We start from the raw sequence: 57,550 nt of genomic DNA, 5'->3' as shown, positions 1-57,550 counted from the left end.
TCGTCGACGATGATCAGCGTCCGCTCGAACTGGCCCATGTTCTCGGTGTTGATCCGGAAGTAGGCCTGGAGCGGGATGTCGACGTGCACGCCCGGGGGCACGTAGATGAACGAGCCGCCGGACCACACGGCGGTGTTCAGCGCGGCGAACTTGTTGTCGCCGGCCGGGATCACCGTGCCGAAGTGCTCCTGGAACAGCTCCGGGTGCTCGCGCAGGGCGGTGTCGGTGTCCAGGAACAGCACGCCCTGGCTCTCCAGGTCCTCGCGGATCTGGTGGTAGACGACCTCGGACTCGTACTGGGCCGCGACACCGGCGACCAGCCGCTGCTTCTCGGCCTCCGGGATGCCCAGGCGGTCGTAGGTGTTCTTGATGTCCTCCGGCAGGTCCTCCCAGGACTGGGCCTGCTTCTCGGTGGACCGCACGAAGTACTTGATGTTGTCGAAGTCGATGCCCGAGAGGTCCGAGCCCCAGTTCGGCATGGGCTTCTTCTCGAACAGCTTCAGGCCCTTGAGGCGGGTCTTCAGCATCCACTCCGGCTCGGACTTCTTCCCGGAGATGTCGCGGACGACCTCCTCGGAGAGGCCGCGCTTGGCCGTGGCACCGGCCGCGTCGGAATCGGCCCAGCCGTACTCGTAGTTGCCCAGGCCCTCAAGCTCGGGGTGGGCAGTCTCCGTGGGGAGCGTCATGCGGGGTTCCTCCCGGCGGTGCTTGCAGAAGATGGTGCGGATGCGTGGGTGTCGGGCGCGTCGGGGGCGACGGCCCGCGGGATGAAGGTGGTGCACACCCCGTCACCGTGCGCGATGGTGGCCAGGCGCTGCACGTGGGTGCCGAGCAGGCGGGAGAAGACCTCCGTCTCCGCCTCGCACAGCTGCGGGAACCGCTCGGCGGCGTGCGCCACCGGGCAGTGGTGCTGGCAGAGCTGCTCTCCGGCGGAGGCGGGCGCACTGCGTGCCAGAGCAGCGTACCCGTCCTCCGACAGGGCTTCGGCCAGCGCTTGTGTGCGGTTCTCGGGGGCGGCCCGCTCCAGCCGTTCGCGGTACCGCTCGGCCTGCGCGGCGACCCGCGCACGGGCGAAGGCCGCCACCGCGGCCCGGCCCCGCTCCCCGTCGCCCGCGGCCTGCGCGATCCAGCGCAGGGCGTCGACGGCGAGTTCGTCGTACGCCTGGTCGAAGGCGTCCCGGCCGCAGTCGGTCAGCGCGAAGACCCTGGCGGGACGGCCGCGGCCCCGGGCGCCGTAGACGCGCTGCGCGCGGGCCTCGACGACGTTCTCGGCGACGAGGGCGTCCAGGTGGCGGCGGACGGCGGCCTGGGTCAGCGCCAGGCGCTCGGCCAGTTCCGCCGCCGTGGACGGGCCGTGGTCGAGGATCGAGCGCGCGACCCGGTTGCGGGTGCCGTGCTGCTCGTCCAGCACCGCGTGCGCACCCGTCGCCGCGGGGGCCGCCGTGGCCTCCCGCGTCGTGTGAGCGTCACCCGTCTTTTTCACAACGCCATTGTTGCGTAATTCGGCGGAGGGCGGCAAGTGGGGACTGTGACCTGCGGCAATGGGCTGCGTCACGTAAGGCATGCCTTACCCGCCGGGCCCTGCCCGGCCGGACCCCGCGCCGCTGCCGCGGAGCCCGCCTGCCTAGACTCGCCGGTATGCGCGAGAAGGCGGCCGTCGAGGTCGCGGGGCTGGTCAAACGGTACGGCCGCACGGTGGCGGTGGACGGCCTGGACCTCACCGTCGGGTACGGCACCGTCACGGCGGTGCTCGGCCCCAACGGCGCCGGGAAGACGACCACCGTGGAGACGTGCGAGGGCTACCGGCGCCCCGACGCGGGCACCGTCCGCGTCCTGGGCCTGGACCCGGTCGCCGACGCCGCGCGGCTGCGGCCCCGCCTCGGCGTGATGCTCCAGAGCGGCGGCGTCTACCCCGGGGTGCGGGCCGGGGAGATGCTGCGCCACGTGGCGCGGCTGCACGCCCACCCGCTCGACGTCGGCGCGCTCGCCGAACGCCTGGGGCTCGGCTCCTGCGGCCGCACCCCCTACCGGCGGCTCTCCGGCGGGCAGCAGCAGCGCCTCGCGCTCGCCCTCGCCGTCGTCGGCCGCCCGGAGCTGGTCTTCCTGGACGAGCCGACGGCCGGGCTCGACCCGCAGGCCCGCCGCGCCACCTGGGAGCTGGTGCGCGAGCTGCGCGCGGACGGCGTCACCTGCGTCCTGACCACGCACCACATGGACGAGGCGGAGGAGCTGGCCGACGCCGTGGCCATCGTCGACGCGGGCCGCGTCATCGCCCACGGCAGCCCCGACGAGCTGTGCCGGGGCGGGGCCGAGAACACCCTGCGCTTCACCGGCCGCCCCGGGCTCGACCTGGGCTCCCTGCTCACCGCGCTGCCGCCGGACACCGCGGCCGCCGAGGCGGCACCCGGCGTCTACCGGCTGCGCGGCACCGTGGACCCGCAGCTCATCGCCACCGTCACCTCCTGGTGCGCGCAGATGGGCGTCCTGCCGGACGGCATCGCGGTGGAGCGGCACACCCTGGAGGACGTCTTCCTGGAACTCACCGGCAAGGAGCTGCGGGGATGAGCGCGACGCCGACCACGGACGCCGCGGGAGCGGCGGGAGCCCACACCCCCGCGCCCGGGGCCGCGCCGCGCGGGCGGATGATCGCCGCGCAGGCCGCGCTGGAACTGCGGATGGCGCTGCGCCACGGCGAGCAGCTCCTGCTCACCGTCGTCATCCCCACGCTGCTGCTGGTGCTGTTCAGCGCCGTGGACGTGGTGGACGTCCCCGAGGGCGGCGGCGGGCGGGTGGACTACGTCGCCCCCGGAGTGCTCGCGCTCGCCGTGCTGTCCACGGCGTTCACCGGGCAGGCCATCGCCACCGGCTTCGAACGCCGCTACGGGGTGCTCAAGCGCCTGGGTGCCTCCCCGCTGCCGCGCTGGGGCCTGATGACGGCGAAGACGGCCGCCGTGGTGGGCGTCGAGGTGCTCCAGGTGACGCTGCTGGGCGCGGTGGCCCTCGCGCTGGGCTGGTCGCCGCGGGGGAACTGGGCCGTGGTGGCGCTGCTGCTGGTCGTGGGGACGGCGGCGTTCAGCGGTCTCGGCCTGCTCATGGCCGGGACGCTGCGCGCCGAGGCCACCCTGGCCGCGGCGAACCTCGTCTTCGTCCTGCTGCTGCTCGGCGGCGGCGTCGTGGTGCCGCTGGAGAAGTTCCCCGGCGGGGTGCAGGAGGTGCTGGCCCTGCTGCCGGTCGCCGCGCTCTCCGAGGGTCTGCGGGAGGTGCTCCAGCACGGCGCGGGCCTGCCCTGGGGCAGCCTCGGTGTGCTCGCCGTCTGGGCCGTGGCCGCGCTGGCGGCCGCCGCGCGCTTCTTCCGCTGGGAGTAGCGGACCCGGCCCGGGACGGCCCCGGGAACCCAAGGAGGCGTCCGCGGGCCCGTCACCGTGCCGCGGGGAGGTCCGCGGGGGCGGCTCCGGCGCGGCGGGAGGTCCCGGCCGGGCCGCTGGGGGCGGGGGACGCGGACAGCAGGGCGGCGTAGAGGGTCAGCCCGGGGCCGAAGGCCAGGGCCACCACCGGCCCGCCCTCGTCCAGCGTGCCGTCGGTGAGCAGCCGGTCGAGTACCAGCAGCACGGTCGCCGACGAGCAGTTGCCGTGCTCGGCCAGGACGGTGCGCGAGGCCGCCAGGGCGTGCGGGGGCAGGTCGAGGCCCTGTTCCACGGTCTCCAGGATGCGGGGGCCGCCCGGGTGCACGGCCCACGCCCGGACGTCCGGCAGGTCCAGTCCGTGCCGGGCCAGCAGGTCCTTGACCACCGGCCGCACGTGCTGCGCCAGGACGTCCGGCACCCGGGGCGACAGTCCCATGCGGAAGCCCAGGTCGGTGACGTCCCAGGTCATGTGATCGCCCGTGGTGGGGTCGGTCAGCGCGGTCACGTCCACCAGTTCGAGCGCGGGCCGGGGCGCCGCCGGGGCCGGGGCGGGCCCCGGCTGGAGCACGAGGGCCGTGGCCGCGTCGCCGAACAGGGCGTGGGAGACCACCTGCTGCGCCTCGTTCGTCGGCGGCTGCACGTGCAGCGAGGTCAGTTCGAGGCACAGCAGGACGGCGGTCTGCCCGCGGGCGACCACGTAGTCGGCCACGCTGCGCAGCGCGGGCAGGGCGGCGTAGCAGCCCATGTGCCCGACGAGCAGCCGTTGCGCGTCCGGACGCAGTCCGAGTGACGCGGCGAGCTGGATGTCCACCCCGGGTGTGCCGTAGCCGGTGCACGAGACGACCGTGAGCAGTCCGACGGCGTCGGGTGCGACGCGGGCGTCGGCGAGGGCCGCCGCCACGGCCCGGTGCCCCAGGGGCTGTGCCTCGTGCGCGTAGCGCCGCATCCGGGCCGCGGTCGACCAGCCGGACAGGTCCTCGTCGACGGGGTTGGCCACGGTGTGCCGCCGCCGCACGCCCGCCCCGGCGAAGACCCGCCCGGCGATGCGGCTCGCCGAGAAGTGCCGGTGGAAGAACCCGTCCCACAGCGCCTGCTGCTCGACGGCGCCGGGCAGGGCCGTGCCCCGCCCGGTGATCGCGGCGGTCACCACCGGGGAACCGGGGTGTCGTGTTCGGGGTCGCCGCCGAGGGCGGCGACGCCCAGCCAGTCCGCGCAGACGTCCGAGGTGGCCGGCTGGAGCGCCCCGCAGCGGGCGTCCCGGTAGATCCGCTCCAGGGGGTGGCCGCGCCGCGTGGCCGAGGTGCCGGCGGCTTCGAGCACTGAGGACGCCACCTCGGCGGCGGTGTCGCCCGCGGTCAGCTTGGCCCGCCACACCCAGTGGTTGGTCTCCGGCTCCCCGGGGCTCTCGGTCACCCGCCGGGCGGCCTCGGCGACGACGAGAGCTGCGGCGGCGACCGCGGCGTCCGCCCGCCCCATCCGGGCCCGCACCGCCGGCAACGTGTGCAGGCCGCGCTCCCGCAGGTGCGCTGTGCCCTCCCGCAGCGCCGCGCGGGCCACACCGACGTAGACGGCGGCGTAGGAGGCCACCAGCCACTGCGGCATGACCTGGGCGAGCAGCACCGCCAGCCCCTCGACCCCGCCGACCAGGGCGTCCTGCGGAACCTCGGCGTCGAAGTGGACGTCGTGGCTGCCGGTGGCGCGCATGCCCATCGAGTCCCAGGTGGGCTCCACCCGTACGCCGCTGCCCGCCGGCACCAGGAAGTAGGACACCCTCGGTTCGGCGGACGCGGCGTCCCGGGCGGCGACGAGGTAGGCGTCGGCATGGCCCGCGCCGGAGACGAACGCCTTGCTTCCGGTGACGCGGAAACCGCCGTCGGTCCTGCGGTACGCGGTGGTGACGCGGGACAGCCGTGAGCCCGCGCCGCGTTCGCTCATCGCGACGGCGTACAGGGCGCCTTCGGCGGCGCGGGCCAGCACCCGGTCGCGTGAGGCCGAGAACGTCTCGGGGGCGCCGAGCTGCCGGACCAGCTCCTCGGGGGCGTGCGCCAGCGCTCCGGTGACCGCGGCGTGCATGTTGAACACCAGCGCGGTGGCGCCGGCGCCGGCTGCCAGCTCGGTCGCGACGGCCGTGTAGTCGGCGAAGGAGGCCCCGCACCCGCCGAGCCGTACGGGCGTCATCAGGCCCATGAACCCGTTCGCGCGCAGTTCGTCGAAGTCGGCCTCGGGGAAGGTGCCCGAGGCGTCGTGGGACCCGGCCCGGGCGGCCAGCCCCGGCGCGAGCCGACGGGCGCGGGCCCGGGCGTCGTCCGGGCCCGACGGTGCGCCGGGGACTGCGGTGGCTTGGGACAGCGGCACTCATTCCTCCTTGCGGCCACGGCCCTGGAACAGCACCGCCGTGGTGGGCACCGGCACCATGCGCACCGTGGCCCGGCGCCCGGCGGTCCACAGCAGCAGATCAGTCACAGAGGGCCGGATACCCCGCAGTTCCAGATGTACACCGTGCCGGGCGCACTCGCCGGTCAGGACCGCCCGGTCGACCAGGAGGGCGGGGTCGTGCACGCCCCGGGGCGCCAGCCCCGGCAGGCGCTCGGCGATCTCCACGGCCACCCAGCGGCACAGCGCGGTGGCCGCCAGCGTGTCCAGCACCAGCAGGCCCCCGGGGCGCAGCAGCCGGCACGCCTGCGCCACCGCGCCCGGCAGGTCGCCGACGTGTTCGAGGATCTCCCCGGCGGCCACGACGTCCGCGCAGCCGTCGGGCAGCGGGACAGCGAGCACGTCCGCCCGCAGCGCCTCCACCCCGTGCTCACCCGCCTGGCGCAGCGCGGCGTGCGAGAGGTCCACCCCGACGTGCCGGTAGCCCTTGCCCGCCAGGTGCGGCGCGAGCAGTCCGGCGCCGCAGCCCAGGTCCACCAGGACCGCGCCGGGGCGGGGGGCCGGCGGCACGAGGGCGCCCCGGGCGGCGGCCAGCCAGTGCAGCATGGCGAAGGACCCCCGCGGCTGCCACCACTGGTCGGCGAGTCTCTCGTACAGGACGGGATCGTTGGGCCGCACGGGCGGGTGCCCCCTCCGTGCCGTTTCGCGCGACATGGGGCCAGGCTGGCACACTCGTGGCCCATGAGGCGTCTTGTGGGGACGGTGGCCGCGTGGGTCCGCGCCTCGCACCCGCTGCCCGTCCTGGCGGTGACGGCCGTCGCCGCGGGGCTGGCGGTGAGCTACGGCCGTCACGCCGCCGGCACGGTGACGGTGGTGGCGGCGGTGCTGGCCGGCCAGCTGTCGGTCGGCTGGCTCAACGATCTGGTCGACGCGCGGCGCGACGCAGAGACCGGCCGTGCGGGCAAGCCGGTGGCCGCCGGACGGCTCTCCCGGCCTGCGGTGGCCGCCGGGGTGCTGGCCGCGGCGGTGGCGGCGGTGGCCCTGTCGCTGCCGTCCGGCCTTCCGGCGACCGCGGTCCATCTGGCCGCGCTGGTCTCGGCGTGGGCCTACGACCTCGGAGCGAAGAAGAGCGCGCTGTCCGTGCTGCCCTACGCGCTGTCCTTCGGGCTGCTGCCGGCGTTCGTGTCGCTCGGCCTGCCCGGAGCGCCGCTGCCGCCGGTGTGGCTGATGGCCGCGGCCGCGCTGCTGGGCTGCGCGGCGCACTTCGTCAACGTCCTGCCCGACCTCGCCGACGACCTGGCCGTCGGCGTACGGGGGCTGCCGCACCGGCTGGGCGCCGGCCGCAGCCGCGCGGTGGCCGCCGCACTGGTGCTGGTCACCTCGGTGCTGCTGGTGCTCGGCCCGTCCGGCGCGGTGTCCGGCGCGCGCCTGGCCGCCGTGCCCGCCGTGGTGCTCATCATCGGCGCGGGCTGGCTCCTGGGCCGCCGCCCCGGATCGCGGGCGGCGTTCCACGCGGTGCTGACGGTGGCGGTGGTCGACGTCGTGCTGCTGCTGTCCACCGGTGTGCCGACGGCAGCCTGACCCCGCGGCAGGCTGCCCGCACGGCGCGCTGCGGTGGCGGCGCCCCCAGCCGCGGCGGGCGGGCCCGGCGGCCGGGCGGGCCCGCCCGGCCGGTCAGAGCGCGGGGAGCCGGGAGGCCGCCGCCTCGTCCAGCAGCCACAGCGTGCGCTCCCGCCCGCGGGCGCCGGCGGCCGGAGCCCGCTCCGGGCCCGCGCCGGACAGCGCGAGCGCCACGGCCTCGGCCTTGTCCTCGCCCGCCGCCAGCAGCCACACCTCCCGGGCGGCCCGGATGGCGGGCAGCGTCAGCGACACCCGGGTGGGCGGCGGCTTGGGCGCGCCGTGCACGCCGACGACGCTCCGCCGCGTCTCCCGCACCCCGGGCAGCCCGGGGAAGAGGGACGCCACGTGCGTGTCGGGGCCGACCCCCAGGAGCAGCACGTCGAACCCGGGCACCGCGCCGTCCGCTTCCGGCGGCGCGGCGGCGGCCAGCTCGGCGGCGTACCCGGCGGCCGCCGCGTCGGCGTCGTCCCCGAAGGCGGCCCCGGACGGCCCCATCGGACGCACCCGCGCCGGGTCCAGCGGGACGCTGTCCAGCAGCGCCTCACGGGCCTGGGTGTGGTTGCGGTCCGGATGGCCGTCCGGCAGGAAGCGCTCGTCGCCCCACCACACGTCCAGGTGCGCCCAGTCCACGGTGTCGCGGGCCGGGGAGGCGGCGAGCGCCCGCAGCAGGGCGTTGCCGCCCCGGCCGCCGGTCAGGACGACGGAGGCGGCGCCCCGGTCGGCCTGGGCGGCGGCCAGCGTGGTGACGAGCCGGTCCGCGGCGGCGCCGGCCATCTCCCCGGCGTCGCGGTGGACGGAGAGCTGCGGTTCCCCGCTCACCGGCCGCCCGCCTTCCCGCCCGTCTTCTCCGGCTTTCCCGGAGCGGCCCGCCCTGCCCTCGCCGGCTTCCCCGGCGCCTTCTCCGGCTCCTTCGCGGCAGCGCCCTCGTCCCCCTGAGGGGCGCCGGTGGCGCCCGGGGCGTCACCGGCGTCCGCGGCCGCCCCGGCCTGCGGCGTCCGTGCCGCCCGCCGGGCCGCGGACGGCTGCCGGGTGGCGCAGCCCTCCGGCCCCGGCCGGGCGTTGAGGCCGTGGCACAGGGCGTGGTGGTACGCCTCGTCCGGGTCCAGGCGGCGCAGCTCCTCGGCGATCAGCTCCGCCGTGGAGCGGCGGTGCAGCGCCACGCTGCGGTCGGGCTGGCCGGGCACCGCGAGGGCGGCCAGCCGCCCGTCGGGGCGGTCCAGGCAGATCTCGCCGTCCGGCGTGGCCAGGCGCACCGCCGTGATCCCCGGTCCGCCGGAGACGACGCGTTCCACCGGTACGTCCAGCCGGTCGGCGAGCCACAGGGCCAGCAGTTCGGTGCTCGGGTTGTCCTCCTCGCCCTCCACGACGGCACCGGTGATGCGCGTCGGCTTCTGGTCGAGGGCCGCGGCCAGGACGCTGCGCCAGGGGGTGACGCGGGTCCAGGCCAGGTCGGTGTCGCCGGGCGCGTACGTCTCGGCCCGGTGGCCGAGCATGGCGGCCGGGTCCTCGGCGGCGGCGCTGTCGGTGATGCGGCGCTGCGCGAGGGCGCCCAGCAGGTCGGCGGCCGGGTGCTCGGGCGCGTCCTCCGGCCACCAGACGACGACGGGCGCGTCCGGCAGCAGCAGCGGCAGGACCACACTGGAGGTGTGGCTGGCCAGCTCGCCGTGCAGCCGCAGCAGCACCGTCTCGCCGGTCCCGGTCTCGCCGCCGAGGCGCACCTCGGCGTCCAGCCGGGCCTGGGAGCGGTCGCGCGGGGAGCGCCCCGGGCGGCGGATGACCACCAGGATGCGTGAGGGGTGTTCCCACGAGGCGTCGCTCGCGGCCTTCAGCGCGTCGTAGTGGTTGCCCTCGTCGGTGACGATGACCAGGGTCAGCACCATGCCGACGGCCGGGAAGCCGGCCGCCCGCCGCGCCTTCACCAGCGCCGCGTTGACCTGGCTCGACGTGGTCTGTGTGAGGTCGATGTTCATGGCCGCCGCCAGCTCCTACCGTCGCGTGCGAGCATCTCGTCGGCCGCCTTCGGACCCCAGGTCCCGGCGGGGTACGGCTCGGGCCTGCCGTGCCGCTCCCAGTGGTCCTCGACGGGGTCGAGGATCTCCCAGGAGCGTTCCACTTCCTGGTGGCGCGGGAAGAGGTTGGCGTCGCCGAGGAGGACGTCCAGGATCAGCCGCTCGTACGCCTCGGGGCTGGACTCCGTGAACGACTCGCCGTAGGCGAAGTCCATCGTCACGTCCCGGATCTCCATCGAGGTGCCCGGCACCTTCGACCCGAACCGGATCGTCACGCCCTCGTCCGGCTGCACCCGGATGACCAGCGCGTTCTGGCCCAGTTCCTGCGTGTCGGTGGCGTTGAAGGGCGAGTAGGGCGCGCGCTGGAAGACGACCGCGATCTCGGTGACGCGGCGGCCCAGGCGCTTGCCGGTGCGCAGGTAGAACGGGACCCCCGCCCAGCGCCGGTTGTCGATCTCCAGCTTGAGCGCGGCGTAGGTGTCGGTCTTGGAGTGGGGGTCGATGCCCTCCTCCTCCAGGTAGCCGAGCACCTTCTCGCCGCCCTGCCACCCGGCCGCGTACTGGCCGCGCACGGTGTGCTGGCCGAGGTCCTCGGGCAGCCGCACGGCGTTGAGCACCTTGAGCTTCTCGGTGACCAGCGCCTTCGCGTCGAAGGAGGAGGGCTCCTCCATGGCGGTGAGGGCCAGGAGCTGGAGCAGGTGGTTCTGGATGACGTCCCGGGCGGAGCCGATGCCGTCGTAGTACCCCGCGCGGCCGCCGATGCCGATGTCCTCGGCCATGGTGATCTGCACGTGGTCCACGTAGCTGCGGTTCCACAGCGGCTCGAACATGGTGTTGGCGAACCGCAGGGCCAGGATGTTCTGGACGGTCTCCTTGCCGAGGTAGTGGTCGATGCGGAAGACCTCGCCGGCGCGGAAGACGCCGTGGATGACCTCGTTCAGCTCCTGGGCGCTGGCCAGGTCGTGCCCGAAGGGCTTCTCGACGACCGCGCGCCGCCACGAGTCCCGCGGCGCGTCCGACAGGCCGTGCTTCTTGAGCTGCTGCACGACGGTGGGGAAGAACTTCGGGGGCACCGAGAGGTAGAAGGCGAAGTTGCCGCCGGTGCCGCGCTCCTTGTCGAGCTCGGTCATGGTCGCCTTCAGCGTCTCGAAGGCGACGTCGTCGTCGAAGACGCCGGGCACGAAGCGCATGCCCTGGGCGAGCTGCTGCCAGACCTCCTCGCGGAAGGGCGTGCGGGCGTACTCCTTGACGGAGGCGTGCACGACCTCGGCGAAGTCCTCGTGGGCCCATTCGCGGCGGGCGAAGCCGACGAGCGAGAAGCCCGGCGGCAGCAGCCCGCGGTTGGCGAGGTCGTAGACGGCGGGCATGAGTTTCTTGCGGGAGAGGTCACCCGTGACGCCGAAGATGACCAGGCCCGACGGCCCCGCGATGCGCGGGAGCCGCCGGTCCTGTGCGTCACGCAGCGGGTTGTCGGGGCCGGCTGCGGAACTGCTCACCGTCGTTACGCCTCCTTCGGGGCGAGGCGCTCGAGCTCGGCCTGCGTGGACCGGAGCAGGTCGTTCCAGGAGTCCTCGAACTTGTCGATGCCCTCGACCTCCAGCAGGTGCACGACCTCCTCGTAGGCGATGCCCAGCCGGGCGATCGCGTCAAGGTCGGCGCGGGCCTGCTCGTAGGTGCCGCGCACGGTGTCCCCGGTGATCTCGCCGTGGTCGGCCGTGGCGTCGAGCGTGGCCTGCGGCATCGTGTTGACGGTGCCGGGGGCGACCAGCTCGGTGACGTAGAGGGTGTCCGGGTAGGCCGGGTCCTTCACGCCGGTGGAGGCCCACAGCGGGCGCTGCGCGTTGGCGTTCTTGGTCTCCAGCGCCTTCCAGCGGTCGGAGGAGAAGACCTCCTCGTACGCCTCGTAGGCCAGCCGCGCGTTGGCGAGGGCGGCCTTGCCGCGCAGGGCCGCGGCCTCCTCGGTGCCGAGCGCCGCGAGCCGCTTGTCGACCTCGCTGTCCACCCGGGAGACGAAGAACGAGGCGACCGAGTGGATCGTGGAGACGTCCAGGCCCTTGGCGTCGGCCTGCTCCAGGCCGGTGAGGTAGGCGTCCATGACCGCGCGGTAGCGGTCCAGCGAGAAGATCAGCGTGACGTTGACGCTGACGCCCGCCGCGATCGTCTCGGTGATCGCCGGCAGCCCGGCCTCGGTGGCCGGGATCTTGATGAGGGTGTTGGGCCGGTCCACCAGCCAGGCGAGCTGCCGGGCCTCCGCGGTGGTGGCCCGGGTGTTGTGCGCCAGGCGCGGGTCGACCTCGATGGAGACCCGGCCGTCCCGGCCGCCGGTGGCCTCGTAGACGGGCCGCAGGATGTCGGCGGCGTCCCGGACGTCGGCGGTGGTGATCATGCGCAGCGCCTCCTCCACGGAGACGCGGCGGGTGGCGAGGTCGGTGAGCTGCCGGTCGTAGCCCTCGCCGCCCGAGATGGCCTTCTGGAAGATCGACGGGTTGGTGGTGACGCCGACGACGTGCCACTGGTCGAGCAGTTCGGCGAGGTTGCCGGACGTGATGCGCTCGCGCGACAGGTCGTCCAGCCAGATCGCCACGCCCTCGTCGGAGAGGCGCTTGAGTGCGTCTGTCATGGGAAATGCATCTCCTGCTTGTCGGGTACGGGCGTCAGCGCGCGGCTTCGAGGGACTCGCGGGCGGCGGCGGCGACCGCCTCGCCGGTCAGGCCGAACTCGCGGTAGAGCGTCTGGTAGTCGGCGGAGGCGCCGAAGTGCTCCAGGGACACGACGCGGCCCGCGTCGCCCAGGTAGCGGTGCCAGGACTGCGCCACGCCGGCCTCGACGGCGACGCGCGCCCGGACGGACGGCGGCAGCACCGCGTCCTTCCACGCCTGGTCCTGCTCCTCGAACCACTCCACGCAGGGCATGGAGACCACGCGGGCGCGCACGCCCTCGGCCTGGAGCAGTTCACGGGCGGCCACGGCGAGCTGCACCTCGGAGCCGGTGCCGATGAGCACGACCTCCGGTTCGCCGCCCTCGGCCTCGAAGAGGACGTAGCCGCCCTTGGCGGCGTCCGGGTCGGCCTCGTACGTGGGCACGTTCTGCCGGGTGAGGGCGAGCCCGTGCGGGGCCGGGTGGATCTCGTGGCGTTCGAGGATCTCCGCCCACACCGTCGCCGTCTCGTTGGCGTCGGCCGGGCGGACCACGTTCAGGCCCGGGATGGCGCGCAGCGCGGACAGCTGCTCGACCGGCTGGTGCGTCGGGCCGTCCTCGCCCAGGCCGATCGAGTCGTGCGTCCACACGTAGGTGACCGGCGTCTTCATCAGTGCCGCGAGCCGCACGGCGGGGCGCATGTAGTCGGAGAACACCAGGAAGGTGCCGCCGTAGATGCGGGTGTTGCCGTGCAGGGCGATGCCGTTCATGACGGCGCCCATGGCGTGCTCGCGGATGCCGTAGTGCACGGTGCGGCCGTACGGGTCCGCGCCGGGCAGCTTGTTGCCCTCGGGGAGGAACGACGTCTCGGCGATGGTGGTGTTGTTCGAGCCGGCGAGGTCGGCCGAGCCGCCCCACAGCTCGGGCAGCACCGCGCCGAGCGCCTTGAGGACCGCGCCGGACGCCTTGCGGGTGGCGACGTCCTTGCCCGCCTCGAAGACGGGCAGCGCCTCGCGCCAACCCTCGGGGAGCTGGCGCTCGCGGACGCGGTCGAAGGTGGCAGCCCGCTCGGGGCTGGCTTCGCGCCAGGCGGACAGCTCCTTCTCCCAGGCCGCCTTCGCCTGGCTGCCCCGCTCCAGGGCGCGGCGGGTGTGCGCGAGGACGGCGTCCTCGACGGCGAAGTGCGCCTCGGGGTCGAAGCCGAGCAGGCGCTTGGTGGCCGCGACCTCCTCGGCGCCGAGCGCCGATCCGTGGGCCGCCTCGGTGTTCTGCGCGTTGGGCGCGGGCCAGGCGATGATGGAGCGGGCGGCGATGAGCGAGGGCCGCGAGGTCTCGGCCTGGGCCGCCCGCAGCGCCTCGTACAGGGCCTTCGGGTCCAGGTCGCCGTCGGGGGCCTGCTCGACGCGCTGGACGTGCCAGCCGTACGCCTCGTACCGCTTGAGGGTGTCCTCGGAGACGGCCGTCTCGGTGTCGCCCTCGATGGAGATGTGGTTGTCGTCCCAGAGCATCACCAGGTTGCCGAGCTTCTGGTGCCCGGCCAGCGAGGACGCCTCGGCGGCCACGCCCTCCTGGAGGTCGCCGTCACCGCACAGCACCCAGACGGTGTGGTCGAAGGGCGACTGCCCGGCGGGCGTCTGCGGGTCGTACAGGCCGCGCTCGTAGCGGGCGGCCATCGCCATGCCCACGGCGTTGCCGATGCCCTGGCCCAGCGGGCCGGTCGTCGTCTCCACACCGGTGGTGTGGTGCCACTCGGGGTGGCCGGGGGTCTTGCTGCCCCAGGTGCGGAACGCCTTGAGGTCGTCCAGCTCCAGGCCGTACCCGGCCAGGTACAGCTGGATGTAGAGGGTGAGGCTGGAGTGCCCCACCGACAGGACGAAGCGGTCCCGGCCCGTCCAGTGGGCGTCGGCCGGATCGTGCCGCATGAGCTTCTGGAACAGGACGTAGGCGGCGGGGGCCAGGCTCATCGCCGTACCCGGGTGGCCGTTCCCGACTTTCTGCACGGCGTCCATGGCCAGGACCCGGACCGTGTCGACGGCCCGCTGGTCCAGCTCCGTCCACTCGAACGGTGACGTGGCACTCTCGGCATCTGTGGTGGTCGGCTTGGTGCTCACCCTGTCTCAGGGCTCCTCTCCGCATGCGAAATGCCGGTGACCTGTCCGTCCCTCACCGGGCGCTGCCGAGCCTACCGCCGTCCGCACGCCCGTTCTCGGCTGTGTTCATTCCTCGATCACCGAGGTACCCGCGTCCGCTCCTTCCTCACCTGGAGAACCGTCCCGGTCTCCGGCGCATTCCGGTCCCGGCCGCGGGCGCGGCGCGGCGTCGCATACCGCCCAACACGACCCACCCCGCAGTCCGGGCGCGTATGGCCGCCGTCTACAGTGGCGTGGTACGTGCGAGCCGTGCCGGGAGGCGTTCACCCCGGGCCTCGCTTGTTCCCACGCGGTGCGAGCCGCGGATGTCGCTCATTCAGGGGTGTTCGTGACGGCCGTCGAATCCCGTCCCGCGGGGGTGCTCGCTGCGCGTGGGGGAACCGCCGGGAGCCCGCCGCCGCGCGGGGCGCGGATCAGGGCCTTCGTGGCACTGACCAAGCCCCGCATCATCGAGCTGCTGCTGATCACCACGGTCCCGGTGATGTTCCTCGCCGCCCAGGGCGTGCCCGACCTGCTCCTGGTGCTGGTCACCTGCGTCGGCGGCTACCTGTCGGCGGGCGGCGCGAACGCGCTGAACATGTACATCGACCGGGACATCGACGCCCTGATGACGCGCACCGCCCAGCGCCCGCTGGTCACCGGTGTCGTCTCGCCCCGCGAGGGGCTGGTCTTCGGGCTGTCGCTGGCCGTCGTCTCGACGCTGTGGTTCGGACTGCTCGTCAACTGGCTGTCGGCCGCGCTGTCGCTGGGCGCCCTGCTGTTCTACGTCGTCGTCTACACGATGCTGCTCAAGCGGCGCACCGCGCAGAACATCGTGTGGGGCGGCATCGCGGGCTGCATGCCCGTGCTGATCGGCTGGTCCTCGGTGACGAACGAGGTCAGCTGGGCGGCCGTCGTGCTGTTCCTGGTCATCTTCTTCTGGACGCCGCCGCACTACTGGCCGCTGTCGATGAAGGTCAAGGACGACTACGAGCGGGTCGGCGTGCCGATGCTGCCGGTCGTGGCGTCCAACCGGGTGGTGGCCCGGCAGATCGTGCTCTACAGCTGGGTGATGGTGGCCGTCTCGCTGGCCCTGTGGCCGCTGGGCTACGTGGGCTGGTTCTACCCGGTGGTGGCCCTGCTGACCGGCGGCTGGTGGCTGTGGGAGGCGCACGCGCTCCAGTCCCGGGCCAAGGCGGGCGCCACCGGGGCGAAGCTGAAGGAGATGCGGCTGTTCCACTGGTCGATCACCTACGTCTCCATCCTCTTCGTCGCCGTCGCGATCGACCCCTTCCTGCGCTGACACCGGCACCGAGGGGCCGTGTGCCGCTCCCCCGCGACGGGGTGAGCGGCACACGGCCCCTCGGTCGTGTCCGGCGGGTGTGCCGCGCCCGGGCGGTCAGGGGTTGGCGGGGCCGCCGAGCTGGCTGCCGGCCATCCGGGACCACTCGTAGGGGCCCGTACGCACCCGGGCCGCCATCTCGCCGTCGAAGGTCTCGCGCACGGTGATGCCCGCCCGGGCGACGGCCCGCTCGGCGATGGCGTGGCTCGGGGCCATCAGGTCCCCCCAGGTGCCGTCCTCGGCGACGAGGGAGATGCGCACGCCGCGCTGCCCGACGTAGGCGAGCTGCCCCTCGGCGCTGCCGCCGTGCCGCTGGGCGAAGGCGGTGATGGACTTCGCGAGCTTGGCCGCCTGCCGGGCGGCGCGGGCGTCGGCGGCGGGGGCCTCCGGCTCGGCGGTCCCCGTGGTGTTCGGCGTCGTGTCGTCGCTGTGGGTGTCTGCCATGCGGCGATGCTACCGCCGGGTAGGGCGGGCGGCCACGCCGGGACGCGTGGACTGCGCCACGGCGGCGCCGGCGGCGCTCTCCCGGTGGTGCTGTGCCGGTGCTGACGTGCTGCCGGTCCTGCCGTCCTGGGGGACTACGCGGCCGGAGCGGGCTCGGGCCGGGCGGCGGAGGTCTTAGCGGACGTCTCAGCAGGCGGTTCGGCGGAGGTCTCACCGGGCGCCCCGCCCCGCTCCCGCAGCGCGAGGACGACGCGCAGCACGGCGATCCACACCAGCGCGGAGCCGAACAGGTGGATGCCGACGAGGATCTCCGGCACGTCGGTGAGGTACTGGGCGTACCCGACGACGACCTGCGAGGCCAGCACGGCGAGCAGGTCCCGCGTCCGCGCCCGCGGCCGGGCCGGGGCGTCCACGACGCGCAGCACCAGCCACAGCGCCACGGCCAGCGCGACGACCGTCCAGGCGAACGCGGCGTGCACCCGGGTGACCGTCTCCCAGTCCACCGGCATGCGCGGCACGTCGCTGCTGTCACCGGCGTGCGGGCCCGCCCCGGTGACGACGGTGCCGACGGCCAGCAGCGCGGCGGTGGCCGCCACGAGCGCGCCGCCGAGCTGCCGCACCCGCGGCCCGGCCAGCGGACGCGGCGGGAGGTCACCCTCGCGGGCCCGCTCCCAGGTGACGACGGTGACGGTGAGCAGCCCGGTCGCCAGGAGGAAGTGCGCGGCGACGGTGTACGGGTTCAGCTCGGTGAGGACGGCGACGCCGCCGAGCACGGCGTTTCCCATGACGATCCAGAACTGCCACCAGGCCAGCCGGGCGAGCCCGCGGCGGCGCGGCTTCGTGCTGCGGGCGGCGACGATGGCCCAGCCGACGGCGGCGCACAGCACGTAGGTGAGCAGGCGGTTGCCGAACTCGATGGCGCCGTGCAGGCCCATCTCGGGCGTGGCGAACAGGCTGTCGCCGCTGCACTTGGGCCAGGTGTCGCAGCCGAGCCCCGAGCCGGTGAGCCGGACGGCGCCCCCGGTGACGATGATGAGGACGCTCATGAGGACGGCGGCCAGGCTGGCGCGCTGGAGGACGTCCTGGGTGGGCGTCCAGCGGCGGGCGACGTACGCCAGGGGGTTACGCGCGACTTCGAGCAGGTTCGGCACGGGTTCCATGGTAGGCGGGAGCTTGTGCGGGATTTCACGAGGGGGTGGTGACCCGTGCCACGGCGGGGCGGGGCGGCGTGGCGCCCGTCCCCGTCCCGCCGCGGCCCCGGAGCCCGCCGTGGCCCCGGGGCGGGTGCGTCAGCGTCCGCGCAGCTCCCGGTAGCGGGCCACCAGCGCGGCCGTCGAGCTGTCGAGGCCGGGGACGTCGGCCCCCTCGGTGAGCGCGGGCTCGATGCGCTTGGCGAGCACCTTGCCCAGTTCCACGCCCCACTGGTCGAAGGAGTCGATGTCCCACACCGCGCCCTGCACGAACACCTTGTGCTCGTAGAGCGCCACGAGCTGGCCCAGCACGGACGGGGTCAGCCCGGTGGCCAGGATCGTCGTCGTCGGGCGGTCGCCCCGGAACGTGCGGTGCGGCACCTGCTCCTCGGGCACGCCCTCGGCGCGCACCTCGTCGGCCGTCTTGCCGAAGGCCAGCGCCTGGCCCTGGGCGAAGAGGTTGGCCATCAGCAGGTCGTGCTGGCCGCGCAGCGGACCCAGCTCGGCCACCGGCTCGGCGAAGCCGATCAGGTCGGCGGGGACGAGCCTGGTGCCCTGGTGCAGGAGCTGGAAGTAGGCGTGCTGCCCGTTGGTCCCGGGCGTCCCCCACACGACGGGGCCGGTCTGCCAGTCCACCGGGCGGCCCTGGCGGTCCACGGACTTGCCGTTGGACTCCATGTCGAGCTGCTGGAGGTAGGCGGTGAACTTCGCCAGGTAGTGCGAGTACGGCAGCACGGCGTGCGCCTGGGCGTCGAAGAACCCGCCGTACCAGACGCCGAGCAGCCCGAGCAGCAGCGGCGCGTTCTCCTCGGCCGGCGCGGTGCGGAAGTGCTCGTCCATCAGGTGGAAGCCGTCGAGCATGGCGCGGAAGTGCTCGGGCCCGATGGCCGTCATCAGGGAGAGGCCGATGGCCGAGTCATAGGAGTACCGGCCGCCGACCCAGTCCCAGAACTCGAACATGTTGGCCGTGTCGATGCCGAACTTCGCCACCTCGTCGGCGTTCGTCGAGACGGCGGCGAAGTGCCGGGCCACCGCCTCGGAGCCCGCGCCCAGGCCGCCGAGCAGCCAGTCGCGCGCGGAGCGGGCGTTGGTGATCGTCTCGATGGTGGTGAACGTCTTGGAGGCGACGATGAACAGCGTCTCGGCCGGGTCCAAGTCGCGCACGGCCTCGTGCAGGTCGGCGCCGTCCACGTTGGAGACGAAGCGGAAGTCCAGGTCGCGCGCGGTGTAGGGGCGCAGCACCTCGTACGCCATCGCGGGGCCGAGGTCGGACCCGCCGATGCCGATGTTGACGACGGTGCGGATGCGCCGCCCGGTGTGGCCCTTCCAGGCACCGGTGCGGACCTGCTCCGCGAACGCCGCCATCTTGTCGAGCACGGCGTGCACGGCCGGTACGACGTTCTCGCCCCCGGCCTCGACGACCGCGTCGCGCGGTGCCCGCAGCGCGGTGTGCAGGACGGCCCGGTCCTCGGTGACGTTGATCCGCTCACCGCGGAACATGGCGTCGCGCAGCGGCGCGACCCCGGCCGCGTCCGCCAGTGCCCGCAGGAGGGCCAGTGTCTCGTCGGTGACCAGGTGCTTGCCGTAGTCGAGCGTGAGGTCGCCGACCTGGAGCCGGTAGCGCTCCCCCCGCCGCGGGTCGGCCTCGAAAAGCTCCCGCAGCCGTACCTCGCCGAGTTGCCTGCGGTGTTCCGCCAGAGCCGTCCACTCCGGCATCCGGTCGAGCCGTTCCCCGGGCGTTTCCCCTGCTGCGTTCATCTGCGCTGTCAGCCCATTCTTGATCGTCGTTCCCCGCCGGGTCCGACCCTAATGGGTGCGGGGCGGGACGGCGGGAGCGGCAGGGCGTACGGCGGGATGAGGCGGGCGGAGGGGAAGGGCGTCAGATCTCGCCACGCAGCTTGGCCAGCGCCTCGGCGAGGATGGCCTCGCCGTCGGCGTCGCTGCGGCGCTCGCGGACGTACGCGAGGTGGGTCTTGTACGGTTCGGTGCGCGGCGGGGCCGGCGGGTTGTCCCGGTCCGTGCCCGCCGGGAAACCGCACCGTGGGCAGTCCCACGTCTCGGGAACCTGTGCGTCGCTGGCGAAGCTCGGCTGCGTCTCGTGCCCGTTGGAGCACCAGAAGGAGATCCGCAGCCGCGGAGCGGACTCGCCCCGCTCGGCCTCTCCCATCGGCCCCGCGCCGACCCGGCTGCCCCGGATCGCGTTGCCACCTGCCACGGTCGTCACTCCCTGCCTCAAGGTGCGAAGTCGCCCCAGTGTACGTAGGGCCCAACGCGCGTTCCCCGCCCGGAGTTACCCCCGGAACGGAACGCGATCCTCATGATAGGCAGGGAGTGCGAGCGCCTGTCAGCCGTCCGGCGCGACAAGTACGTCCGTCAGGACGCCTTCATCATGATGCCGAGCGCCACGATGATGGCGAACCAGATGACGCCGACGACCACGGTGATGCGGTCCAGGTTCCGTTCGGCGACGGACGAACCGCCGACGGACGACTGCATGCCGCCACCGAACATGTCGGAGAGGCCGCCGCCCTTCCCCTTGTGCATCAGCACCAGCAGCATCAGCAGACCGCTGAAGACGAGCAGGGCGATCGACAGACCCAATTCCACGGCTGGACCAACTCTCGGACATCGAAGACGGACGGATTGTTGCGGGCCGGACGGGCGCCCGGCGGACGTGCGTGGGGGCCGGACCAGCGGCCCGGCCCCGACAGCCTACGACGGGAGCGGCCCGCCGGCCCAGTCCGCCCGGCAGCCTACTGGTCGCGGTAGCGGATGATCTTCACGAACTCGTCCGCGTCCAGGGCGGCGCCGCCGACGAGGGCACCGTCCACGTCCGGCTGCGCCATGATCGCGGCGACGTTGCCGGACTTGACCGAACCGCCGTACTGGATGCGGACCTTCTCGGCCAGCTCCTGGCTGTACAGCTCACCCAGACGGCGCCGGACGGCCTTGCAGACCTCCTGGGCGTCCTCGGGGGTGGCGACCTCGCCGGTGCCGATGGCCCACACCGGCTCGTAGGCGATCACGATCGTCTCGGCGTCGGCGGCCGGGACGCCGTCGAGGGCGCCGTCGAGCTGCGCCAGGGTGTGCGCGACGTGGGTGCCCGCCTTGCGCACCTCCAGGCCCTCGCCCACGCACAGGATCGGCGTGAGCCCGTGCTTGAAGGCGGCCTTGACCTTGGCGTTGCACTGCTCGTCGGTCTCGCCGTGGTACTGGCGGCGCTCGGAGTGGCCGACGACGGCGTAGGTGCAGTTCAGCTTGGCCAGCATCGGCCCGGCGACCTCACCGGTGTAGGCACCGGCGTCGTGCGCCGAGATGTCCTGGGCGCCGTAGCGGATCTTCAGCTTGTCGCCGTCGACCAGGGTCTGCACGGAGCGCAGGTCGGTGAAGGGCGGCAGGACGGCGACGTCCACGCCGTCGTAGTCCTTGTCCGACAGTGCGAAGGCGAGCTTCTGGACGTGGGCGATGGCCTCCAGGTGGTTGAGGTTCATCTTCCAGTTGCCCGCCATGATGGGCGTGCGGGGGCTCATCGGGTCAGTCCTCCAGTGCGGCGAGGCCGGGGAGCGTCTTGCCTTCGAGGTATTCGAGGCTGGCGCCGCCACCGGTCGAGATGTGGCCGAAGGCGTTCTCGTCGAAGCCCAGGATGCGCACGGCGGCGGCGCTGTCACCGCCGCCGACGACCGTGAAGGCCGGGCTGTCGAGGAGTGCCTGCGCGAGGGCCCGGGTGCCCTCGGCGAAGTCGGGGTGTTCGAAGACGCCCATCGGGCCGTTCCAGAACACGGTGGCCGCGTCGGCGAGCTTCGCGGCGTACAGCTTCCGCGACTCGGGGCCGATGTCCAGGCCCATGAGGTCGGCGGGGATGGCGTCGGCCGCCACGGTCACCGGACTCGCGGGCGCCTTCGTCCGGAGGTCGGGGAACGCGGCGGCGGCCGTGACGTCCACGGGCAGGACGAACTCCACGCCGCGCTCCTCGGCCCTGCGCAGGTAGTCCCGCACGGCCGGGAGCTCGTCCTCCTGGAGCAGCGATCCGCCCACCTCGTGGCCCTGGGCCGCCAGGAACGTGTAGACCATGCCGCCGCCGATGAGGATGCGGTCGGCCCGCTCCAGCAGGTGGTCGATGACGCCGAGCTTGTCGGAGACCTTCGCGCCGCCGAGCACGACGGCGTAGGGGCGGGCCGCCTCGTCGGTGAGCTTGCGCAGCACGCCGACCTCGGTGGCGATCAGGCCGCCCGCGGCGTGCGGGAGCCGGGCCGGGAGGTCGTAGACGGAGGCGTGCTTGCGGTGCACCGCGCCGAAGCCGTCCCCGACGTAGCCGTCGGCCAGGGCGGCCAGCTCGTCGGCGAACGCGCCCCGCTCGGCGTCGTCCTTGCTCGTCTCGCCCGCGTTGAAGCGGAGGTTCTCCAGCAGCGTGACCCCGCCGTCGCCGAGCCCGGCGACGGTGGCCTTCGCGCTGTCCCCCACGGTGTCGGACGCGAACGCGACCGGCCTGTCCAGGAGTTCGCCGAGCCGCCGGGCGACGGGGGCGAGCGAGAACTGCGGGTCGGGCGCCCCCTTGGGGCGGCCCAGGTGCGAGGCGACGACGACCCGGGCGCCCGCGTCGGCGAGGCGGCTGATCGTCGGTACGGCGGCGCGGATGCGGCCGTCGTCGGTGATGGTGTCCCCGTCGAGCGGGACGTTGAGGTCGGCGCGCACGAAGATCCGCCGGCCGGAGACGCCCTCGGCGAGGAGTTCGTCAATCGTCTTCATGGGTGGGTGGCTCCTTGGTTCGGGCTGATCAGGCCCTGCACACGGGCGCGAGGCCCGTGCGGCGCGCCGGTGCGCCGCACGGGCCTCGTTCCGGTCACTTCTCGGTGCCCTGCGGACCGCGGTGCGGTCAGAGCTGGTTGCCGACGAAGACGGTGAGGTCGACCAGGCGGTTGGAGTAGCCCCACTCGTTGTCGTACCAGCCGACGATCTTGACCTGCTTGCCCATCGCCATGGTGAGCGAGGAGTCGAAGGTGCAGGAGGCCGGCCAGTTCACGATGTCCGAGGAGACGATCGGGTCGGCCGTGTACTCCAGGACGCCCTTGAGCTGATCCTCGGCGGCCTTCTTGAACGCCTCGTTGACCTCGTCCCTGGTGACCTCGCGGTCCAGCTCGACGACCAGGTCGGTGACGGAGCCGGTGGGCACGGGCACGCGCATCGCGATGCCGTCCAGCTTGCCCTTGAGCTGCGGGAGCACGAGGGCGGTGGCCTTCGCGGCGCCCGTGGACGTCGGGATGATGTTCTGCGCGGCGGCGCGGGCCCGGCGCAGGTCGCTGTGCGGGAAGTCCAGGATGCGCTGGTCGTTGGTGTAGGCGTGGACCGTGGTCATCATGCCCTTGACGATGCCGAAGCTCTCGTCCAGCACCTTCGCCATCGGCGCCACGCAGTTGGTGGTGCAGGAGGCGTTGGAGATGACGTGGTGCTCGGCGGGCTGGTAGGCGTCGTTGTTGACGCCCATCACCAGGGTGATGTCCTCCTGCTTGGCCGGGGCCGAGATGAGGACCTTCTTCGCGCCGCCCGCGAGGTGCTTGGCGGCGTCCTCCCGCTTGGTGAAGATGCCGGTGGACTCGACGACGATGTCGACGCCCAGCTCGCCCCACGGGATGTCGGCCGGGTTGCGCTCGGACAGGACCTTGAGGGTCTTGCCGTCGACGGTGATGGTGTCGGCGGTGTGCGACACCTCGCCCTTGAGGCGGCCCATGATGGTGTCGTACTTCAGGAGGTGGGCGGTGGTCGCGGTGTCACCCAGATCGTTGACAGCCACGATCTCGATGTCCGCACCCTGCTCCAGCAGCGCACGGAAGTAGTTACGGCCGATACGGCCGAAGCCGTTGATGCCTACGCGGATCGTCACGAACCGATCTCCTCGTTGGTACGCCGGTGATGGTCGCCGGCGAGCTGTATTGGGATGTCCCCGACCACGTCCGACCCTACCGCGCCGACGTGACGCGGGTGACATCGGCCGCGTGCGCGCCGCCACGGCGCGGCCGGGTGCGGCGGCGGGTGGCGGGGAGGGCGCGGGGGAAGCGGCGGGCTGCCGGGCCGGGCCCGGGGGCGCGCGCCGTCAGCCGACCATCTCCTCGGTCAGGGTCGCCTCCGTGCCGGGGATGCCCAGGTCGCTCGCGCGCTTGTCGGCCATCGCCAGCAGCCGCCGGATGCGCCCGGCGACGGCGTCCTTCGTCAGCGGCGGGTCCGCGAGCGCGCCCAGCTCCTCCAGGGACGCCTGCTTGTGCTCCATGCGCAGCCGCCCGGCCGCGGCCAGGTGCTCGGGGACGTCCTCGCCGAGGATCTCCAGCGCACGCTGCACGCGCGCCCCCGCGGCGACCGCGGCGCGGGCCGAGCGCCGCAGGTTGGCGTCGTCGAAGTTCGCCAGCCGGTTCGCCGTGGCCCGCACCTCGCGGCGCATCCGGCGCTCCTCCCAGGCCAGCACCGACTCGTGCGCGCCGAGCCGGGTCAGCAGCGCGCCGATGGCGTCACCGTCCCGGACGACGACGCGGTCCACGCCGCGCACCTCGCGGGCCTTCGCGGCGATCTGGAGCCGCCGGGCGGCGCCGACCAGGGCGAGGGCGGCCTCCGGACCCGGGCAGGTGACCTCCAGCGAGGACGAGCGGCCGGGCTCGGTGAGGGAGCCGTGGGCGAGGAACGCGCCGCGCCAGGCGGCCTCCGCGTCGCAGGTGGCGCCGGAGACGACCTGCGGGGGCAGGCCGCGGATGGGGCGCCCCCGGCCGTCGACCAGGCCCGTCTGCCGGGCGAGCTGGTCCCCGCCGGCCACCACCCGCACGACGTAGCGGCTGCCGCGCCGCAGCCCGCCCGGCGCCATCACCACCAGGTCGGAGGCGTGCCCGAAGATCTCCAGGATGTCCTTGCGCAGCCGCCGCGCGGCGATGCCGGTGTCCAGCTCGGCCTCGATGACGATGCGTCCGCTCACCAGGTGGAGCCCGCCGGCGAAGCGAAGGACCGAGGAGACCTCCGACTTGCGGCAGCAGGTCCGGGTGACGGGTAGCCGGGAGATCTCATCCTTCACCGCTGCCGTCATCGCCATGGGCCGATCCTTCCATGCATCCGGAAAATACGGTCGTACGCGGCGGCCAGCCTCTCCGGGTCGTGGCGCGGCGAACCGTCCGCCGCGGCGACCCGCGCCAGCTCCACCGTTCCGCCCAGCCGCCGCGCGGCCTCGCGCAGGCTGTCCTGGTCGGGCACGGCGTCCTGATCAGCCAGCACCACGTCGAAAGCGAGTTTAGGGGCGTGTCGGGCCAAAACCTCCAAATGACGCTGCGGGGAGAAGCCGGCGGTCTCGCCCGGCTGGGGGGCGAGGTTGAGCGAGAGCACCTTGCGCGCCTTGGTCCCGGCGAGCGCCTGGAGCAGTTCGGGCACCAGCAGGTGCGGGATCACCGAGGAGAACCAGGAGCCGGGCCCGACGACGACCCAGTCGGCGTCCAGCACGGCGTCGACCGCCTCGGGCACGGCGGGCGGGTCCGCCGGGACGAGCCGCACCTCCTGCACCTCCCCGGGGGTGAGCGCCACCGTGGCCTGGCCCGCGACGGTGCCGACGCGGTCGGGGAAGCGCGGGTCGTGCCCGCGCACCTGCGCCTGGAGCAGCAGGGGCACCGCGGACATCGGCAGCACCCGGCCGTGCGCGCCGAGCAGCTTGCCGACGAGGTCGAGCGCGGCGACGTGGTTGCCGAGCTGCTCCCACAGCGCGGCGATCAGGAGGTTGCCGACGGCGTGCCCGTGCAGCTCGCCCCCGCCCGCGAAGCGGTGCTGGACGACGCGGGCCCACGTCTGCCCCCACTCGTCGTCCCCGCACAGGGCGGCCAGCGCCTTGCGCAGGTCGCCCGGGGGCAGCACGCCCAGCTCGGCGCGCAGCCGCCCGCTGGAACCGCCGTCGTCAGCGACGGTGACGACGGCGGTGAGGTCACCGGTGATGCGGCGCAGCGCGGTGAGCGAGGCGGACAGGCCCATGCCGCCGCCGAGGGCGACGACCTTGGGCTGCCCCTTGGCGCGGGGGGCGGATCTGCGCCGCCGCAGCCGCAGCGAGCGGCCGGTGACCGCGCTCACTCGCGGCCCATGTCCCGGTGGACGACGACGGTCTCCACGCCTTCGGCCGACAGCCTGCGGCCGAACCGTTCGCTCATCGCGACGCTGCGGTGCTTGCCGCCGGTGCAGCCGATGGCGACGGTGACGTACCGCTTGCCCTCGCGGCGGTAGCCCGCGGCGACGAGCTGGAACAGCTCGGCGTAGCGGTCGAGGAACTCCTTGGCGCCGGGCTGGTCGAAGACGTAGTCGGCCACCTCGGGGCTGGTGCCGGTGTAGGGGCGCAGCTCGGGCACCCAGTGCGGGTTGGGCAGGAACCGGCAGTCGGCGACGAGGTCGGCGTCCACGGGCAGGCCGTACTTGTAGCCGAAGGACATGACGGTGGCCCGCAGCTCGGGCTCCTCGTCCCCGGCGAACTGGGCGTCCATCTTGGCACGCAGCTCGTGGACGTTGAGGCTGGAGGTGTCGATGACCAGGTCGGCGTCGCCGCGCAGCTCGCGCAGGAGGTCCCGTTCGGCCTCGATGCCGTCCACGATGCGCCCGTCGCCCTGGAGCGGGTGCGGGCGGCGCACGGACTCGAAGCGGCGCACGAGGGCGTCGTCGGACGCCTCCAGGAAGACGATGCGCCGCCGCACGTGCTTGGCCGCGAGGTCGGCCAGCGACTCCTTGAGGTTGTCGAAGAAGCGGCGCCCGCGCACGTCCACGACGACGGCGATGCGGGCGACGTTGCCCTGGGAGCGGGCGCCGAGGTCGACCATGGTGGGGATGAGGGCCGGTGGCAGGTTGTCCACCACGAACCAGCCCAGGTCCTCCAGGCACTTGGCCGCCGTGCTGCGGCCCGCCCCGGACATGCCGGAGATGATCACCAGCTCGGGGATGGTGCCCTCGGCCCCGTTGCCCTCCGCCGCCGTGCCCGTTTCCACCTGCTGCGCTCCCGTGTCGTCCTGCTGCTCGTCTGTTCTGCGCCGGTCGTCAGCCATCGCGTGTTCCCCCCGGTCCTGTGTGGTGCGCGGGGCCTGACCCGCGCCTACCCCTCATCATCCTCGATGATCTCGCCCGTCGCGGTGTTGACGGCGGGGGCCCCGGACCCGGGGCGGGCGGGGGCGGCGAGCGCCGCCGCGACCGCCTCCGCCGTCTTGCGGCCTATGCCGGGGACCTCGCAGATCTGCTCGACCGTGGCGGCCCGCAGCCGCTTCACCGAACCGAAGTGCTTGACCAGGGCCTGCTTGCGGCTCTCCCCGAGCCCCGGCACGGCGTCCAGCGGCCCGGCCCGCAGCGCCCTGGCCCGCTTGCCGCGCTGGTAGCGGATGGCGAAGCGGTGGGCTTCGTCACGGACCCGCTGGAGCAGGTACAGGCCCTCGCTGCTGCGCGGCAGCACCACCGGGTCCTCCTCGTGCGGCAGCCAGACCTCCTCCAGGCGCTTGGCGAGGCCGCAGACGGCGACGTCGTCGATGCCCAGCTCGTCCAGCGCGGCGCGGGCGGCGGCGACCTGCGGGCGGCCGCCGTCCACCACGACGAGCTGCGGCGGGTAGGCGAAGCGCTTGGGGCGGCCCTCGGCGTTCAGCGGGCCGGTGCTCTCCTGCGGCTCCCCGTCGTCGCCCGTCCCGGCGGCCCCGCCGTCCTCGGGGACGGCCCACTCCCCCGTCTCCCGGCGCTCGGCGAGGTACCGGCGGAAGCGGCGCCCGACGACCTCCCGCATGGCGCGGACGTCGTCCTGGCCGGTGAAGGACTTGATCTGGAAGCGGCGGTACTCACCCTTGCGCGGCAGCCCGTCCTCGAAGACGACCATCGAGCCGACCACGTCCTGCCCCTGGAGGTGGGAGATGTCGAAGCACTCGACGCGCAGCGGCGCGGAGTCCAGCCCGAGGGCTTCGGCGATCTCCTCCAGGGCACGGGAGCGGGTGGTCAGGTCGGAGGCGCGCTTGGTCTTGTGCAGGGTGAGGGACTGCTGCGCGTTGCGCCGCACCGTCTCCATCAGGGCGCGCTTGTCCCCGCGCTGCGGGATGCGCAGGCTCACCCGGGAGCCGCGCCGCCCGGCCAGCCACGCGGTGACCGGCTCGGCCGGCTCGGGCAGGGCGGGCACGAGCACCTCCTTGGGCACGGCGTCTCCCCGCTCCTCCCCGTAGAGCTGCTGGAGGGCGTGCTCGACCAGCCCGGCGGTGGTGACGTCCTCCACCTTGTCCGTCACCCAGCCGCGCTGGCCGCGCACCCGGCCGCCGCGCACGTGGAAGATCTGCACCGCCGCCTCCAGCTCGTCCTCGGCGAGGGCGATCAGGTCGGCGTCGGTGGCGTCGGTGAGGACGACGGCGTTCTTCTCCATGGCGCGCTGGAGCGCCCCGATGTCGTCGCGCAGCCGGGCGGCCCGCTCGTACTCCAGGTCCTCGGCGGCCTCCCGCATCCGCTCCTGGAGGCGGCGCAGGTAGGTGCCGGTGCGCCCGGCCATGAAGTCGCAGAAGTCCTCGGCGAGGTCCCGGTGGTCCTCGGCGCTCACCCGGCCGACGCAGGGGGCGGCGCACTTGCCGATGTAGCCGAGCAGGCAGGGGCGGCCGATCTGCGCCGAGCGCTTGAAGACCCCGGCCGAGCAGGTGCGCACGGGGAAGACGCGCAACAGCAGGTCGACCGTCTCCCGGATGGCCCAGGCGTGCCCGTACGGGCCGAAGTAGCGCACGCCCTTCTTCTTGGCGCCGCGCATGACCTGGACCCGGGGGAACTCCTCGTTCATCGTCACGGCCAGGAAGGGGTAGCTCTTGTCGTCCCGGTACTTGACGTTGAAGCGGGGGTCGAACTCCTTGATCCAGGTGTACTCCAGCTGGAGCGCCTCGACCTCGGTGCCCACCACCGTCCATTCCACGGAGGCGGCGGTGGTGACCATCGTCGCGGTGCGCGGGTGCAGCCCGGCCACGTCCTGGAAGTAGGACGCCAGCCGCTGCCGCAGGCTCTTGGCCTTGCCGACGTAGATCACCCGGCGGTGCTCGTCGCGGAAGCGGTAGACGCCCGGGCCGTCGGGGACCTGGCCGGGCGCGGGCCGGTAGCTGGACGGATCTGCCATGGCGGACAGCCTACGTGCGGGTGGTGACGGTCCGGAGGTGCCGGTACGGCGACCGCACCCTCACCAGCCCCGTGCACCGGGCACCTGCGGCACCGGCCGCCCCCGCGCAGGCGGCCGTACGCTCCCGGCGGGTACGCCCGCTCACGCGGTGTCCTTGCCGAGGGAGTCCGTCCAGGCACGCTCGCGCAGCAGGCGCAGGCCGTTGAGGCCGACGATGACGGTGGAGCCTTCGTGGCCGGCGACGCCGAGCGGGAGAGGGAGGGTGCCGATCAGGTCCCAGGCCACGAGCGCGGTGATGAAGGTCCCGGCGATGACGAGGTTCTGCACGACCAGGCGGCGGGCCCTGCGGGACAGGTCCACGAGCGCGGGGATGGTGGCGAGCTCGTCGCGGACGACGACGGCGTCGGCGGTCTCCAGGGCGAGGTCGGATCCGGCCCTGCCCATGGCGATGCCGGTGTGGGCGGCGGCCAGGGCGGGGGCGTCGTTGACGCCGTCGCCGACCACCAGCACCCGCCGGCCTTCGGCCTCCCATCCCCGGATGGCGGCCACCTTGTCCTGCGGCAGCAGCCCGGCGCGGACGTCGGTGATGCCGACCTCGGCGGCGAGGCGGCGCGCGGCGCGCTCGTTGTCGCCGGTCAACAGGACCGGGGTTCGGCCGGTGAGGGCGGTGAGGGCGGCCACCGTGTCCTCGGCGTCCGGGCGGAGCCGGTCGGCGATGCCCAGCACTCCGGCCGGTGCGCCGTCGATCAGGACGACGACCGCGGTGCGGCCCTGGTCCTCAAGGTCCCGCACCGTGCCGACGGCCTCCGGGTCGCTGGCGGTGGTGAGGCGGGCCGGGGAGCCGGCCTGGACGGTGCGGCCGCCGATCGTGGCGGTGACGCCCGCGCCGGGAGCGGAGGTGAAGCCGGCCGTCTCGGCGAGGGCGAGTCCGCGCTCGCGGGCGGCCTCGACGACGGCGCGGGCCAGCGGGTGTTCGCTGGGGTGCTCAGCGGCTGCCGCCAGCGCCAGCAGCCCGTCTTCGTCCAGGCCGGAGCCGGGGTGGGGGCGGACGTCAGTGACGCGCGGGGCCCCCTCGGTCAGGGTGCCGGTCTTGTCCAGGGCGACGGCGTCGACCTGGCCGAGGCGTTCCATCACCACGGCGGACTTCGCCAGGACGCCGTGGCGTCCGGCGTTGGCGATCGCGGACAGCAGCGGCGGCATGGTGGAGAGGACCACCGCGCACGGCGAGGCGACGATCATGAACGTCATCGCGCGGAGCAGGGCCGGCTGGAGTTCGTCGCCGAGGGCGAGCGGGATCGCGAAGACGGCGAGGGTGGCGGTGACCATGCCGATGGAGTACCGCTGCTCGACCTTCTCGACGAACACCTGGGTGGGCGCCTTGGTCTCGGAGGCTTCCCCGGCCATCTTCACGATCCGCGCGATCACCGAGTCCGACGGGTCACGCTCGACGCGCACGCGCAGGGCGCCGGTGCCGTTGACGGTTCCGGCGAACACCTCGTCCCCGGCCTGCTTGGCCACCGGCAGGGGCTCGCCGGTGATGGTGGCCTGGTCGACATCGCTGGTGCCGTCGAGGACCTGGCCGTCGGCGCCGACCCGCTCGCCGGGCCGCACCAGGATGACATCACCGACCGTGAGGGCATCGGCGGGGACGCTCTCCTCCCCGTCGCCGGGCAGGAGCCGGGTCGCGGTGACCGGCGCGAGGTCGAGCAGCCCGCGCACGGAGTCGGCAGTCCGCGCGGTCGCGGCGGCCTCCAGCGCGCCGGAGGTCGCGAAGATGACGATCAGCAGGGCCCCGTCGAGGATCTGGCCGATGGCGGCGGCGCCGAGCGCCGCGACGACCATCAGCAGATCCACGTCCAAGGTCTTGTCCTTCAGGGCCTTCAGGCCCTCCCATCCCGGCTCCCAGCCGCCTGTGACGTAGACGGCGGCATACAGCGGCGCCCACAGCCAGGCCGGGGCGCCGAAGAGGTCCAGCGGGAGGGCGGCCAGGAAGAGCACCAGCGCGGCCAGCGCCCACCGGGCCTCCGGCAGCGCCAGCACCCGGGTGCGCCGCTTCGGCAGCGCCGCACGCGGGCCGGCGCCGGCCGGAGCGGGCCGCTGGTCAAGGACATAAGGCATGACAAGACAACCCTTCGCGGGCGGACAGAGGGCAACGTCCCCACGATACAGGAATATCTGAATAGGTCTTCACATGTTATCGGTATAATGGCCCCATGGGCCACGGAACCGACACCGCCAGCAGCGCCACCACCCGCGAGCGACTCGACGCCGTCGGCGCCGCCGACGTCGCCGCCACCCTCCAGGCCCTCGCCACGCCCTCGCGGCTGCACATCCTGGCCCGGCTCCAGGAAGGCCCGTGCTCCGTCAGCGACCTCGCGGAGGCCGTCGGCATGGAAGCCTCCGCCTGCTCCCACCAGCTGCGCCTGCTCCGCAACCTCGGACTGGTCACCGGCGAACGCCACGGCCGCTCGATCGTCTACGCGCTCCACGACCACCACGTCGCCGAACTCCTCGACCAGGCCCTCCACCACGTCGAGCACCTGCGCCTGGGCATCCGCGACTCCGTCACCGCCGCGCCCGCGACGACCGCCGCCGGCTGACCGGCGCGCCTACCGCCCGGGCCCTCCGGCCGCGCGAAGGGGGATCACCGTCTTTGGTGGGTCACCAGCCCCGCGCCCGCCACTCCTCCAGGTGCGGGCGCTCGGCGCCGAGGGTGGTGTCGGCGCCGTGGCCCGGGTAGACCCACGTCTCGTCGGGGAGCGGGCCGAAGATCTTGGTCTCCACGTCGTGCAGCAGCGAGGCGAAGGCCCCGGCGTCCCCGAAGGTGTTGCCGACGCCGCCGGGGAAGAGGCAGTCGCCGGTGAACAGGTGCGGGTGGCCGTGCGGGTCGTCGTAGACGAGGGCGACCGACCCCGGGGTGTGGCCGGCCAGGTGCCGGGCGGTGAGGCGGCAGGCCCCGACGGTGACGGTGTCCCCGTCGTCGAGGAGCACGTCGGTGGGCACCGGGATGCCCTCCGCGTCCGCCCGCCCCGCGTAGGTGCGGGCACCGGTGGCCGCCACGACCTCCTCCAGCGCCTGCCAGTGGTCGCCGTGCCGGTGCGTGGTGAGGACGCCGGTGACGCCGTCGGAGCCGATGAGGTGGAGCAGCGTCGCCGCGTCGTTGGCGGCGTCGATCAGGAGCTGCTCGCCGGTGGCTCGGCAGCGCAGCAGGTAGGCGTTGTTGTCCATGGGGCCGACGGCGGCCTTGGAGATCATCAGGTCGGCCAGCTCGTGGACGTCGGCCGGGCCGCTGACGGTGACCTTTCCGGTGTAGGGCATGGCGTCTCCTCACTTCGCGGTTCCGCGGGCCGCCGGGCGGCGGCCCGCGGGCGGGGGCGGCGGCTACAGCGGGGGCAGCACGGGGAGCGTGCCGCCGTCCGCGGTGAGGCCGCCGCCGGTGGTGCGGCCGGCGAGCCAGCCCGCCAGCGCGGCCGTGGACCCGGTGACGACGACGGGCGGCGCGGGCGTTCCGTCACCGGCCGGGTCCTCCGGGTTGAACGCGCGCCCGGTGTGCCAGGTCCGGCCGTCCGCGGCGCGCAGCTCGGTGGCCGGGACCTCGGGGTTGCCGGTGAAGCGCCGCGCGAGGTAGCCCACGGCGCGCTCGGCGAAGCCGGCGGGCAGGTCGGCCAGCTCCCGTCCGGCGTCCAGGTCGTAGTGGTGCAGCTCCACCTCGACCCGGCGGCGGAAGGGGAGGGCGGCGGCCCGGTCGGTGACGCCGTTGCGCAGCTCCAGGAGGTTCTCCCACCGCTCGCCGCCGTAACCGGCGAAGGCGCGGTCCAGACGTGCGGCGCTGGTGCGCAGGTCGTCGAGGTGGGCGGCGAGCGGGCGGGCCGCGCCGACCTCGATGTCGTGGTCCCTGGCCTCGGCGCTGGCGTACATCGGGCGGCCTTCGAGGACGTTGACGAGGGCGTCGGCGTTGCGCGCCAGGTGGGTGAGCACGTGGCCGCGGGACCAGCCCGGCAGCAGCGACGGCTCGGTGAGTTCGGCGGCGTCCAGCTTCTCCGCGGTGGCGAGGAGCGCCGCCTCGCCGTCCCGGAGGGCCGCCAGGTCGTCCTCGGGGCTCGTCTCGGGTCCGCTGGGGGTGGGGTGCTCGGGGCCGTGCTCGGACGCAGTCATGATCCAACGCTATCCCCGTCACACGTACGGGTGAAGGTGACCCGCTGGGGCGGGAAGTCGACGAAAATCGAATGTACGTGCTATAGGCTCTGGGCTCCCGGCATCCTCAGACCATTCCGGCGGCGGCCCCGTACCCTTGGGCGGGGGCCGCCCGTCCGGCCCTCACTCCACACGAAAGGTGCCAACCGGCGTGGCCGACCGTCTCATCGTCCGTGGCGCTCGCGAGCACAACCTGAAGAACGTCTCGCTCGACCTCCCGCGCGACTCCCTCATCGTCTTCACCGGCCTCTCGGGATCGGGCAAGTCCTCGCTCGCGTTCGACACGATCTTCGCGGAGGGCCAGCGCCGCTACGTCGAGTCGCTGTCGTCCTACGCACGGCAGTTCCTGGGCCAGATGGACAAGCCCGACGTCGACTTCATCGAGGGCCTGTCGCCCGCGGTGTCCATCGACCAGAAGTCCACCTCCCGCAACCCGCGCTCGACCGTCGGCACGATCACCGAGGTCTACGACTACCTGCGGCTGCTGTTCGCCCGCATCGGCAAGCCGCACTGCCCCGAGTGCGGCCGCCCCATCGCCCGGCAGTCGCCGCAGGCCATCGTGGACAAGGTCCTCGGCCTGGAGGAGGGCAGCCGCTTCCAGGTGCTCTCGCCACTGGTCCGCGAGCGCAAGGGCGAGTTCGCCGACCTCTTCGCCGACCTCCAGACCAAGGGCTACAGCCGCGCCCGGGTGGACGGCGAGACGGTCCAGCTCTCCGACCCGCCGAAGCTGAAGAAGCAGGAGAAGCACACGATCGAGGTGGTCGTGGACCGCCTCACCGTCAAGGACAGCGCCAAGCGCCGCCTGACGGACTCCGTGGAGACGGCGCTCGGCCTCTCCGGCGGCATGGTCATCCTCGACTTCGTCGACCTCCCCGAGGACGACGCGCAGCGCGAGCGGATGTTCTCGGAGCACCTGTACTGCCCCTACGACGACCTGTCGTTCGAGGAGCTGGAACCGCGCTCGTTCTCCTTCAACTCCCCCTTCGGCGCCTGCCCGGAGTGCACCGGCATCGGCACCCGCATGGAGGTCGACCCGGAGCTGATCATCCCGGACGAGGAGAAGTCGCTCGACGAGGGGGCCATCCACCCCTGGTCGCACGGCCACAACAGGGAGTACTTCGGGCGGCTCATCGGCGCGCTGTCCGACGCCCTGGGCTTCCGCACCGACATCCCCTGGGCCGGGCTGCCGCAGCGGGCCAGGAAGGCGCTGCTGAACGGGCACCGCACCCAGATCGACGTGCGCTACCGCAACCGGTACGGGCGCGAGCGCTCCTACACGACCGCGTTCGAGGGCGCCGTGCCGTTCGTGCGGCGGCGGCACTCGGAGGCCGAGTCCGACTCCAGCCGTGAGCGGTTCGAGGGCTACATGCGCGAGGTGCCCTGCCCCGCGTGCGAGGGCACCCGGCTCAAGCCGATCGTGCTGGCCGTCTCCGTGCAGGGCCGCTCCATCGCCGACGTGTCGGCGATGTCGATCAGCGAGTGCGCCGACTTCCTGCGCGACATGACGCTGTCCGACCGCGAGAAGACGATCGCCGAGCGGGTGCTCAAGGAGGTCAACGAGCGGCTGCGATTCCTGGTGGACGTCGGCCTGGACTACCTCTCGCTGAACCGGGCCGCGGGCACGCTCTCGGGCGGCGAGGCGCAGCGCATCCGGCTCGCCACCCAGATCGGCTCGGGCCTGGTCGGGGTGCTGTACGTGCTGGACGAGCCGTCCATCGGCCTCCACCAGCGCGACAACCACCGGCTCATCGAGACGCTGGTGCGGCTGCGCGACCTCGGCAACACCCTCATCGTCGTCGAGCACGACGAGGACACGATCCGCACCTCCGACTGGGTCGTGGACATCGGCCCGGGCGCGGGCGAGCACGGCGGCGAGGTTGTGCACAGCGGCCCGCTGGCCGGGCTGCTGGCCAACGACGCGTCGAGCACCGGCCAGTACCTGGCCGGGAAGCGGCAGATCCCGGTCCCCCCCGAACGCCGCCCGGTGGACTGGGAGCGGGCGCTCACCGTGCAGGGCGCCCGGGAGAACAACCTGCGCGACATCGACGTCGACTTCCCGCTCGGCGTGCTCACCGCCGTCACCGGCGTCTCGGGCTCCGGCAAGTCGACGCTGGTCAACGACATCCTCTACACCCACCTCGCCCGTGAGCTGAACGGCTCGAAGGCGGTACCGGGGCGGCACACCCGGGTGGTCGGCGACGACCAGGTGGACAAGGTCGTGCACGTGGACCAGTCCCCCATCGGCCGCACGCCGCGTTCCAACCCGGCCACCTACACCGGCGTCTTCGACCACGTGCGCCGGCTGTTCGCGGAGACGATGGAGGCCAAGGTCCGCGGCTACCTGCCGGGGCGCTTCTCGTTCAACGTCAAGGGCGGCCGCTGCGAGAACTGCTCGGGCGACGGCACCATCAAGATCGAGATGAACTTCCTGCCGGACGTCTACGTGCCGTGCGAGGTCTGCCACGGCGCCCGGTACAACCGGGAGACGCTGGAGGTGCACTACAAGGGCCGGAACATCGCCGAGGTCCTGGACATGCCGATCGAGGAGGCCATGGACTTCTTCGAGGCCGTCCCCGCCATCGCCCGCCACCTGCGCACCCTCAACGACGTCGGGCTCGGCTACGTCAGGCTCGGGCAGTCCGCGCCGACGCTCTCCGGTGGCGAGGCCCAGCGCGTCAAGCTCGCGTCCGAGCTTCAGAAGCGTTCCACCGGCCGCACGGTCTACGTGCTGGACGAGCCCACGACGGGCCTGCACTTCGAGGACATCCGCAAGCTGATCCGGGTGCTGGAAGGGCTGGTCGACAAGGGCAACTCGGTCATCGTCATCGAGCACAACCTCGACGTGATCAAGACGGCCGACTGGGTCGTGGACATGGGGCCCGAGGGCGGCACCGGCGGCGGCCTGGTCGTCGCCGAGGGCACCCCCGAGCAGGTCGCCGCCGTCCCGGCCAGCCACACCGGCAAGTTCCTGCGGGAGCTGCTGGGCAGCCGGGTCAGCGACGCGTCGGCCGACGCCGGTGCCCGCACGAAGCCGGCCGCGCGGAAGAAGGCCGCCAAGAAGGCGACGACGGCGAAGGCCCCGGCGCGGAAGAAGGCCGCGGCCCGGCAGGGCGCAGGCTCCGCGTAGGCTGGCGTTCCGTGACAGCGAACCACCAGCATCCCGGCCGCCGCGCCCTCACCCTGGGCGCGGCGGCCGGCGCCGTCGGCCTGGGCGCCGGCTGCGCCGGTCCGGGCGCCTCCCGCGGTGCCGAGCCCGGCGCCGTACCCTCCGCGCCCGTCGCGCTGGGCAGCGCCGCCGACGTCCCGGTCGGCGGCGCCAAGGTCTTCCCCGAGCAGCGGCTGCTCGTCTCGCAGACGGAGCCCGGCGCGTTCAGGGCGTTCAGCGCGGTGTGCACGCACCAGGGCTGCGCGATCAGCACGGTGCGGGAGACGGCCGCCCTGTGCCCGTGCCACGGCAGCGGTTTCGACGCCACGACGGGCGAGGTCCTGTACGGACCGGCCCGTGAACCGCTACCCGAGGTCCCCGTCCGGGTGAGCGGCGACGGGCTGGTCGCGGGGTAGCCCGCAAGCCCGCCTCCCCTCCTCCCCCAGGCCGTCACCGAGCGCGGCGGTTCCCGCACGTCTGTGCCGGACGGGTGCACCACTGACCCCGTCCGGCCGCTGTTCCGGCCGTGTCCGCGCCGTAACGGGCCCGGCCGGCGCGGACAGCTGCCACGCTGTGCGGCGCACGTGCCGCAGGCGTTCCGCCGGTCGGCGCACCGTTCGCTTCGTGGGGAGGGTCTGGTGGCCGGGCAGCGACGCACCGTCCGACCGCTGCCGTGGTGCGCCGTGGCCCTCCTCCTGCTCGGCACGTGCCTGGTGCCGCCCGCGGCGTCGGCCCCGGCATCCGGGGCCGCCGAGACCGCAGGCGCCGCGGGCGCCGGGACCGCCGGGGCGGAGCCTGCCGCGCTCACCGCCACCGCCCGGCCCGTGGCCCCCGGTGTCACGCTGACGTCCTTCGTCCGCTCCTCCCCGGCGCCGTCCGGCTCCTCGCGGACCGCGGCGCCGCTGCGGGCGGACGCGCTCACGGTGGACCTGGACGGCGGCGCCCGGATCGACTACCTGGGGCCCGGCGCCGTCGCCGCGCGGCGCACGGTCGGCGAGCTGGCGGCGGCGCACGACCCCGGCCCCGGGCGGCGCACCGTCGCCGCGGTCAACGCGGACTTCTTCGACATCGACGCCACGGGTGCCCCGCTCGGCGCGGGGCTGCGGGACGGGCGGCTGGTGCACTCGGCCTCCGGCGGCGGCGGACGCGTCGCCGGCTTCGGCCCGCGGGGCGGCGGACGCGTGCTGGAGCTGTACTTCGACGGCACGGTCCGGCTGCCCGCGGGCAGCCACCCGCTCGCCGGCCTCAACGCGGCCGACGTCCCCGCCGGCGGCATCGGCGTCTACACGGCCCGCTGGGGTGCCGCCGACCGGGCGCCCGCCACCGACGGCGCCCGGTACGTGCGGGAGGTGGCCGTGCGGGACGGCGCGGTGGTGTCCGCCGGAGAGCGGCCGGGCAGCGGCCCGGTGCCGCCGGGCACCACGGTGCTGCTGGGCCGGGAGGCGGGCGCGCGGGCCCTCGCCGGACTCGTCCCCGGCGACCGGGTCACGCTGGCCTACCGGCCGCGCCCCGGGGACGGCGGCCCCCTGCCGAGGACGGCGGTCGGCGGCAGGGAGCTGCTGGTGCTGGACGGCGAGCCGCAGGACTGGACGGGCGCCCCGAACGACACCCCGGCGCCCCGCACGGCGGTCGGCTTCTCGGGGGACGGACGCACGGCGCACCTGGTCACCGTGGACGGCCGGCAGGCGGAGTCCGCCGGGGTCACCCTCACCGAGCTGGGACGGGTGATGGTGCGGCTGGGCGCCCGCAACGCGCTCAACCTGGACGGCGGCGGCTCCAGCACCCTGCTGGCCCGCGAACCCGGCACGCCGGGGCTGCGGCGGGAGAACGCCCCGTCCGACGGCGCCGAGCGGCCGGTGCCCAACGGGCTGGCCGTGACCGCCCCGGCGGGCGGCGGCCGCGCGACCGGGTACTGGGTGCGCACCGCTGCCCGCCCCGGGGTCCTGCCCGGGGCGGGCCGCACGGACCTCGTCTTCCCCGGACTGACCCGGCGGTTGCGCGCCACGCCGCACGACGAGGCGTACGGGCCCGCCCCGGGCCGCCCGCCCCGCTGGCGCTCCGCCCGCCCGCGTGTCGGCACGGTGGACGGCGACGGCACGTTCCGGGCCCGCCGGACGGGACGGGCGGCGGTGGTCGCCCACCGGGGCCGGGCCGCCGGGAGCACCACGCTGCGGGTGCTCGGTGCCCTGGAGTCGGTGCGGACCACCGCCTCGCGGCTCGCCCTGGCGGGGCGGGGAGCATACGGGTCCTTCGGCGTCGTCGGCCGCGACTCCGCGGGCACGGCCGCCCCGGTGGACCCGGCCGACGTGCGCCTGGACTACGACCGGAGCCGGCTGGCCGTCGTCCCCGAGCCGGAGCGCGGCACCTTCTCGGTGACCGCGCTCACCGGCTCGGGCACCGACCGGGTCTCGGTCTTCGTGGCGGGCCGCAGCACCACGCTGAGCGTCACGGCCGGGCTGCGGGACGTCACGGTGGCGGACTTCTCGGACGCCGGCCGCTGGACGTTCGCCGCCGCCCGCGCCGAGGGCTCGCTCGGTCCGGAGCCGGAGGGGCGGACGGGCCCGGGGCTGCGGCTCGGCTACGACTTCGGCCGCTCGACGGGCACCCGGGCCGCCTACGCCGTGCCGCCCGGGCCGCTCCCCGTCCCCGGCGCACCGCACGGCTTCACGCTGTGGGTGCGCGGCGACGGACACGGCGCGTGGCCGTCGCTGCACCTGGTGGACGGGCACGGCACCGGGCACGTGCTGCGCGGTCCGCACGTGGAGTGGACGGGCTGGCGGCGGATCACCTTCGAGGTGCCCGGTCCGCTCACACCGCCGGTGCGCGTCCGCCGGCTCTACCTGGCCGAGACACGGACGGACGCCCGGTACCAGGGGGAGGTGGTGCTCGACGAGCTGGTCGCCCGCGTTCCGCCGTAGCGAACGCGGGCGGGCGCCGCCCCCCTGCGGGAGGGGAACGGCGCCCGGGCGGCCCGCCCGGTGAGGGGCGGGCGTGTGCGGTGTGCGGTGGCGGGCTCAGCGCACCGGACGCCCGGCGTCCTCGCCGCCGTCACCGGCCTCCTGGTCCTGCTCCTGCCCGGACTGCTTCCTGGCGGCGATCAGGCTGGTGACCGTGGTGACCACGAGCACCGCGCAGATCACGCCGAGGGAGACCGGGGTGCTGATGACCGGGACGTGCACGCCGTACTCGTGCAGGGCGTGCAGCACCAGCTTGACCCCGATGAAGCCGAGGATCACGGACAGGCCGTAGGAGAGGTGGACCAGCTTCTTCAGCAGGCCGCCGATGAGGAAGTAGAGCTGCCGCAGGCCCATGAGGGCGAAGGCGTTGGCCGTGAAGACGATGTACGGGTCCTGGGTGAGGCCGAAGATCGCCGGGATGGAGTCCAGGGCGAACAGGATGTCGGTGGTGCCGATGGCCAGCATGACGATGAGCATCGGCGTCATCAGGCGACGGCCGTTCTCGGTGATCGTCAGGCGGGTGCCGTGGTACTGGTCGGTGGAGGGGAAGCGCCGTTCGACCAGCTTGAGGAAGCGGTTCTCCTCGTACGCCTCTTCGGTCTCGTCGGCGCGGGCCTCCTCGATGAGCTTCCAGGCCGTCCAGACGAGGAAGGCGCCGAAGATGAAGAAGACCCAGGAGAACGAGGAGATGATCGCGGCGCCGGCGGCGATGAAGCCCGCCCGCAGCACCAGGGCGATCAGCACCCCGATCATCAGGACCCGCTGCTGGTAAGCGGCGGGCACGGCGAACTTCGCCATGATGAGGACGAAGACGAACAGGTTGTCGACACTGAGTGACTTCTCGGTGATGTACCCGGCGAAGAACTCGCCCGACGCCTTGGCGTCCCCGAAGCCCAGCAGGACCAGGCCGAAGATCACGGCGAGGGCGACCCACACGGCCGACCAGATGCCCGCTTCCTTGATCGAGACCTCGTGCGGCTTGCGTCCGCCGATGAAGAAGTCGGCGGCGATCAGGGCACACAGACCGACGATGGTCACGACCCAGGTGGTCAGGGTGACTTCCATGCAGCACTCCTCCGGCTGTCAGTGGCCGGAGGTCTCTTCCGCCCGGACGGACACACGCCGCCACGGGCCGACGCCCCGGGACCGCAACGGTCGGTCCGTACTGACGGGGACATCGCAGTCGGGAGTACTCCCCTCCGCAAAGGGAAGCATACGACAAGGTCAAAGGATGACAAAGGACGGATCTCACATTCCGTGACCCGGGCCCCGGCGGGGACCCAGGCCCGCGCGCCGGGGCCGACCCGGACCCGCGCGTGCTACTTCAGGCCCGCCTCCCGCATCTGGCGCAGCTCCTTCTTCAGCTCGCCCACCTCGTCCCGCAGCCGCGCCGCCACCTCGAACTGCAACTCGGCCGCCGCGGTGCGCATGCGCTCGGTCATCTCCTCGATGATCCCGGCCAGCTCGGCCGCGGGCCGGTCGGTGGGGCGCGCGTCGGTACCGGCCTTCGCACCCGAGGCGTCCGCCTTGGCGGCCCCGGTCCTGGCGGCGTCCCGGGAGAGCGCGGGCACCGGCGCCCTGCCCTTGCCGTTCGCGCTCTGGCGGTACCCGGTGCCCAGGAGCTGCTCGGTGTCGACCTCCTCGCGCGCGATGGCGGAGACGATGTCGCCGATCTTCTTGCGCAGGGGCTGCGGGTCGATGCCGTGCTCCGTGTTGTAGGCGATCTGCTTGACGCGGCGCCGGTTCGTCTCGTCGATGGCCCGCTCCATCGCCGGGGTCGTCTTGTCCGCGTACATGTGGACCTGGCCGGAGACGTTGCGGGCAGCGCGGCCGATCGTCTGGATGAGGGACGTCCCCGAGCGCAGGAAACCCTCCTTGTCGGCGTCGAGGATGGCCACCAGGGAGACCTCGGGGAGGTCCAGGCCCTCGCGCAGGAGGTTGATGCCCACCAGGACGTCGTACTCGCCCGCCCGCAGCTCGCGCAGCAGCTCCACCCGGCGCAGGGTGTCCACGTCGCTGTGCAGGTAGCGGACGTTGATGCCCAGTTCCAGGAAGTAGTCCGTCAGGTCCTCGGCCATCTTCTTGGTCAGCGTGGTGACCAGGACGCGTTCGTCCCGCTCGGTGCGGGTGCGGATCTCGTGCACCAGGTCGTCGATCTGCCCCTCGGTCGGCTTGACGACGACCTCCGGGTCCACGAGCCCGGTGGGCCGGATGATCTGCTCCACGACGCCGTCGGAGCGGGACAGCTCGTAGGAGCCGGGCGTCGCCGACAGGTAGACCGTCTGGTCCACCCGCTCCAGGAACTCCTCCCACTTCAGCGGCCGGTTGTCCATCGCGGACGGCAGCCGGAAGCCGTGGTCGACCAGGGTGCGCTTGCGCGAGGCGTCCCCCTCGTACATCGCGCCGATCTGCGGCACCGTGACGTGCGACTCGTCGATGACGAGCAGGAAGTCCTCGGGGAAGTAGTCCAGCAGGGTGTGCGGCGGCGAGCCCGCCTCCCGGCCGTCGATGTGCAGCGAGTAGTTCTCGATGCCGGAGCAGGTGCCGATCTGCTGCATCATCTCCAGGTCGTAGGTGGTGCGCATGCGCAGCCGCTGGGCCTCCAGCAGCTTGCCCTGCTTCTCCATGCGGGCGAGGGTCTCCTGGAGCTCCGTCTCGATCGCGGTGACGGCGCGGTGCATGCGCTCCTCGCCCGCGACGTAGTGGGAGGCCGGGAAGACGTACAGCTCGCGGTCGTCGGAGATCACCTCGCCGGTGAGCGGGTGCAGCGTGGACAGCGCCTCGACCTCGTCGCCGAACATCTCGACGCGGACGGCCAGCTCCTCGTAGACGGGGAAGATCTCGATGGTGTCCCCGCGCACCCGGAAGGTGCCGCGCGTGAAGGAGTGGTCGTTGCGGTTGTACTGGATCTCCACCAGGCGGCGCAGCAGCGCGTCGCGGTCGATCTCGTCCCCGACCCGCAGCGGCACCATGCGGTCGACGTACTCCTGCGGCGTGCCCAGGCCGTAGATGCAGGAGACGGAGGCGACGACGACCACGTCCCGCCGGGTGAGCAGCGAGTTCGTCGCGCTGTGGCGCAGCCGCTCCACCTCCTCGTTGATCGAGGAGTCCTTCTCGATGTAGGTGTCCGACTGCGGGACGTACGCCTCCGGCTGGTAGTAGTCGTAGTAGGAGACGAAGTACTCCACCGCGTTGTTCGGCAGCAGCTCGCGGAACTCGTTGGCGAGCTGTGCGGCCAGCGTCTTGTTCGGCGCCATGACGAGCGTCGGCCGCTGGAGCTTCTCGATCATCCACGCCGTGGTGGCCGACTTCCCCGTGCCGGTGGCGCCGAGGAGGACGACGTCCTTCTCGCCCGCCTCGACGCGCCGGGCGAGGTCGGCGATGGCCGTCGGCTGGTCGCCGCTGGGCCGGTAGGGGCTGACGACCTCGAAGGGCGCCACCTTGCGTTCGATGTGGGATACGGGCCGCATGGGTTCCACGGTACGGCGCGCCACTGACAACCGTCCGCTCCGCCGGGAGGTCCCGTCCGGCGATCCGGGGGAAAACGTTCGGTCCGCCGTCACCGGGCACCCGTTTGGCGCCCGCACACCCGCGGCCTTCGCCGGGAAGGCTTACCGGTGAGCCGTGCTGCCGACGCAGCGCGACGGTTCACTGACGCAGTGCGGTCGCCCACGGCGCCCGCCGACGTGAGGAGTCCTCGTGTCCCTTCGCCGTTCCGCCCTGACCGGCTCCCTCCTGGGCGTCTGCGCGCTGGTCCTCACCACTGTTCCCGCCCCGGCCGTCCCGCCCGTCCCGGTGGACCGGCCCCGCCCGGCCGGGCGGCACGCGGCACCGGCACCGGCACCGGCACCACAGCCGACGCCGGTTCCGGCTTCGGCACCGCAGCCGGAGCCGACGCCGGAGCCCGCGCCCGCCGCCGTGCGCGAGGTGACGCCGGTGGCCCACCGCGGCGCCTCCGCCTACGCCCCCGAGAACACCCTCGCCGCCGCCGACAAGGCCCGTGAGCTGGGCATCGACTGGGTCGAGAACGACGTGCAGCGGACCCGGGACGGCGTGCTGGTCGTCCTCCACGACGACTCGCTGAAGCGGACGACCGACGTGGAGGAGGTCTTCCCCGACCGGTCGCCGTGGAAGGTGGCCGACTTCACGGCGGCCGAGATCGCGCGGCTGGACGCGGGGAGCTGGTTCGGCGAGCAGTACACGGGCGAGCGGGTGCCGACGCTCGCCAGGTTCCTGGACCGGATGACCGCCAACCACCAGAAGCTCCTGCTGGAGATCAAGAAGCCGGAGCTGTACCCGGGCATCGAGCAGGACGTGCTGACGGAGCTGGGCGAGCGGGGCTGGCTCACCCCGGGGCACCTCAGCGCCCGGCTGGTCGTCCAGAGCTTCGACGCCGGTTCGCTGCGACGCGTGCACGACCTGGAACCGGCCGTGCGGACGGGCTTCCTCGGCACGCCCGCGGTCGCCGAGCTGCCGCACTACGCCGCCTTCGCGGACCAGGTCAACCCGCGTCACACCACGGTCACCCCCGAGTACGTCCGGGCCGTCCAGCGGACGCCGGGGCCGGATGGCGAGCGGCTGGAGCTGTTCACCTGGACGGTGGACGACGGCCCGACGGCGGCGCGGCTGGCCGGGATGGGCGTGGACGGCATCATCACGAACCGCCCGGACGTCATCCGGGACGCCGTGCGCGACGCCGCGCAGGGCCCGGGCCGCCCCTGAGCCGGTCCGCCGCCTGCGCGGGGCGGCGGCGGGCAGCGGCTGTCGGTGGTTGTCGGTGGCGGGCCGTAGGGTCGCCGCATGAGCACGACGATCGCGCGGGCGTCCTGGACGGTGCGGGAGACGCCCGTGGGCCCGCTGCTGCTCGCCGCCACCGGCACGGGGCTGGTGTCGGTGGTCTTCCACGCCGACGCCCCGGCCGCGCGGCGGGCGCTGGACCGCCTCGCCGGGCGGCTGGGCGCCGCGCCGGTGCGGGCGCCGGGCCATCCGGTGCTGCGGACCGCGGCGGACGAGCTGGAGGGCTACTTCTCGGGCGGCCTGCGCGTCTTCTCCGTCCCGCTGGACTGGTCGCTGACCGGCGGTTTCCACGCCCGGGTGCTGCGCACCCTCAGGGAGACGGTCCCCTACGGCACCGTGGCCACCTACCAGGACCTGGCCGACGGGGCCGGGGAGAGCGGCGCGGCGCGGGCGGTGGGCGCGGCGATGAGCGCCAACCCGCTGCCCGTGGTGGTCCCCTGCCACCGGATCGTCGCGGCGGCGGGCGGCATCGGCGGCTTCGGCGGCGGGCTGGAGACGAAGCGGGCGCTGCTCGCGCTGGAGGGCGTGCTGCCCGCGCCGCTGTTCTGAGACCTGTTCTGGAACCGGCGTGCGGCGCCGCGGCCCGGCCCTGGCAGACTGCCCTCCCGTGACCCAGCCCGCTGATGCCGCCGAGCCCGTCGACGCCTCTGGCCTCCCCCGTCCCGCCGCCGGTCCGCCCGGCGGGGAGACGCCCGGCCCCGGGCAGCTCGCGGCGCTGCGGCGGCGGACGACGGCGGTGCTCGCCGTCAGCCAGGTCCTCGGCGGCCTCGGCGTGGCCACCGCCATCGCGCTGGCCGCCGTGCTGGCCGAGGACGTCAGCGGCTCGAAGGCGCTCTCCGGCCTGGCCTCCACGGCGTCGGTGGTCGGGACCGCGCTGCTGTCCGTGCCGCTGGCCGCCGTGATGGCCGCGCGCGGCCGGCGTCCGGGGCTGACGCTGGCCTATCTCATCGCCGCCGCGGGCGGGGCGGTGGTGGTGGCCGCGGCGGCGCTCGGCAGTTTCTGGCTGCTGCTGGCCGGCATGGCCGCCTTCGGCGCGGGCTCCTCGGCGAACCTGCAGGCCCGGTACGCCGCCGCCGACCTCGCCGAGCCCCGGCAGCGGGGGCGGGCCATCTCGCTGGTGGTGTGGGCCACCACGGTCGGAGCCGTGGCCGGGCCGAACCTGGCCGGGCCCGCGGGCCGCAGCGTCGCCTCCTTCGGGGTGCCGCTGGCGGCGGGGCCGTTCGTGTGGGGCACGGTGATCTTCCTGGTCGCCGGGGTGGCGGTGTGGGCGCTGCTGCGGCCCGATCCGCTGCTGACCGCCCGGGCGCTGGCGGCGGTGGACGCCGGGGAGCCCGCCTCCGGGCACGGGGTGCGGGCGGGCTGGACTGCCGTCGCGGCGTCCCCGCGGGCGGTGCTGGCGCTGGTGGCCGTCACCACGGCCCACACGGTGATGGTCTCGGTGATGGTGATGACACCGGTCGACCTGAGCCACCACGGCGCGGGCGTCGAGCTGATCGGGCTGGTGATCAGCGTCCACATCGCGGGGATGTACGCGTTCTCCCCGGTGATGGGCTGGCTCGCGGACCGGCTGGGCCGCCTCGCGGTGCTGGGGCTGGGCGGCGTGCTGCTGGCCGTCGCGACGCTGCTGGCCGGGACGGCGGGCGCCGGTCACGCGCAGAGCGCGGCGGGACTGTTCCTGCTGGGGCTCGGCTGGTCGGCGGGGCTGGTGGCGGGCTCGGCCCTGCTGACCGACTCCGTTCCGCAGGCCGCCCGCGCGGCCGCCCAGGGCCTGTCGGACCTGGCCATGAACGCGGCGGCGGGCGTAGGCGGCGCGCTGTCGGGCCTGATCGTCGCGCGGGCGGGCTACGGCTGGCTCAACGCGCTGGCCGCGGCCCTGCTGGTGCCCGCCGCCGTGCTGCTGCTGCGCCGCCCGCCCGAAGCCCCCTCCGGCGCCACGGGGCGCCGGAAGGGCGGTGGCCGTCCGGCTGACGGGACGTCCTAGGCGGGGTGCAGGCGGAAGCCGACCGCCCGGCGGCCGCCGGTGCGCTCGGCCAGGCCGTCCATGACAGAGGTGAGGAACGTGCGGGCGTAGGCGGCCGGTTCCTCGTCGCTGAGCGCGGACAGGTACGCGCGGTGCTCGGCCAGCGAGGCGATGGCCCGCTCGGCGTCCCGTTCCCCGACCTCCTGCGCGTGCGTGGGGTCGGGGACCCCGGCGACGGCCACCCAGCGCACCCCGTCCCAGCGTTCCAGGCCGCCGTCGGCCAGTTGCCCGGGGAAGATCCAGCGGTTCCCGGCGTCCCCGACGGCGTCCAGCACGGCGCGGCCGACGGCGCGGTGGTCCGGCGTGTTCCAGTGGCCGCCGGGCCAGGTGTCGTCGTGGTTGAGGGTGAGGACGAGTTCGGGCCGGTGCCGCCGGATGGCGGCGGCCAGGTCCTGCCGCAGCTTGATGCCGTACTCGACGACGCCGTCGCGGTGGTCCAGGAACTCCACGGCGCGCACCCCGACGACCTCGGCGCTCGCGCGCTGCTCGGCCTCGCGCACCCGGGCGGCCTCGGCCGGTTCCATGGTGTCGATGCCCGCCTCGCCACGCGTGGCCAGCAGGTAGGTGACGTCCTTGCCGGAGTCCGTCCAGTGGGCGATCGCCGCCGCCGCGCCGTACTCCAGATCGTCCGGATGGGCCACGACCGCCAGCGCCCGCTGCCAGTCCTGCGGCATCGCCGCCAGTTCCTCCGCCACGTGAGCCTCCTGTCGGTGGTTTGGGTCGTGCCGGGCACCGGAACCGATCCTCACACAGCACCGTGGCCACCAGCACGGTTTCCGGCTTCCCGGCGAAAGGCTTTCCGATGTCCGCACGTCTGCACGTCAACCGGGCCACGTTCGCGCACCGCCTGCACTACGCCCTGCGCCACCCGGGCCGGGTCCCGCCGCACCTGCGGCGGCTGGCCCGGGACTGGCGGCTGCGGCGGCTGACCGGCCAAGACCACGTGGCGTACTACCGGGCGGTGATGAGGGACGACACCCTGCGCGACCCGGAGGCGGCCGTGGGCAGCGCCACCCACGAGCGCTGGCTGGCGCTGGGCCGGATGCAGTACGCGTACCTGCTGCGGCACGGGCTCGCCCCGCAGGACCGGATGCTGGAGATCGGCTGCGGCAACCTGCGCGCGGGCCACCTGTTCATCGGCCATCTGGAGCCGGGGCACTACCACGGCGTGGACATCTCGCCGGAGATCCTGCTCGCCGCGCAGCGGACGCTGGTGCGCCACGGGCTCCAGTCCCGGCTGCCGAACCTGTCGCTGGTGGCCGACCTGCGGCTGGCGCACCTGCCCGACGCCTTCTTCACCGTCGTGCACGCGCACAGCGTCTTCTCGCACTCGCCGCTGGAGGTCGTCGACGAGTGCCTGGCCCACGTCGGCCGGGTGCTGGCGCCGGGCGGGTTCTTCGACTTCACCTACAACCGCACCCTGGGGAGTGAGCACCACGTCCTGCGGGAGGACTTCTACTACCGCACGGCCACGCTCGTCCGCCTCGCCGCGGGCCACGGTCTGCGGGCCGAGGCGATGGAGGACTGGGACGAGCTGCCGCACCGGCAGTCGAAGATCAGGGTGACCGCCGACCGCTGACCCGCGCCGCGCGGGCGTCCGCGGACGGACGCCCCGGCTGCCGCGCCGCGCCCGCGCGGGGGTGACGCCACTGCTCCGTTCCGGCGAGGCGCCCGCCGTCTCCGGTTGGGACCTTCACTGCCCCGCGCATTAGTGGGATTGTCGTACTAACCCTGTCGGCATGGGACAGCACCGTGATCCAGCACACCCGGTACCCGGCGGCCCTGCTCGTGGCCGCCCTCCTCGGTACGGCCGCCACGGCGGGCTGCGGCGGACCGGAACCACGGCGGACCGGCCCGGACGGCTCCCAGAAGGCGGCGGCCCCCACCGCCGGGCGTGACGAGGGCTTCACCCTCGTCGCCACCGGGGACGTCCTCGCCCACGACTCCGTCATCCGGCAGGCCGCCGCCGACGCGGACGGCACCGCGGACAGCCACGACTTCCGGCCCATGCTGGCGGGCGCCGCCCCGGTCGTCGCGGAGGCCGACCTCGCCCTGTGCCACCTGGAGACCGTCTTCGGCGCCGACGGCGGCCCGTTCACCGGCTACCCGGTGTTCCGCACACCGCCGCACGTCGCGCGGGCCCTCGCGGAGACCGGCTACGACTCCTGCTCCACCGCCTCCAACCACACCCTCGACGCGGGCGCGGAGGGCGTCACCCGGACGCTGGACGCCCTGGACGCGGCGGGGCTCGCCCACGTCGGCTCGGCCCGCTCCGCGGCCGAACGCGACCGGCCCGCGCTGCTGGAGGCCGGCGGCGCCCGGGTCGCCCAGCTCGCGTACACCTACGGCACCAACGGCGTCCCCGTGCCCGCGGACCAGCCGTACCTCGTCAACCTCATCGACGCGGACCGGATCGTCGCCGACGCCCGCGCCGCCCGACGCGCCGGGGCGGACGTGGTCGTCGTCAGCGTCCACTGGGGCACCGAGTGGCAGGAGGCGCCCGACGCGCGGCAGCTCTCCCTCGCCCGGCGGCTCACCGCCTCGCGCACCGGGGACCGCCGCGACATCGACCTCGTCCTCGGCACCCACGCGCACGTGCCGCAGCCGTACGAGAAGGTCGGCGGCACCTGGGTGGTCTACGGCATGGGCGACCAGGTCGCGGGCGTCATGAACGATCCGCGCGGCCAGCTGGGCTCGGCGGCCCGCTTCACCTTCGCGCCGCCGCACCGGGAGGGCGACGCCTGGCGGGTGGTGCGGGCCGAGTTCGTCCCCCACGTCATGGACAACGACCCGCTGCGCGTGGTCAACGTGCCCCGGGCACTGGCGGACGACCCCGGACACGCGGGGTACACCACGGCCCGCGACGTCGTCCGGGACGCCGCGGTCAGCCGGGGCGCGGCCGGGGACGGGCTGACGATGGGCCGCTGACCCGCACCGCGCCCCCGCACCGCACGCGCCGCGTCAGGCCGAAGGCCGCGCGCCCTACGCGGACCCGCCGTGCCGGTCCCGGGCCTTGAGCCGGACCGTCGGCATGGCCGGCGCGGGCAGCGGCTCCTCCTCGCAGGCGGTGACCGTGCCGAAACGTGCCGCGCCCGCCGCCCAGTCCGCCCGGGCCCGCACGATCTCCTCGTGCGTGCGGCCGACGAAGTTCCACCACATGACCAGGGGCTCCGCGAAGGGCTCCCCGCCGAGCAGGAACACCCGGGCTCCCGCGGCGGCCTCGACCTCGATCCCGGGCCGCCCCCGGCCCAGGTACAGCAACGCACCCGGCTCAAGGGTGCTCCCGGCGATCCGCGCCGACCCGCGCATCACCAGCGCCGCCGTCTCGAACCCCGGCTCCACCGGCACGACCAGGCCCCCCGCCCGCCCGAACCGCACCTCGGCCCCCAGCAGCGGGCTGTGCACCCGGGCGGGTGACCGCTGCCCGTCCACCTCCCCGACGACCACCGTCACGCTCGCGCCGCCCTCCCGCAGCACCGGGAGGGCCGCGTGGTGCTCGAAGCGCGGCGGGCCGTGCCGGGCCTCCTCGGGCAGCGCGACCCACAGTTGCAGTCCGTGCATCACGGGCGGGTGGTCCGGCGGGGACTGCTCGGAGTGGGCGATCCCGTGCCCGGAGGTCATGAGGTTGAGCTGCCCCGGCACGATGGGCTGCACGCTGCCGAGGCTGTCCGCGTGCAGGATCTCCCCGTCGGCGAGCCAGGTGACGGTCTGGAGACCGGTGTGCGGATGCGGCGCGATCTGCATGCCGGGCCGCCCGGAGACGTCGTCGGGGCCGAAGTGGTCCACGAAGCACCAGGCGCCGACCATGCGCCGCCGCCGGTGCGGCAGCAGCCGCCGCACGGTGGTGTACCGGCCGAGCGGCACGTCGTGCCCGGCGAGCAGCACGCTCCCCGGCTCGTCCTGCCCCGGCTCGTCCTGCCCCGCCACCGACCCGCCGTACACCACCCGCTCGTCCCCGGACCCTGGTTCCGCCATGCCGGAACTCTAGCCCGCTCCCCCGGCCTCAGCGCGGGGCGCTGAACGCGGGCGGGGCCTTCGTGGGGGCGTCACCGGCGGGCAGGGGCGTGCCGGGGCAGGGGTTGAGGACGCGGGCGAGGGCGTCCTTCTCCGCGCGGGTCACCCACAGGCCGTACTTCTCCTTGACGGCCACCTGGGAGGCGGCGTAGGCGCAGCGGTGCGGTGTGTGGGGCGGGAGCCAGGTGGCGGCGTCGGCGTCGCCCTTCTGGCGGTTCGCGCCGGCGTCGACCGCCAGGAGGTTGAGGGGGTCGTTGGCGAAGGCTATGCGCTTGGCCGGGTCCCAGGTGTGGGCGCCCTTCTGCCACGCGTCGGAGAGGGCGACGACGTGGTCGATGTCGATCGTGCTGCGTCCGCGCTCGAAGGTGAGGGTCCGCCCCGTGTACGGGTCCGTCGTCAGGGTGCCGGAGGTGACGGTGCAGGCGTCCGGCTCCACGGTGACGTCGTCCAGGTCCCGGGCGAGGACGTCGTCGCGGGTGCCGCAGTCGTTGCCGTCGGTGTCCGCCCAGGGGCTGCCGAACTTGCGGCGGTCGTAGCCCGTCTTCGGGGCGCGCCCCTTCACCGGGAGGTCGGCCAGGGCGGCGAGCGCCGGGCCGCCGGTGGCGGGGGGCGGGGCGCCCGCCTCGGGCACCTCCTCGACGGTGCAGGCGGCGGCGAGGAACGCCGTGGCGGCGAGCAGGGCGGCGGTGCGGGCACGGCGGGTCACGGGGGCACAGCTTAGCCGCGCCCCCGCGCCCGGCGGGCAGGGGTGTCAGCCCTCGTCGAAGCGGGCCGCTTCGATGTACTCCGGACGCGGGTCGAGGGCGGCGGCGAGCCGGAAGTGGCGGCGGGCCTCACCGGTGCGGCCCGAACGCTCCAGGGTGCGGGCCAGCGCGAAGTGGACGAAGGCGTTGTCCGGCTCCCGCTCCAGGACGAGCTGGAACTCCAGCTCGGCGGAGCGGAGCTGCGCGGAGTGGTAGAACGCGCGGGCCCGCAGCAGGCGTGCCGCGGTGTTCTCCGGGTGGGCGGTGATCAGCGGGTCAAGGAGCTTGACCGCGCCGCGCGGGTCCTTGGCCTCCAGCAGCTTCTCCGCCGCTCGGAAGTCGATCACGTGCGTCTCGGGCGTGCGGGACATAGGGCGCCTCCTCCGGCCGGGACAACGGCCGCGTATGGCGGAGCATTCCCGCCCCCGGGCTCAGGCACGCCCGCGCAGCTCCTCCCACAGGGCGCGCACCTGCGGCGCGAGCGCGTCGAGGGGGCCGTCGTTGTCGATGACGTGGTCCGCGACGGCCAGCCGCTCGGCCCGCCCGGCCTGGGCGGCCATGCGGGAGCGGGCCTCGTCCCGCGCCATGCCGCGCAGCTCGGTCAGGCGCCCGAGCTGCGTCGCCGGCGCGGCGTCCACGACCACCACGACGTCGTAGAGCGGGGCGAGCCCGTTCTCCACGAGCAGCGGGACGTCGTGGACGACGACGGCGTGCTCGCCCGCCGCCTCCTGGAGCTCGGCGGAGCGGGCGCGCACGAGCGGGTGGACGATGGCGTTCAGCGCGGCGAGGCGCTCGGGGTCGGCGAAGACGACACGGGCGAGGCCGGGCCGGTCGATGGCGCCGTCGGGCCCGAGGACGCCCTCCCCGAACTCGGCGACGACGGCGGCGTGGCCCGCGGTGCCGGGTTCCACGACCTCGCGGGCGATGCGGTCGGCGTCGATGAGCACGGCACCGTAGGAGGCGAGCAGGCGGGCGACCTCGCTCTTGCCCGCGCCGATGCCGCCGGTCAGTCCCACTGTCAGCATGGCCGCCACCCTACTGGCCGGTTCAGCCCTCGCCACTGGCCGGTTCAGCCCTCGCCCTCCCCGCCTTCGCGCTCGCGGTCGGCCAGGAACCGTTCGAAGACCGCGCCCAGTTCGTCGGCGGAGGGCAGTTCGGCCGGTTCGGCGACGAGGCTGCCGCGGGTCGCGGCCCCGGCGATCGCGTCGTACTGCTGCTCCAGGCCGCGCACGACGGCACCCAGCTCCCCGTCGCCGTCCGAGAGCTGCCGTTCGATCTCGTTCTGCGCCTTGTGGGCCTGGCCGCGCAGGGTGTGGGCCACCGCGGGCAGCACCAGCCCCGTCGCGGCCGTGACCGTCTCCACGACGACGAGGGCGGCGTCCGGGTACGGAGAGCGGGCGACGTAGTGCGGGACGTGCGCGGCGACGCCCAGCGCGTCGTGCCCGGCCTCGGTGAGCCGCAGCTCCAGCAGGGCGGCGGCGCTGCCGGGAACCTGGGCCTCGTCGAAGAGGCTGGGCCGCCCGGGCACCAGGTCGGTGCGGTTCCCGTGCGGTGTGAGGCCCACGGGGCGGGTGTGCGGCACCCCCATCGGGATGCCGTGGAAGGTGACGCTGAGCCGGACCCCGAGCCGTTCCACGATCTCCCGCACGGCGGCGGTGAACAGCTCCCAGCGCACGTCCGGCTCCGGGCCGGACAGCACCAGGAACGGGGTGCCGGTCGCGTCGCGGAGCAGCCGGAGCTCCAGACGGGGCGTGTCGTAGTCGGCCCACCGGTCGCGGCGGAAGGTCATCATCGGGCGGCGCGCGCGGTAGTCGATCAGCCGGTCGGCGTCGAACCGGGCGACGGTCTGGTGGGGACGGCCCTCCAGCAGGTGGTCGACGATCTGCTCGCCGGTGGCCCCCGCGTCGATGAACCCCTCGAAGTAGTAGAGCATCACCAGACCGCCGCCCACGCCGCGGTCGATGATCTCGTCGACCGCCCTCAGGCCGCTCACATCCCACTCGTACAGCTCGCGCGGCTTCACCACGTTCTCCAGCCCCTCCTGTCGCGTTCTCGCACCAGCGACAACGCCGGTGCGGCGGCCGTGCATTCCCGCCCGCCGCTCCCGGACGCCGGCGGGCCGCGGCGGACGGCCGGACGCCGCAGGGCCCGCCCCCCTGCCCGGGGGACGGGCCCTGCGTCTGCTGCTGCTACCGCCCTAGCGGTGCGGGCTCAGCTCTGGCCGCCGGCCAGCTTCTCGCGGAGCGCGGCGAGCGCCTCGTCGGAGGCCAGCGCACCCGAGTCCTCGCCGGAGTCCGACGAGTAGGAGCTGCCTCCGCCGCCACCGCCGCCCTGGCCGCCGCTGGGGGCGGCACCGGCGCCGCTGGCACCCTCGGCCTCCGCCTGGGCGTCGGCCTCGCGGGACTTGACGACCTGCGCCTGGTGCTGCTCGAAGCGCGTCTGCGCCTCGGCGTACTGGCGCTCCCACTCCTCGCGCTGCTTCTCGTACCCGGGCAGCCAGTCGTTGGCCTCCGGGTCGAAGCCCTCGGGGTAGATGTAGTTGCCCTGGTCGTCGTAGGACGCGGCCATGCCGTAGAGCGTCGGGTCGAACTCGACCGCCATCGGGTCGCCGCCGAAGGACTCGTTGGCCTGCTTCAGCGAGAGGCTGATGCGGCGGCGCTCCAGGTCGATGTCGATGACCTTGACGAAGATCTCGTCGTTGACCTGGACGACCTGCTCCGGGATCTCCACGTGGCGCTCGGCCAGCTCGGAGATGTGCACCAGGCCCTCGATACCCTCGTCGACGCGGACGAACGCACCGAACGGCACCAGCTTGGTGACCTTGCCGGGCACGACCTGGCCGATCTGGTGCGTGCGGGCGAACTGCTGCCACGGGTCTTCCTGCGTCGCCTTGAGCGAGAGGGAGACGCGCTCGCGGTCCATGTCGACGTCCAGGACCTCGACCGTGACCTCCTGGCCGACCTCGACGACCTCGGAGGGGTGGTCGATGTGCTTCCAGGACAGCTCGGAGACGTGGACCAGACCGTCCACGCCGCCCAGGTCGACGAAGGCGCCGAAGTTGACGATGGAGGAGACGACGCCGGAGCGCACCTGACCCTTCTGGAGGGTGGTGAGGAAGGTCTGGCGGACCTCGCTCTGCGTCTGCTCCAGCCAGGCACGGCGGGACAGGACCACGTTGTTGCGGTTCTTGTCCAGCTCGATGATCTTGGCTTCGAGCTCCTTGCCGACGTACGGCTGGAGGTCGCGGACACGGCGCATCTCGACCAGGGACGCGGGGAGGAAGCCGCGGAGGCCGATGTCGAGGATGAGACCACCCTTGACGACCTCGATGACGGTACCGGTGACGATGCCGTCTTCTTCCTTGATCTTCTCGATCGTGCCCCAGGCCCGCTCGTACTGAGCGCGCTTCTTGGACAGGATGAGGCGGCCTTCCTTGTCCTCCTTCTGGAGGACAAGGGCCTCGATCTCGTCGCCGACGGCCACGACCTCGTTGGGGTCGACGTCGTGCTTGATCGACAGCTCACGGGAAGGGATGACGCCCTCGGTCTTGTAACCGATGTCGAGCAGGACCTCGTCCCGGTCGACCTTCACGATGACGCCGTCGACGATGTCGCCGTCGTTGAAGTACTTGATCGTCTCGTCGATCGCGGCGAGGAAGGCTTCCTCGGAACCGATGTCGTTGACCGCAACCTGCGGGGTGGTCACGGTGGTCTCGGTGCTGCTCGTCATGTGGTAAAGGGCTCCGGTACGGACAAGAAGTCGTAGGTACTGCTACGCCGTGAGCCCGTATCGCACCGCCGAAGCCGGACAGCCTGAGAGGCGCTTTGCCGTAAAGCGAAGACACCTCGACAACCGAGGGGACATACAACCGATGCGAGCGCGACCTGCTCCGTCTGAGGCGCGCAGGCCCGCAGCGCAACTTGTAGCATACGGGCGCGGACGGGCATGGTCAATGCGCGTATGCGACACGCGGGACGGATGGGGCCAAAAGCCCCCCGTCCGGCGTGGCGCAGCCACCCGCTGACCGTCAGGCACTGTGCTCGCCGCACGACGCAGCCACAAGGTTGCCCGCAGCCTACCGCCGCGGGCGTCCGACGAAACGTGAAGGGGTTCCGCACGTCCGTGAGCACCGACAGGGACACCACCGCCGCGCCCGGGGACGGGGACGAGGCCGGCCCCGAGGCCGACGCCGTGCGCCGGACGGCGGGAGACGCCGAGAGCAGCAGGGCCAGCCGGCTGTGGTGGGACCGCAACGCCGACGCCTACCAGCGCGACCACGGCGGCTTCCTCGGCGACGCCCGCTTCGTGTGGGGCCCGGAGGGCCTGGACGAGGCGGACGCCCGGCTGCTGGGCGACCCGGCGCTGCTGGCGGGCCGCCGGGTGCTGGAGATCGGCGCCGGGGCCGCCCAGTGCTCGCGGTGGCTGGCCGCACGCGGCGCGCGTCCGGTCGCCCTGGACGTCTCCCACCGCCAGCTCCAGCACGCCCTGCGCATCGGCACGGACGGCATCGGCCTGGTCGAGGCCGACGCGGGCGCGCTGCCCTTCCCCGACGGCGCCTTCGACCTGGCCTGCTCCGCCTACGGCGCCGTGCCCTTCGTCGCCGACCCCGTGCGCGTCTTCCGCGAGGTGCGGCGCGTGCTGCGGCCCGGCGGGCGGTGGGTCTTCAGCGTGACCCACCCCCTGCGCTGGGCACTCCCCGACGAGCCGGGGCCCGAGGGGCTGACCGTCTCTGCCTCGTACTTCGACCGCACCCCCTACGTCGAGCAGGACGCCGCCGGGCGGGCCGTCTACGTGGAGCACCACCGCACGCTCGGGGACCGGGTCAGGGACGTCGTCGCCGCCGGACTGCGCCTGGTGGACCTCGTCGAGCCGGAATGGCCGGAGTGGAACCGGCAGGAGTGGGGCGGCTGGTCCCCGCTGCGCGGACACCTCATCCCCGGCACCGCGGTCTTCGTCTGCGAGCGGGACGGCTGAGGAGCCCGGCCGGCCGGAGGTGACGGCGCCGGCTCGGACTGCGGGGGCACCGGCTGCGGGGGCACGGGCTGCGGGGCGGCGGCCGGGACTTGCGAGGATGGCCCGGTGACCGCCCCGAACCCCCGCACCGAAGCCCTGGACCGGCTGCCCGTCCGCAGCGCCCTGCCCGCCCTGCGCGCCGCGCTCGACACCGCGGGCACGGCGGTGCTGTGCGCCCCGCCCGGCACGGGCAAGACGACGCTGGTGCCGCTCGTCCTGGCCGGGCTCGTGCCCGGGGCCCCGGCCGCGGAATCCCGGCCGCGCGGCGGCGCCCCGCGAGAGGACCGGCCGCGCCGGGTGCTGGTCGCCGAACCCCGGCGCATCGCCGCCCGCGCCGCCGCCCGGCGGATGGCGTGGCTGCTGGGCGAGGGGACCGGCGGAGCGGCGGAGGAACCGGGCCACCGCGTCGGGTACACCGTGCGCGGTGAGCGGCGCGTCGGCCGGCAGACCGTGGTGGAGGTCGTCACCACCGGCGTGCTGCTGCAACGGCTGCAACGCGACCCGGAACTGCCCGGGGTGGACGTGGTCATCCTCGACGAGTGCCACGAACGGCACCTGGACGCCGACACCGCCGCCGCGTTCCTGCTGGACGTGCGCGCGACCCTGCGCCCCGGACTGCACCTGGTGGCGGCCTCGGCGACGACGGACGCGGCGGGCTGGGCGCGGCTGCTGGACGCCTCCGTGGTGGAGGCCGAGGGCGTGAGCCACCCGGTGGAGGTGGTGTGGGCGCCGCCGCCCGTGCCCGTCCCGCCGCCGCACGGCACGCGGGTGGACCGGGCGCTGCTCGCGCACGTCGCCGCGACCGTGCGGCGCGCGCTCGCCGAGCGGGGCGGAGACGTGCTGTGCTTCCTTCCGGGCGTCGGGGAGATCGCGGCGGTCGCCGGCCTGCTGGGCGAAGTGGACGCGGACGTGCTCCAGGTGCACGGACGGGCCGGGGCGCGGGCGCAGGACGCCGTGTTCACCCCGGGCGAGCGGCGGCGCGTCGTCCTGGCCACGGCGGTCGCCGAGTCGAGCCTGACCGTGCCGGGCGTGCGGACGGTGGTGGACTGCGGGCTGGCCCGTGAGCCGCGCACCGACCACGCGCGCGGCCTGAGCGCGCTCACCACCGTGTACGCGTCCCGGGCGGCGGCGCGGCAGCGCGCGGGCCGGGCGGGCCGCGAGGCCCCGGGCACGGTGTACCGGTGCTGGGCCGAGGCGCAGGACGCCCGGCGGCCCCGCTTCCCCACTCCGGAGATCGCCGTCGCCGACCTGGGCGCCTTCGCCCTCCAGGCGGCCTGCTGGGGCGATCCGGAGGCGGCCGGGCTCGCGCTGCTCGACCCGCCGCCCGCCGGGGCGATGGCCGCGGCCCGCGAGGTGCTGACCGCGATCGGCGCGGTGGACGCGGCCGGACGGGCCACCGCGCGCGGCACCGCCATGGCCCGGCTCGGGCTGCACCCGCGGCTGGCCCGCGCGCTGCTGGACGGCGCGCGCCTGGTCGGCGCCCGGGCCGCGGCCGAGGTGGTGGCGCTGCTCAGCGAGGAACCGCCCAGGGAGCTGGGCGCGGACGTGGCCGGTGTCCTGCGCGCGGTGCGGCGTGAGCGCCACTCCCCCTACGCGGGACGCTGGCGGCGCGAGACCGAGCGGCTGTGCCGCGCCGTCCCCGGGTCCGGGAAGGACGGCGGGCCGCAGGAGGCCGGCCCGCAGGAGGTGGCCGGCCTCGTGGTGGCGCTGGCCCATCCGGAGCGGGTGGCGGCCCGGCAGGGCGGCGGCACGTACCTGATGGCCTCCGGCACCCGCGCCGAGGTCCCGGCGACGGCGGCCGGGTCGCCGTGGCTCGCCGTGGCGGTGGCCGACCGGCCCGCCGGGGCGGCCACCGCGCGGGCCCGCCTGGTGGCGCCCGTGGACGCGGAGACGGCCAGGCAGGCCGCCGCCGCGCTGTACCGGGAGGACGAGGAGGTGGCCTGGGACCCGGCGCGGCGCCGGGTGACGGCCCGCCGCGTCACCCGGCTGGGGGCGGTGGAACTGGACGCCCGCCAGGTCGCCGACCCGGACCCCGCGCGGGTGCGGGCCGCGCTGCTGGACGTCCTGCGTACGCAGGGGCTCGGTCTGCTGCGCTGGTCCCCCGGCGCGGTGTCACTGCGCCGGCGCGTGGCCTTCCTGCACCGGGAGCTGGGCGAGCCGTGGCCGGACGTCGGGGACGCCGCGCTGCTGGCCCGCGCCGACACCTGGCTGACCGGCGCCCGGCCCGGCGACGTCGACACGCTCGCGCTGCTGCGCGGACTGCTGCCCTGGGCGGGCGGCGAGGCGGCCCGGCTGGAGGAGCTGGCGCCCGAGCGCGTCGAGGTGCCCTCCGGGTCCCGCGTCCGGGTGGACTACAGCGCGGAGCAGCCCGTGCTGGCCGTCAGGGTGCAGGAGCTGTTCGGCTGGGCCCGC

The 57,550-nt window shown here is 74.3% G+C and carries 49 protein-coding genes (2 of these 49 only partly in view); 15 read left to right on the top strand and 34 right to left on the bottom strand.

Translation table 11 applies throughout. The features are described from left to right. Window positions 1–686, bottom strand: partial view of a Fe-S cluster assembly protein SufB gene (gene sufB, locus V1J52_RS20695; protein ID WP_330141415.1) — the start only. 736 nt of this gene lie to the left of the window's left edge; the window shows 686 of its 1,422 coding nt (coding positions 1–686); the start codon lies at window positions 684–686; its stop codon lies off the left edge, out of view. Then, on the bottom strand, window positions 683–1,483 hold the full coding sequence (locus tag V1J52_RS20690) for a helix-turn-helix transcriptional regulator (RefSeq protein ID WP_443075882.1): 801 nt from the start codon (window positions 1,481–1,483) through the stop codon (window positions 683–685). The genes sufB and V1J52_RS20690 overlap by 4 nt, the downstream gene beginning before the upstream one ends. A gap of 155 nt (window positions 1,484–1,638) precedes the next feature. Here V1J52_RS20690 and V1J52_RS20685 point away from each other — a divergent pair, with 155 nt between their 5' ends. Continuing rightward, complete coding sequence (locus V1J52_RS20685) at window positions 1,639–2,565, top strand: ABC transporter ATP-binding protein (RefSeq protein WP_330141413.1); 927 nt, start codon at window positions 1,639–1,641, stop codon at window positions 2,563–2,565. Further along, entirely contained in the window at window positions 2,562–3,365 is an 804-nt protein-coding gene (locus V1J52_RS20680; protein ID WP_330141412.1) for an ABC transporter permease, read from the top strand. The genes V1J52_RS20685 and V1J52_RS20680 overlap by 4 nt, the downstream gene beginning before the upstream one ends. A gap of 52 nt (window positions 3,366–3,417) precedes the next feature. Here V1J52_RS20680 and V1J52_RS20675 read toward each other — a convergent pair whose 3' ends face one another. From V1J52_RS20675 to V1J52_RS20665, 3 genes are read right to left on the bottom strand one after another with little or no spacing between them, the layout of a single operon-like run. Beyond that, window positions 3,418–4,551, bottom strand: coding sequence for a type III polyketide synthase (locus V1J52_RS20675; RefSeq protein ID WP_330141411.1), 1,134 nt, complete (start codon window positions 4,549–4,551; stop codon window positions 3,418–3,420). Then, window positions 4,548–5,759 (bottom strand): acyl-CoA dehydrogenase family protein, encoded by a 1,212-nt coding sequence (locus V1J52_RS20670; RefSeq protein WP_330141410.1) that lies wholly within the window; start codon window positions 5,757–5,759, stop codon window positions 4,548–4,550. Before V1J52_RS20670 ends, V1J52_RS20675 begins: the two co-directional genes overlap by 4 nt. Then, a complete protein-coding gene (locus V1J52_RS20665) occupies window positions 5,760–6,455 on the bottom strand; it encodes a class I SAM-dependent methyltransferase (RefSeq protein WP_330141409.1) in 696 nt (231 codons plus the stop codon). Between the two features lie 63 nt (window positions 6,456–6,518). Between V1J52_RS20665 and V1J52_RS20660 the strand changes: the two genes are divergently transcribed. Then, window positions 6,519–7,358: a UbiA family prenyltransferase gene (locus tag V1J52_RS20660; RefSeq protein ID WP_330141408.1), complete on the top strand. Its 840-nt coding sequence runs from the start codon at window positions 6,519–6,521 to the stop codon at window positions 7,356–7,358. A 93-nt stretch (window positions 7,359–7,451) separates the two neighbouring features. Here V1J52_RS20660 and pgl read toward each other — a convergent pair whose 3' ends face one another. Genes pgl through tkt form a run of 5 tightly spaced genes read right to left on the bottom strand, consistent with a single transcriptional unit; the run spans window position 7,452 to window position 14,154 of the window. Continuing rightward, window positions 7,452–8,216: a 6-phosphogluconolactonase gene (pgl, locus tag V1J52_RS20655; protein ID WP_330141406.1), complete on the bottom strand. Its 765-nt coding sequence runs from the start codon at window positions 8,214–8,216 to the stop codon at window positions 7,452–7,454. Next, on the bottom strand, window positions 8,213–9,367 hold the full coding sequence (gene opcA, locus V1J52_RS20650; protein ID WP_330141405.1) for a glucose-6-phosphate dehydrogenase assembly protein OpcA: 1,155 nt from the start codon (window positions 9,365–9,367) through the stop codon (window positions 8,213–8,215). The genes pgl and opcA overlap by 4 nt, the downstream gene beginning before the upstream one ends. After that, window positions 9,364–10,902: a glucose-6-phosphate dehydrogenase gene (gene zwf, locus V1J52_RS20645; RefSeq protein WP_330141404.1), complete on the bottom strand. Its 1,539-nt coding sequence runs from the start codon at window positions 10,900–10,902 to the stop codon at window positions 9,364–9,366. The genes opcA and zwf overlap by 4 nt, the downstream gene beginning before the upstream one ends. A 5-nt stretch (window positions 10,903–10,907) precedes the next feature. After that, complete coding sequence (gene tal / locus V1J52_RS20640) at window positions 10,908–12,026, bottom strand: transaldolase (protein ID WP_330141403.1); 1,119 nt, start codon at window positions 12,024–12,026, stop codon at window positions 10,908–10,910. 34 nt (window positions 12,027–12,060) lie between these two features. Further along, window positions 12,061–14,154 carry a transketolase gene (tkt, locus tag V1J52_RS20635; RefSeq protein ID WP_330141402.1) on the bottom strand — a complete coding sequence of 698 codons (2,094 nt, stop codon included), beginning with the start codon at window positions 14,152–14,154 and terminating at the stop codon, window positions 12,061–12,063. A gap of 367 nt (window positions 14,155–14,521) precedes the next feature. Between tkt and V1J52_RS20630 the strand changes: the two genes are divergently transcribed. Continuing rightward, window positions 14,522–15,475 carry a heme o synthase gene (locus V1J52_RS20630; RefSeq protein ID WP_330141401.1) on the top strand — a complete coding sequence of 318 codons (954 nt, stop codon included), beginning with the start codon at window positions 14,522–14,524 and terminating at the stop codon, window positions 15,473–15,475. Between the two features lie 96 nt (window positions 15,476–15,571). On the opposite strand, the gene V1J52_RS20625 is transcribed toward V1J52_RS20630, so the two are convergent. From V1J52_RS20625 to V1J52_RS20565, 13 genes are all read right to left on the bottom strand, one after another. Continuing rightward, window positions 15,572–15,958 (bottom strand): hypothetical protein, encoded by a 387-nt coding sequence (locus V1J52_RS20625; RefSeq protein WP_330141400.1) that lies wholly within the window; start codon window positions 15,956–15,958, stop codon window positions 15,572–15,574. A gap of 134 nt (window positions 15,959–16,092) precedes the next feature. Beyond that, entirely contained in the window at window positions 16,093–17,118 is a 1,026-nt protein-coding gene (locus V1J52_RS20620; protein WP_330141399.1) for a COX15/CtaA family protein, read from the bottom strand. Between the two features lie 129 nt (window positions 17,119–17,247). After that, on the bottom strand, window positions 17,248–18,906 hold the full coding sequence (gene pgi / locus V1J52_RS20615) for a glucose-6-phosphate isomerase (protein WP_330141398.1): 1,659 nt from the start codon (window positions 18,904–18,906) through the stop codon (window positions 17,248–17,250). Between the two features lie 121 nt (window positions 18,907–19,027). Beyond that, entirely contained in the window at window positions 19,028–19,363 is a 336-nt protein-coding gene (locus V1J52_RS20610) for an RNA polymerase-binding protein RbpA (RefSeq protein WP_330141397.1), read from the bottom strand. Window positions 19,364–19,521: 158 nt separating this feature from the next. Next, entirely contained in the window at window positions 19,522–19,749 is a 228-nt protein-coding gene (gene secG, locus V1J52_RS20605) for a preprotein translocase subunit SecG (RefSeq protein WP_330141503.1), read from the bottom strand. Window positions 19,750–19,901: 152 nt separating this feature from the next. Then, on the bottom strand, window positions 19,902–20,678 hold the full coding sequence (tpiA, locus tag V1J52_RS20600) for a triose-phosphate isomerase (RefSeq protein WP_330141396.1): 777 nt from the start codon (window positions 20,676–20,678) through the stop codon (window positions 19,902–19,904). A gap of 4 nt (window positions 20,679–20,682) precedes the next feature. Beyond that, window positions 20,683–21,894 (bottom strand): phosphoglycerate kinase, encoded by a 1,212-nt coding sequence (locus V1J52_RS20595; RefSeq protein WP_330141395.1) that lies wholly within the window; start codon window positions 21,892–21,894, stop codon window positions 20,683–20,685. A 127-nt stretch (window positions 21,895–22,021) separates the two neighbouring features. Next, window positions 22,022–23,026 (bottom strand): type I glyceraldehyde-3-phosphate dehydrogenase, encoded by a 1,005-nt coding sequence (gap, locus tag V1J52_RS20590; protein WP_330141394.1) that lies wholly within the window; start codon window positions 23,024–23,026, stop codon window positions 22,022–22,024. A gap of 210 nt (window positions 23,027–23,236) precedes the next feature. After that, window positions 23,237–24,214, bottom strand: coding sequence for a DNA-binding protein WhiA (gene whiA, locus V1J52_RS20585; protein WP_330141393.1), 978 nt, complete (start codon window positions 24,212–24,214; stop codon window positions 23,237–23,239). Then, window positions 24,205–25,230 (bottom strand): gluconeogenesis factor YvcK family protein, encoded by a 1,026-nt coding sequence (locus V1J52_RS20580; protein WP_443075881.1) that lies wholly within the window; start codon window positions 25,228–25,230, stop codon window positions 24,205–24,207. The genes whiA and V1J52_RS20580 overlap by 10 nt, the downstream gene beginning before the upstream one ends. Beyond that, complete coding sequence (rapZ, locus tag V1J52_RS20575; protein ID WP_330141391.1) at window positions 25,227–26,186, bottom strand: RNase adapter RapZ; 960 nt, start codon at window positions 26,184–26,186, stop codon at window positions 25,227–25,229. The genes V1J52_RS20580 and rapZ overlap by 4 nt, the downstream gene beginning before the upstream one ends. Before the next feature lie 47 nt (window positions 26,187–26,233). Next, window positions 26,234–28,255 (bottom strand): excinuclease ABC subunit UvrC, encoded by a 2,022-nt coding sequence (gene uvrC, locus V1J52_RS20570; RefSeq protein WP_330141390.1) that lies wholly within the window; start codon window positions 28,253–28,255, stop codon window positions 26,234–26,236. 141 nt (window positions 28,256–28,396) lie between these two features. Continuing rightward, a complete protein-coding gene (locus V1J52_RS20565) occupies window positions 28,397–30,373 on the bottom strand; it encodes a heavy metal translocating P-type ATPase (RefSeq protein ID WP_330141389.1) in 1,977 nt (658 codons plus the stop codon). Window positions 30,374–30,468: 95 nt separating this feature from the next. On the opposite strand from V1J52_RS20565, the gene V1J52_RS20560 reads away from it, so the two are divergent. Beyond that, the gene (locus V1J52_RS20560; protein WP_330141388.1) at window positions 30,469–30,855 is read left to right on the top strand and encodes an ArsR/SmtB family transcription factor; all 387 of its coding nucleotides are present in this window, start codon (window positions 30,469–30,471) and stop codon (window positions 30,853–30,855) included. 61 nt (window positions 30,856–30,916) lie between these two features. Here the strand turns inward: V1J52_RS20560 and V1J52_RS20555 are convergent, their stop codons facing one another. Both V1J52_RS20555 and V1J52_RS20550 read right to left on the bottom strand, forming a co-directional pair. Then, window positions 30,917–31,573 carry an MBL fold metallo-hydrolase gene (locus V1J52_RS20555; RefSeq protein ID WP_330141387.1) on the bottom strand — a complete coding sequence of 219 codons (657 nt, stop codon included), beginning with the start codon at window positions 31,571–31,573 and terminating at the stop codon, window positions 30,917–30,919. A gap of 63 nt (window positions 31,574–31,636) precedes the next feature. Then, window positions 31,637–32,410: a maleylpyruvate isomerase family mycothiol-dependent enzyme gene (locus tag V1J52_RS20550; RefSeq protein WP_330141386.1), complete on the bottom strand. Its 774-nt coding sequence runs from the start codon at window positions 32,408–32,410 to the stop codon at window positions 31,637–31,639. A 190-nt stretch (window positions 32,411–32,600) separates the two neighbouring features. On the opposite strand from V1J52_RS20550, the gene uvrA reads away from it, so the two are divergent. The 3 genes from uvrA (at window position 32,601) to V1J52_RS20535 (ending at window position 38,512) form a co-directional block, all read left to right on the top strand. Beyond that, complete coding sequence (gene uvrA, locus V1J52_RS20545; RefSeq protein ID WP_330141385.1) at window positions 32,601–35,576, top strand: excinuclease ABC subunit UvrA; 2,976 nt, start codon at window positions 32,601–32,603, stop codon at window positions 35,574–35,576. A gap of 11 nt (window positions 35,577–35,587) precedes the next feature. Beyond that, the gene (locus V1J52_RS20540; RefSeq protein WP_330141384.1) at window positions 35,588–36,010 is read left to right on the top strand and encodes a Rieske (2Fe-2S) protein; all 423 of its coding nucleotides are present in this window, start codon (window positions 35,588–35,590) and stop codon (window positions 36,008–36,010) included. A gap of 222 nt (window positions 36,011–36,232) precedes the next feature. Beyond that, window positions 36,233–38,512 (top strand): phosphodiester glycosidase family protein, encoded by a 2,280-nt coding sequence (locus tag V1J52_RS20535; RefSeq protein WP_330141383.1) that lies wholly within the window; start codon window positions 36,233–36,235, stop codon window positions 38,510–38,512. Window positions 38,513–38,608: 96 nt separating this feature from the next. Here the strand turns inward: V1J52_RS20535 and V1J52_RS20530 are convergent, their stop codons facing one another. Then, a complete protein-coding gene (locus V1J52_RS20530; RefSeq protein WP_330141382.1) occupies window positions 38,609–39,616 on the bottom strand; it encodes a TerC family protein in 1,008 nt (335 codons plus the stop codon). Between the two features lie 254 nt (window positions 39,617–39,870). After that, window positions 39,871–42,021, bottom strand: a complete 2,151-nt coding sequence (gene uvrB / locus V1J52_RS20525; protein WP_330141381.1) for an excinuclease ABC subunit UvrB — start codon at window positions 42,019–42,021, stop codon at window positions 39,871–39,873. Window positions 42,022–42,346: 325 nt separating this feature from the next. Here uvrB and V1J52_RS20520 point away from each other — a divergent pair, with 325 nt between their 5' ends. The 3 genes from V1J52_RS20520 (at window position 42,347) to V1J52_RS20510 (ending at window position 45,329) form a co-directional block, all read left to right on the top strand. Continuing rightward, window positions 42,347–43,273, top strand: coding sequence for a glycerophosphodiester phosphodiesterase (locus tag V1J52_RS20520; RefSeq protein ID WP_443075891.1), 927 nt, complete (start codon window positions 42,347–42,349; stop codon window positions 43,271–43,273). 78 nt (window positions 43,274–43,351) lie between these two features. Next, complete coding sequence (locus V1J52_RS20515) at window positions 43,352–43,897, top strand: methylated-DNA--[protein]-cysteine S-methyltransferase (protein WP_330141379.1); 546 nt, start codon at window positions 43,352–43,354, stop codon at window positions 43,895–43,897. 166 nt (window positions 43,898–44,063) lie between these two features. Next, window positions 44,064–45,329: an MFS transporter gene (locus V1J52_RS20510; protein WP_330141501.1), complete on the top strand. Its 1,266-nt coding sequence runs from the start codon at window positions 44,064–44,066 to the stop codon at window positions 45,327–45,329. Here V1J52_RS20510 and V1J52_RS20505 read toward each other — a convergent pair. Next, complete coding sequence (locus V1J52_RS20505; RefSeq protein ID WP_330141500.1) at window positions 45,326–46,042, bottom strand: PIG-L deacetylase family protein; 717 nt, start codon at window positions 46,040–46,042, stop codon at window positions 45,326–45,328. The two genes, V1J52_RS20510 and V1J52_RS20505, sit on opposite strands and share 4 nt — an antisense overlap. Before the next feature lie 128 nt (window positions 46,043–46,170). On the opposite strand from V1J52_RS20505, the gene V1J52_RS20500 reads away from it, so the two are divergent. Next, the gene (locus tag V1J52_RS20500) at window positions 46,171–46,947 is read left to right on the top strand and encodes a class I SAM-dependent DNA methyltransferase (RefSeq protein ID WP_330141378.1); all 777 of its coding nucleotides are present in this window, start codon (window positions 46,171–46,173) and stop codon (window positions 46,945–46,947) included. A 173-nt stretch (window positions 46,948–47,120) separates the two neighbouring features. Continuing rightward, entirely contained in the window at window positions 47,121–48,296 is a 1,176-nt protein-coding gene (locus tag V1J52_RS20495; RefSeq protein WP_330141377.1) for a CapA family protein, read from the top strand. Window positions 48,297–48,350: 54 nt separating this feature from the next. On the opposite strand, the gene V1J52_RS20490 is transcribed toward V1J52_RS20495, so the two are convergent. From V1J52_RS20490 to rpsA, 6 genes are all read right to left on the bottom strand, one after another. Continuing rightward, the gene (locus V1J52_RS20490; RefSeq protein WP_330141376.1) at window positions 48,351–49,343 is read right to left on the bottom strand and encodes a pirin family protein; all 993 of its coding nucleotides are present in this window, start codon (window positions 49,341–49,343) and stop codon (window positions 48,351–48,353) included. A gap of 28 nt (window positions 49,344–49,371) precedes the next feature. Next, window positions 49,372–50,088 carry an HNH endonuclease family protein gene (locus tag V1J52_RS20485; RefSeq protein WP_443075880.1) on the bottom strand — a complete coding sequence of 239 codons (717 nt, stop codon included), beginning with the start codon at window positions 50,086–50,088 and terminating at the stop codon, window positions 49,372–49,374. 45 nt (window positions 50,089–50,133) lie between these two features. After that, complete coding sequence (locus V1J52_RS20480) at window positions 50,134–50,496, bottom strand: tetratricopeptide repeat protein (protein WP_330141375.1); 363 nt, start codon at window positions 50,494–50,496, stop codon at window positions 50,134–50,136. 60 nt (window positions 50,497–50,556) lie between these two features. Beyond that, window positions 50,557–51,150, bottom strand: a complete 594-nt coding sequence (gene coaE / locus V1J52_RS20475; protein WP_330141374.1) for a dephospho-CoA kinase — start codon at window positions 51,148–51,150, stop codon at window positions 50,557–50,559. Window positions 51,151–51,194: 44 nt separating this feature from the next. Then, entirely contained in the window at window positions 51,195–52,151 is a 957-nt protein-coding gene (locus V1J52_RS20470) for a PAC2 family protein (protein WP_330141373.1), read from the bottom strand. 185 nt (window positions 52,152–52,336) lie between these two features. Continuing rightward, window positions 52,337–53,854, bottom strand: a complete 1,518-nt coding sequence (gene rpsA / locus V1J52_RS20465) for a 30S ribosomal protein S1 (protein WP_330141372.1) — start codon at window positions 53,852–53,854, stop codon at window positions 52,337–52,339. Window positions 53,855–54,247: 393 nt separating this feature from the next. On the opposite strand from rpsA, the gene V1J52_RS20460 reads away from it, so the two are divergent. After that, window positions 54,248–55,099, top strand: coding sequence for a class I SAM-dependent methyltransferase (locus V1J52_RS20460; RefSeq protein WP_330141371.1), 852 nt, complete (start codon window positions 54,248–54,250; stop codon window positions 55,097–55,099). A gap of 105 nt (window positions 55,100–55,204) precedes the next feature. Beyond that, window positions 55,205–57,550 carry the 5' portion of an ATP-dependent helicase HrpB gene (hrpB, locus tag V1J52_RS20455; protein ID WP_330141370.1) on the top strand. The gene runs 213 nt beyond the window's last position, so the window shows 2,346 of its 2,559 coding nt (coding positions 1–2,346); the start codon lies at window positions 55,205–55,207; its stop codon lies off the right edge, out of view.

The organism is Streptomyces solitudinis (assembly GCF_036323765.1).
Lineage (GTDB): Bacteria > Actinomycetota > Actinomycetes > Streptomycetales > Streptomycetaceae > Streptomyces.
The sequence above is the reverse complement of the archived record's forward strand: the minus strand, read 5'-3'. Positions and strand labels throughout refer to the sequence as shown.

Coding starts and splice junctions, on each gene's coding strand:
- V1J52_RS20685 (WP_330141413.1), top strand. CDS start 1,639: ATGCGCGAGAAGGCGGCCGTCGAGGTCGCGGGGCTGGTCAAACGGTAC.
- V1J52_RS20680 (WP_330141412.1), top strand. CDS start 2,562: ATGAGCGCGACGCCGACCACGGACGCCGCGGGAGCGGCGGGAGCCCAC.
- V1J52_RS20660 (WP_330141408.1), top strand. CDS start 6,519: ATGAGGCGTCTTGTGGGGACGGTGGCCGCGTGGGTCCGCGCCTCGCAC.
- opcA (WP_330141405.1), bottom strand. CDS start 9,367: ATGAACATCGACCTCACACAGACCACGTCGAGCCAGGTCAACGCGGCG.
- tal (WP_330141403.1), bottom strand. CDS start 12,026: ATGACAGACGCACTCAAGCGCCTCTCCGACGAGGGCGTGGCGATCTGG.
- V1J52_RS20625 (WP_330141400.1), bottom strand. CDS start 15,958: ATGGCAGACACCCACAGCGACGACACGACGCCGAACACCACGGGGACC.
- V1J52_RS20620 (WP_330141399.1), bottom strand. CDS start 17,118: ATGGAACCCGTGCCGAACCTGCTCGAAGTCGCGCGTAACCCCCTGGCG.
- pgi (WP_330141398.1), bottom strand. CDS start 18,906: ATGAACGCAGCAGGGGAAACGCCCGGGGAACGGCTCGACCGGATGCCG.
- tpiA (WP_330141396.1), bottom strand. CDS start 20,678: ATGAGCCCCCGCACGCCCATCATGGCGGGCAACTGGAAGATGAACCTC.
- V1J52_RS20595 (WP_330141395.1), bottom strand. CDS start 21,894: ATGAAGACGATTGACGAACTCCTCGCCGAGGGCGTCTCCGGCCGGCGG.
- whiA (WP_330141393.1), bottom strand. CDS start 24,214: ATGGCGATGACGGCAGCGGTGAAGGATGAGATCTCCCGGCTACCCGTC.
- rapZ (WP_330141391.1), bottom strand. CDS start 26,186: ATGGCTGACGACCGGCGCAGAACAGACGAGCAGCAGGACGACACGGGA.
- uvrC (WP_330141390.1), bottom strand. CDS start 28,255: ATGGCAGATCCGTCCAGCTACCGGCCCGCGCCCGGCCAGGTCCCCGAC.
- V1J52_RS20565 (WP_330141389.1), bottom strand. CDS start 30,373: ATGCCTTATGTCCTTGACCAGCGGCCCGCTCCGGCCGGCGCCGGCCCG.
- V1J52_RS20560 (WP_330141388.1), top strand. CDS start 30,469: ATGGGCCACGGAACCGACACCGCCAGCAGCGCCACCACCCGCGAGCGA.
- V1J52_RS20555 (WP_330141387.1), bottom strand. CDS start 31,573: ATGCCCTACACCGGAAAGGTCACCGTCAGCGGCCCGGCCGACGTCCAC.
- V1J52_RS20550 (WP_330141386.1), bottom strand. CDS start 32,410: ATGACTGCGTCCGAGCACGGCCCCGAGCACCCCACCCCCAGCGGACCC.
- V1J52_RS20530 (WP_330141382.1), bottom strand. CDS start 39,616: ATGGAAGTCACCCTGACCACCTGGGTCGTGACCATCGTCGGTCTGTGT.
- uvrB (WP_330141381.1), bottom strand. CDS start 42,021: ATGCGGCCCGTATCCCACATCGAACGCAAGGTGGCGCCCTTCGAGGTC.
- V1J52_RS20515 (WP_330141379.1), top strand. CDS start 43,352: ATGAGCACGACGATCGCGCGGGCGTCCTGGACGGTGCGGGAGACGCCC.
- V1J52_RS20505 (WP_330141500.1), bottom strand. CDS start 46,042: ATGCCGCAGGACTGGCAGCGGGCGCTGGCGGTCGTGGCCCATCCGGAC.
- V1J52_RS20500 (WP_330141378.1), top strand. CDS start 46,171: ATGTCCGCACGTCTGCACGTCAACCGGGCCACGTTCGCGCACCGCCTG.
- V1J52_RS20490 (WP_330141376.1), bottom strand. CDS start 49,343: ATGGCGGAACCAGGGTCCGGGGACGAGCGGGTGGTGTACGGCGGGTCG.
- V1J52_RS20480 (WP_330141375.1), bottom strand. CDS start 50,496: ATGTCCCGCACGCCCGAGACGCACGTGATCGACTTCCGAGCGGCGGAG.
- coaE (WP_330141374.1), bottom strand. CDS start 51,150: ATGCTGACAGTGGGACTGACCGGCGGCATCGGCGCGGGCAAGAGCGAG.
- rpsA (WP_330141372.1), bottom strand. CDS start 53,854: ATGACGAGCAGCACCGAGACCACCGTGACCACCCCGCAGGTTGCGGTC.